Origin of the sequence: Vibrio thalassae (assembly GCF_900089835.1) — a bacterium.
In the GTDB taxonomy this organism is placed as follows: domain Bacteria; phylum Pseudomonadota; class Gammaproteobacteria; order Enterobacterales; family Vibrionaceae; genus Vibrio; species Vibrio thalassae.
This window is the reverse complement of the sequence record NZ_OANU01000011.1, coordinates 57672-114262: the sequence shown is the minus strand read 5'-3', so window position 1 is coordinate 114262 and position 56591 is coordinate 57672. Positions and strand designations below refer to the sequence as shown.

At 44.4% G+C, this 56591-nt stretch carries 53 protein-coding genes, 1 pseudogene and 1 other annotated feature (1 of these 55 only partly in view); of the genes and pseudogenes, 21 read left to right on the top strand and 33 right to left on the bottom strand.

From position 1 onward, the window contains the following. The first annotated feature begins 340 nt into the window (after window positions 1-340). The 3 genes from VTH8203_RS06700 to VTH8203_RS06690 all read left to right on the top strand — a co-directional run bounded on the left by VTH8203_RS06700 (window position 341) and on the right by VTH8203_RS06690 (window position 5963). Complete coding sequence (locus VTH8203_RS06700; RefSeq protein ID WP_096992964.1) at window positions 341-2455, top strand: alpha-galactosidase; 2115 nt, start codon at window positions 341-343, stop codon at window positions 2453-2455. A gap of 280 nt (window positions 2456-2735) precedes the next feature. Next, window positions 2736-4112 carry a melibiose:sodium transporter MelB gene (gene melB, locus VTH8203_RS06695; RefSeq protein ID WP_096992963.1) on the top strand — a complete coding sequence of 459 codons (1377 nt, stop codon included), beginning with the start codon at window positions 2736-2738 and terminating at the stop codon, window positions 4110-4112. A 357-nt stretch (window positions 4113-4469) separates the two neighbouring features. Continuing rightward, window positions 4470-5963 carry an ArnT family glycosyltransferase gene (locus VTH8203_RS06690; protein ID WP_096992962.1) on the top strand — a complete coding sequence of 498 codons (1494 nt, stop codon included), beginning with the start codon at window positions 4470-4472 and terminating at the stop codon, window positions 5961-5963. A 51-nt stretch (window positions 5964-6014) separates the two neighbouring features. Here VTH8203_RS06690 and metR read toward each other — a convergent pair whose 3' ends face one another. Further along, window positions 6015-6926 (bottom strand): HTH-type transcriptional regulator MetR, encoded by a 912-nt coding sequence (metR, locus tag VTH8203_RS06685; RefSeq protein WP_096992961.1) that lies wholly within the window; start codon window positions 6924-6926, stop codon window positions 6015-6017. Window positions 6927-7123: 197 nt separating this feature from the next. Between metR and metE the strand changes: the two genes are divergently transcribed. Then, window positions 7124-9403: a 5-methyltetrahydropteroyltriglutamate--homocysteine S-methyltransferase gene (metE, locus tag VTH8203_RS06680; protein WP_096992960.1), complete on the top strand. Its 2280-nt coding sequence runs from the start codon at window positions 7124-7126 to the stop codon at window positions 9401-9403. Window positions 9404-9458: 55 nt separating this feature from the next. Here the strand turns inward: metE and VTH8203_RS06675 are convergent, their stop codons facing one another. The 13 genes from VTH8203_RS06675 to VTH8203_RS06615 all read right to left on the bottom strand — a co-directional run bounded on the left by VTH8203_RS06675 (window position 9459) and on the right by VTH8203_RS06615 (window position 20554). After that, window positions 9459-9863 (bottom strand): GspS/AspS pilotin family protein, encoded by a 405-nt coding sequence (locus tag VTH8203_RS06675; RefSeq protein WP_096992959.1) that lies wholly within the window; start codon window positions 9861-9863, stop codon window positions 9459-9461. Window positions 9864-9872: 9 nt separating this feature from the next. Further along, window positions 9873-10169 (bottom strand): YciI family protein, encoded by a 297-nt coding sequence (locus tag VTH8203_RS06670; protein ID WP_096992958.1) that lies wholly within the window; start codon window positions 10167-10169, stop codon window positions 9873-9875. Between the two features lie 73 nt (window positions 10170-10242). Next, window positions 10243-10644: an acyl-CoA thioester hydrolase YciA gene (yciA, locus tag VTH8203_RS06665; protein ID WP_096992957.1), complete on the bottom strand. Its 402-nt coding sequence runs from the start codon at window positions 10642-10644 to the stop codon at window positions 10243-10245. 85 nt (window positions 10645-10729) lie between these two features. After that, window positions 10730-11302 (bottom strand): septation protein A, encoded by a 573-nt coding sequence (locus VTH8203_RS06660; RefSeq protein ID WP_096992956.1) that lies wholly within the window; start codon window positions 11300-11302, stop codon window positions 10730-10732. A 206-nt stretch (window positions 11303-11508) separates the two neighbouring features. Continuing rightward, window positions 11509-11847: a hypothetical protein gene (locus tag VTH8203_RS06655; RefSeq protein ID WP_158296066.1), complete on the bottom strand. Its 339-nt coding sequence runs from the start codon at window positions 11845-11847 to the stop codon at window positions 11509-11511. Window positions 11848-11868: 21 nt separating this feature from the next. Further along, on the bottom strand, window positions 11869-12174 hold the full coding sequence (locus VTH8203_RS06650; protein WP_096992954.1) for a hypothetical protein: 306 nt from the start codon (window positions 12172-12174) through the stop codon (window positions 11869-11871). 129 nt (window positions 12175-12303) lie between these two features. Continuing rightward, entirely contained in the window at window positions 12304-13539 is a 1236-nt protein-coding gene (locus VTH8203_RS06645) for a dicarboxylate/amino acid:cation symporter (protein ID WP_096992953.1), read from the bottom strand. 351 nt (window positions 13540-13890) lie between these two features. Further along, complete coding sequence (gene trpA / locus VTH8203_RS06640; protein WP_096992952.1) at window positions 13891-14709, bottom strand: tryptophan synthase subunit alpha; 819 nt, start codon at window positions 14707-14709, stop codon at window positions 13891-13893. After that, entirely contained in the window at window positions 14709-15899 is a 1191-nt protein-coding gene (gene trpB / locus VTH8203_RS06635; RefSeq protein WP_096992951.1) for a tryptophan synthase subunit beta, read from the bottom strand. The genes trpA and trpB overlap by 1 nt, the downstream gene beginning before the upstream one ends. A 46-nt stretch (window positions 15900-15945) precedes the next feature. Beyond that, window positions 15946-17310: a bifunctional indole-3-glycerol-phosphate synthase TrpC/phosphoribosylanthranilate isomerase TrpF gene (trpCF, locus tag VTH8203_RS06630; RefSeq protein ID WP_096992950.1), complete on the bottom strand. Its 1365-nt coding sequence runs from the start codon at window positions 17308-17310 to the stop codon at window positions 15946-15948. Between the two features lie 29 nt (window positions 17311-17339). Next, entirely contained in the window at window positions 17340-18338 is a 999-nt protein-coding gene (gene trpD, locus VTH8203_RS06625; RefSeq protein ID WP_096992949.1) for an anthranilate phosphoribosyltransferase, read from the bottom strand. Between the two features lie 39 nt (window positions 18339-18377). Beyond that, a complete protein-coding gene (locus VTH8203_RS06620; RefSeq protein WP_096992948.1) occupies window positions 18378-18983 on the bottom strand; it encodes an aminodeoxychorismate/anthranilate synthase component II in 606 nt (201 codons plus the stop codon). 5 nt (window positions 18984-18988) lie between these two features. After that, window positions 18989-20554 (bottom strand): anthranilate synthase component 1, encoded by a 1566-nt coding sequence (locus tag VTH8203_RS06615; protein ID WP_096992947.1) that lies wholly within the window; start codon window positions 20552-20554, stop codon window positions 18989-18991. Between the two features lie 126 nt (window positions 20555-20680). Further along, window positions 20681-20783: a sequence feature (Trp leader region), on the bottom strand. 135 nt (window positions 20784-20918) lie between these two features. On the opposite strand from VTH8203_RS06615, the gene rnm reads away from it, so the two are divergent. From rnm to rluB, 3 genes are all read left to right on the top strand, one after another. Beyond that, a complete protein-coding gene (rnm, locus tag VTH8203_RS06610; RefSeq protein WP_096992946.1) occupies window positions 20919-21806 on the top strand; it encodes an RNase RNM in 888 nt (295 codons plus the stop codon). A 78-nt stretch (window positions 21807-21884) separates the two neighbouring features. Further along, window positions 21885-22505, top strand: coding sequence for an L-threonylcarbamoyladenylate synthase (locus tag VTH8203_RS06605; RefSeq protein WP_096992945.1), 621 nt, complete (start codon window positions 21885-21887; stop codon window positions 22503-22505). Window positions 22506-22644: 139 nt separating this feature from the next. Continuing rightward, complete coding sequence (gene rluB / locus VTH8203_RS06600; protein ID WP_096992944.1) at window positions 22645-23577, top strand: 23S rRNA pseudouridine(2605) synthase RluB; 933 nt, start codon at window positions 22645-22647, stop codon at window positions 23575-23577. Between the two features lie 84 nt (window positions 23578-23661). On the opposite strand, the gene VTH8203_RS06595 is transcribed toward rluB, so the two are convergent. The 6 genes from VTH8203_RS06595 to pspF form a co-directional block, all read right to left on the bottom strand. Beyond that, the gene (locus VTH8203_RS06595; RefSeq protein ID WP_096992943.1) at window positions 23662-24447 is read right to left on the bottom strand and encodes a peptide ABC transporter ATP-binding protein; all 786 of its coding nucleotides are present in this window, start codon (window positions 24445-24447) and stop codon (window positions 23662-23664) included. Continuing rightward, a complete protein-coding gene (locus tag VTH8203_RS06590; protein ID WP_063605523.1) occupies window positions 24444-25439 on the bottom strand; it encodes a peptide ABC transporter ATP-binding protein in 996 nt (331 codons plus the stop codon). Before VTH8203_RS06590 ends, VTH8203_RS06595 begins: the two co-directional genes overlap by 4 nt. Further along, window positions 25439-26326: a putrescine export ABC transporter permease SapC gene (gene sapC, locus VTH8203_RS06585; RefSeq protein WP_096992942.1), complete on the bottom strand. Its 888-nt coding sequence runs from the start codon at window positions 26324-26326 to the stop codon at window positions 25439-25441. The genes VTH8203_RS06590 and sapC overlap by 1 nt, the downstream gene beginning before the upstream one ends. Next, a complete protein-coding gene (locus VTH8203_RS06580) occupies window positions 26313-27275 on the bottom strand; it encodes an ABC transporter permease (RefSeq protein ID WP_096992941.1) in 963 nt (320 codons plus the stop codon). The genes sapC and VTH8203_RS06580 overlap by 14 nt, the downstream gene beginning before the upstream one ends. Beyond that, on the bottom strand, window positions 27276-28895 hold the full coding sequence (locus tag VTH8203_RS06575) for an ABC transporter substrate-binding protein (RefSeq protein WP_096992940.1): 1620 nt from the start codon (window positions 28893-28895) through the stop codon (window positions 27276-27278). Window positions 28896-29035: 140 nt separating this feature from the next. After that, on the bottom strand, window positions 29036-30055 hold the full coding sequence (gene pspF, locus VTH8203_RS06570; protein WP_096992939.1) for a phage shock protein operon transcriptional activator: 1020 nt from the start codon (window positions 30053-30055) through the stop codon (window positions 29036-29038). 190 nt (window positions 30056-30245) lie between these two features. Here pspF and pspA point away from each other — a divergent pair, with 190 nt between their 5' ends. From pspA to pspC, 3 genes are read left to right on the top strand one after another with little or no spacing between them, the layout of a single operon-like run. Continuing rightward, on the top strand, window positions 30246-30914 hold the full coding sequence (pspA, locus tag VTH8203_RS06565; RefSeq protein ID WP_096992938.1) for a phage shock protein PspA: 669 nt from the start codon (window positions 30246-30248) through the stop codon (window positions 30912-30914). A gap of 19 nt (window positions 30915-30933) precedes the next feature. Next, on the top strand, window positions 30934-31170 hold the full coding sequence (gene pspB, locus VTH8203_RS06560) for an envelope stress response membrane protein PspB (protein ID WP_063605518.1): 237 nt from the start codon (window positions 30934-30936) through the stop codon (window positions 31168-31170). Further along, window positions 31160-31549 (top strand): envelope stress response membrane protein PspC, encoded by a 390-nt coding sequence (gene pspC / locus VTH8203_RS06555; protein WP_096992937.1) that lies wholly within the window; start codon window positions 31160-31162, stop codon window positions 31547-31549. Before pspB ends, pspC begins: the two co-directional genes overlap by 11 nt. A gap of 82 nt (window positions 31550-31631) precedes the next feature. Here pspC and VTH8203_RS06550 read toward each other — a convergent pair whose 3' ends face one another. Further along, window positions 31632-32528: a LysR substrate-binding domain-containing protein gene (locus tag VTH8203_RS06550; protein WP_096992936.1), complete on the bottom strand. Its 897-nt coding sequence runs from the start codon at window positions 32526-32528 to the stop codon at window positions 31632-31634. 102 nt (window positions 32529-32630) lie between these two features. Here VTH8203_RS06550 and VTH8203_RS06545 point away from each other — a divergent pair, with 102 nt between their 5' ends. The 3 genes from VTH8203_RS06545 to VTH8203_RS06535 all read left to right on the top strand — a co-directional run bounded on the left by VTH8203_RS06545 (window position 32631) and on the right by VTH8203_RS06535 (window position 35511). Further along, window positions 32631-33962, top strand: a complete 1332-nt coding sequence (locus tag VTH8203_RS06545; RefSeq protein WP_096992935.1) for a 6-phospho-beta-glucosidase — start codon at window positions 32631-32633, stop codon at window positions 33960-33962. Window positions 33963-33978: 16 nt separating this feature from the next. Continuing rightward, on the top strand, window positions 33979-34746 hold the full coding sequence (locus tag VTH8203_RS06540) for a carbohydrate deacetylase (RefSeq protein WP_096992934.1): 768 nt from the start codon (window positions 33979-33981) through the stop codon (window positions 34744-34746). 159 nt (window positions 34747-34905) lie between these two features. Continuing rightward, window positions 34906-35511, top strand: a complete 606-nt coding sequence (locus VTH8203_RS06535; protein WP_096992933.1) for a DNA-3-methyladenine glycosylase I — start codon at window positions 34906-34908, stop codon at window positions 35509-35511. 3 nt (window positions 35512-35514) lie between these two features. Here VTH8203_RS06535 and VTH8203_RS06530 read toward each other — a convergent pair whose 3' ends face one another. Further along, window positions 35515-36219, bottom strand: a complete 705-nt coding sequence (locus VTH8203_RS06530; protein ID WP_096992932.1) for a fumarylacetoacetate hydrolase family protein — start codon at window positions 36217-36219, stop codon at window positions 35515-35517. 218 nt (window positions 36220-36437) lie between these two features. Between VTH8203_RS06530 and VTH8203_RS06525 the strand changes: the two genes are divergently transcribed. Then, window positions 36438-37118: a DNA-3-methyladenine glycosylase I gene (locus VTH8203_RS06525; RefSeq protein ID WP_096992931.1), complete on the top strand. Its 681-nt coding sequence runs from the start codon at window positions 36438-36440 to the stop codon at window positions 37116-37118. A 123-nt stretch (window positions 37119-37241) separates the two neighbouring features. Here the strand turns inward: VTH8203_RS06525 and VTH8203_RS06520 are convergent, their stop codons facing one another. Next, window positions 37242-37757: a glycine cleavage system transcriptional repressor gene (locus VTH8203_RS06520; RefSeq protein ID WP_096992930.1), complete on the bottom strand. Its 516-nt coding sequence runs from the start codon at window positions 37755-37757 to the stop codon at window positions 37242-37244. A gap of 475 nt (window positions 37758-38232) precedes the next feature. Between VTH8203_RS06520 and VTH8203_RS06515 the strand changes: the two genes are divergently transcribed. The 4 genes from VTH8203_RS06515 to VTH8203_RS06500 all read left to right on the top strand — a co-directional run bounded on the left by VTH8203_RS06515 (window position 38233) and on the right by VTH8203_RS06500 (window position 41985). Then, window positions 38233-39474: a CinA family nicotinamide mononucleotide deamidase-related protein gene (locus tag VTH8203_RS06515; protein WP_096992929.1), complete on the top strand. Its 1242-nt coding sequence runs from the start codon at window positions 38233-38235 to the stop codon at window positions 39472-39474. A gap of 193 nt (window positions 39475-39667) precedes the next feature. Beyond that, entirely contained in the window at window positions 39668-39907 is a 240-nt protein-coding gene (locus VTH8203_RS06510) for a 30S ribosomal protein S6 modification protein (protein ID WP_096992928.1), read from the top strand. 185 nt (window positions 39908-40092) lie between these two features. Then, window positions 40093-41112, top strand: a complete 1020-nt coding sequence (locus VTH8203_RS06505) for a DUF2804 domain-containing protein (RefSeq protein WP_096992927.1) — start codon at window positions 40093-40095, stop codon at window positions 41110-41112. Between the two features lie 24 nt (window positions 41113-41136). Next, entirely contained in the window at window positions 41137-41985 is an 849-nt protein-coding gene (locus VTH8203_RS06500; protein ID WP_096992926.1) for a sterol desaturase family protein, read from the top strand. A 176-nt stretch (window positions 41986-42161) separates the two neighbouring features. Here the strand turns inward: VTH8203_RS06500 and VTH8203_RS24845 are convergent, their stop codons facing one another. From VTH8203_RS24845 to ubiG, 6 genes are all read right to left on the bottom strand, one after another. Beyond that, on the bottom strand, window positions 42162-42371 hold the full coding sequence (locus tag VTH8203_RS24845; protein ID WP_096992925.1) for a hypothetical protein: 210 nt from the start codon (window positions 42369-42371) through the stop codon (window positions 42162-42164). 281 nt (window positions 42372-42652) lie between these two features. Further along, complete coding sequence (gene cspE / locus VTH8203_RS06490) at window positions 42653-42865, bottom strand: transcription antiterminator/RNA stability regulator CspE (RefSeq protein WP_006073927.1); 213 nt, start codon at window positions 42863-42865, stop codon at window positions 42653-42655. Between the two features lie 332 nt (window positions 42866-43197). Further along, window positions 43198-43473 (bottom strand): class I ribonucleotide reductase maintenance protein YfaE, encoded by a 276-nt coding sequence (yfaE, locus tag VTH8203_RS06485; RefSeq protein WP_096992924.1) that lies wholly within the window; start codon window positions 43471-43473, stop codon window positions 43198-43200. Then, entirely contained in the window at window positions 43473-44606 is a 1134-nt protein-coding gene (gene nrdB / locus VTH8203_RS06480; protein ID WP_096992923.1) for a class Ia ribonucleoside-diphosphate reductase subunit beta, read from the bottom strand. Before nrdB ends, yfaE begins: the two co-directional genes overlap by 1 nt. A gap of 72 nt (window positions 44607-44678) precedes the next feature. Beyond that, window positions 44679-46970 (bottom strand): class 1a ribonucleoside-diphosphate reductase subunit alpha, encoded by a 2292-nt coding sequence (nrdA, locus tag VTH8203_RS06475; RefSeq protein WP_096992922.1) that lies wholly within the window; start codon window positions 46968-46970, stop codon window positions 44679-44681. Between the two features lie 485 nt (window positions 46971-47455). Then, a complete protein-coding gene (ubiG, locus tag VTH8203_RS06470; RefSeq protein WP_096992921.1) occupies window positions 47456-48166 on the bottom strand; it encodes a bifunctional 2-polyprenyl-6-hydroxyphenol methylase/3-demethylubiquinol 3-O-methyltransferase UbiG in 711 nt (236 codons plus the stop codon). 311 nt (window positions 48167-48477) lie between these two features. Between ubiG and gyrA the strand changes: the two genes are divergently transcribed. Next, window positions 48478-51120, top strand: coding sequence for a DNA topoisomerase (ATP-hydrolyzing) subunit A (gyrA, locus tag VTH8203_RS06465; RefSeq protein ID WP_096992920.1), 2643 nt, complete (start codon window positions 48478-48480; stop codon window positions 51118-51120). Between the two features lie 59 nt (window positions 51121-51179). On the opposite strand, the gene VTH8203_RS06460 is transcribed toward gyrA, so the two are convergent. Then, window positions 51180-51794, bottom strand: a complete 615-nt coding sequence (locus tag VTH8203_RS06460) for a DsbA family protein (protein WP_096992919.1) — start codon at window positions 51792-51794, stop codon at window positions 51180-51182. 176 nt (window positions 51795-51970) lie between these two features. Between VTH8203_RS06460 and VTH8203_RS06455 the strand changes: the two are divergent. Next, window positions 51971-52607: pseudogene (locus tag VTH8203_RS06455) on the top strand (SDR family oxidoreductase). 54 nt (window positions 52608-52661) lie between these two features. Here VTH8203_RS06455 and VTH8203_RS06450 read toward each other — a convergent pair. The 3 genes from VTH8203_RS06450 to cls form a co-directional block, all read right to left on the bottom strand. Further along, window positions 52662-52976, bottom strand: a complete 315-nt coding sequence (locus tag VTH8203_RS06450; RefSeq protein ID WP_096992918.1) for a DUF6693 family protein — start codon at window positions 52974-52976, stop codon at window positions 52662-52664. 54 nt (window positions 52977-53030) lie between these two features. Then, window positions 53031-54236: a cystathionine beta-lyase gene (locus VTH8203_RS06445; RefSeq protein WP_096992917.1), complete on the bottom strand. Its 1206-nt coding sequence runs from the start codon at window positions 54234-54236 to the stop codon at window positions 53031-53033. Window positions 54237-54376: 140 nt separating this feature from the next. Then, a complete protein-coding gene (gene cls, locus VTH8203_RS06440) occupies window positions 54377-55831 on the bottom strand; it encodes a cardiolipin synthase (protein WP_096992916.1) in 1455 nt (484 codons plus the stop codon). Between the two features lie 497 nt (window positions 55832-56328). Here cls and VTH8203_RS06435 point away from each other — a divergent pair, with 497 nt between their 5' ends. Further along, window positions 56329-56591, top strand: partial view of a sodium-dependent transporter gene (locus tag VTH8203_RS06435; RefSeq protein ID WP_096992915.1) — the 5' end (the start) only. 1081 nt of this gene lie beyond the right edge of the window; only the first 263 of its 1344 coding nucleotides appear in the window; its start codon is at window positions 56329-56331; its stop codon lies off the right edge, out of view.

Here is a 56591-nt window from a genome sequence, read left to right as displayed (position 1 = left end):
AATCGTCGGTCTCGACGACAGTAAACGTCAACAGTTTGAGTGGATTCATCGACCTTAATCGACTGGATTGCCTGCCCCTGAATATGTAAAAGCTGAGAAAGTAACTGGGTCAAAATAGGATTCATCCATACTGACTAAAAAAGGGTTATTAGTCAGTATGGTAGAAGTCATAAGTATTGCGTTATGACTCAACAAAGCGGAGAAGAGCCTCAATAGGTTAAAAAAAACAACCTGACAATGACGTCTGATTGTAAGCGTTTCCATGATTATGCTGTGCCTCACAGAATTTCTAGTATTTACCGCTATTATGTAAAGCAAATCGTTTCTGAGGTTAGAGTGAATGACAAACAAAACGCTGATTGAGTTAAAGGGCACCAGCACACAGATGCTTCTCGAAGTTGGGGAGTTAGCAGAGATTCTACATTGGGGTAAGAACATCGATGTGTCCCTCCCTCAATCAAGATTGGCGTTACAACGTCCCGTTCCTTATGGGCGTTTGGATGACGACATAGCGATGTCGTTGAGCCCGGAGTTAGCCCGTGGTCTGTTCAGCAGTCCTGCACTGGAAGGGCATCGTAATGGTTTAGATTGGGCACCTGTTTTCACCATCTCGGAGACAATACATTACGACAATCAGTTGACACTCGTGAGCGAGGACGCCTGTGCTGGGTTGACGCTGAAAACAGAACTGCAATTAGATCAACATGATGTGGTCAAGGTGCGCCATACGCTCACCAACAATAAGCCAGGTGCTTATCAAGTAAATCGTTTAGCCAATACATTGATGTTACCTGAGCGGGCTAAAGAGTTGATGACTTTTTTTGGCCGTTGGGTCCATGAGTTCCAAACGGTACGTCAGCCACTGTTGCAGGGAGGTTTCCAGCAAGAAAACCGCCGCGGACGAACCTCTCACGAGCACTATCCTGCCATTGTAGCGGGTACCAGTCATTTTGATGAAATGACGGGTGATGTTTGGGGTTTCCACTTCGCGTGGAGTGGTAACCACAGGCTAAGAGTTGATGTGAAAGCCGATGGACGCCGCTATGCTCAGGCAGAAGTTATCTATCTGCCAGGGGAAGTGGCACTTGAACAAGGCGAGAGCATAACGACTCCGTGGCTATACGCCAGTTATAGCGATAGAGGATTGAATGGCATGAGCCAGCAATTCCACGAACACGTGCGTCACTCTATTCTCCCGTCAGAATTTTCGAGTAAGCCACGCCCAATTCATCTGAATACATGGGAGGGCATCTATTTCGAACACGATCCTGACTACATCATGTCTATGGCGACGCAGGCTGCACAAATGGGCGTGGAGCGTTTTATTATTGATGACGGTTGGTTCAAAGGGCGCGATGGCGATAAAGCGGCGTTAGGTGATTGGCTCTTAGATGAAACCAAATATCCCAATGGTTTAGCACCGGTTGTCGAGCATGTGAATAAGCTTGGGATGGAGTTTGGTTTGTGGTTTGAACCAGAAATGATAAACAAAAACTCCGACCTTTATCGAGCGCATCCTGAATGGTTACTGGCGGTTGACAGTTATCAACAGCCTGCAGGCCGCAATCAATACGTTATTGATCTTCAAAATGAAGATGCTTTTAATTACTTATTTGAGCGTTTGGACTATTTCCTCTCGACTTATAATATTGCTTACATTAAATGGGATATGAACCGTGAAGTGGTTCAACCGGGGCATGAGGGTAGAGCTGCTGGTTACGAGCAGGTCGTTCGTTACTATCAACTCGTGGATAAAGTACGAGCTAAGCACCCTAATGTTGAAATCGAATCATGCGCAGCTGGTGGCGGACGAATCGATTTTGAAGTGTTGAAACGAACGCACCGATTCTGGGCTTCGGATAACAACGATGCGCTCGAAAGACAATCGATACAGCGAGGGATGAGTTATTTCTTCCCTCCAGAAGTCATGGGGAGTCACATTGGCGCTAGCCATTGTCACAGCACTCGTCGCCGCCATGCGATTGAGTTTCGTGGCTTAACGGCGTTGTTCGGTCATATGGGGATTGAGCTTGATCCGGTAAAAGAAAGTGATGTCGAAAAGCAAGGATTTGAAAGATACATTAAGCTGCATAAATCACTACGCTCACTGCTTCATTCAGGCAACTCATGGCGTCTAATGACGGATGATAAAGCCCATCAGATTTCCGCAGTGGTGGCCAAGGATAAATCTCAGGCCGTGATCCAAATTGCACAATTGGCTATGCCGACTAACTCTCTAAGTGGTCATCTGCGCATACCTGGATTGGATCCAAAAGCACGTTATCAGGTTTCAGTACTTGATAAGCCTGCACTGTTTGATGATATCGTCAATTATCAACCTCCTTGGATGGAAGAAGGGTGTGAGTTAACCGGTGAATGGTGTGAAGAAATTGGTTTAACAATGCCTATCTTGGATTCGGAAACCGCTGTATTGGTGCAGTTACAGCGAATATAAGTCCCCGTAAAATTAACAAAGGCTGCATGGTATTCCTATGCAGCCTTTTTTATGCGTTTTCAATGTAATCGTTTCCGGACTTTGGTGACTACCATAAGTTAATAAATACTGGAAATGATCACATTAAAACCACATTTATACGTATTAAATGGGTTTAGATCTCATTTTTTAAAAGAGTAGTGTAAACGTTTCCAGTAGTGGTCATTGATCACAGAAAGGTCATGCTTCTATCAGTAGGATTGCGCTCAGACCAATAAGTTAAAGAAACTAAGTGTAACGTATGTCTGAACAACTGACTCTTAAAACCAAACTGTCTTACGGCCTGGGCGCATTAGGCAAAGACTTTGCTTGTGCACCTATCTATATTTTCCTTATGTTTTACTTTACGGATGTTGCTGGTTTATCCGCAGCGTTTGTCGGGACGATCTTCCTCGTAGCTCGAGTTTTCGACGCAATAACGGATCCGTTGATGGGTGTGATTGTCGATAACACCCGCTCAACAATGGGTAAGTTCCGTCCGTGGATCGTCATTGGTACTATTTTAAATGCTGTCGTTCTGATTGCTTTGTTTAGTACACATATGTTCGAAGGTAAAACCTTGTATGTTTATGCAGCATCCGCTTACATTTTATGGGGTCTGACATACACCATCATGGACATCCCGTATTGGTCGATGATTCCAGCACTTTCTAGCTCAAGGCAAGAACGTGAGAAACTGGTGGTATGGCCACGTTTATTTGCGAGCTTGGCATGGTTTATTATCGGTACTTATGGCCTACATATTGTGGGTACGCTAGGTGAAGGCAATCAAGGTGATGGTTTCTTCAACTTATCGATCTTAATCGCCATTCTGTTTGTATTAAGTGCGTTCTTGGTGGCTCGCAATGTAAAAGAAGACACCCACATTAAAGCGAATGCGGCCGAGAAGTTTAATTTCAAAGACGTTATGGTCATCATCGGACAAAATGATCAACTAAAAGCACTTATCGGTACAGTCTTGTCATTCCAAGTAGCTAACCTTCTTGTCGGTGGTTTCGCTATCTATTACTTCTCCTATGCGTTAGGAAATTCTGAACTATTCCCTATTTATATGATGGTTGCAGGTGCTGCCGAAGTTGCCGGTGTATTTTTGTTTCCTCGTATTGCTGCTAAGTTACCGAGAAAGAACTTGTGGTTTATTGCCTGTGGCTTCCCAATCTTGTCATGTGGTCTACTACTTGCCATGAGTGGTTTGGCTCCGGGTAACGTTGTACTCATCGGTCTTTCTGGCGCCGCTATCAAGTTTGGTATCGGAATCGCCAATGCGCTTCAAACCGTTATGCTTGCTGACGTTGTCGACTATGGTGAGTATAAAACGGGACGTCGCAGTGAAAGTGTCATTTTCTCTGTGCAGACCATGTTAGTGAAGTTTGCAGGTGCTGCAGGTGGGTTTATTGTTGGTGTCGGCTTATCACTAGTAGGTTATGTACCAAACGTGGAACAAACAGCAGAAACTATTTTTGGCATCGAATTTATGATGGTGGGTTTACCAGCGTTGTTGATGGCCATTAGCGGCATCGTATACAAACGTTACTATCACTTACATGAAGGCTTCTCTGAACAGGCGGTAAAACAGAACGGCCAACCAAACTCTCAAGCAATCAATGCACAATATTAAATAACAACCCTAATGAAGCACACGATTTAATGCCCTTGTTGCTATGAGCATTGAATCGTGTGATTCGCATTTCGAACCATCGCAATTTCCCCCTAAATTCTCATTCATAGATAATTTCTCATACAATCAAAGCTGACATTTCGTTACAGCGCTTGACTATTGATTGATATAGACTACCCATCTATTATTATCCGCTATTTATGTAATCAATCAATACCTAAGCTATTTATGTAATCAATCAATAGCTAAGGTATTGACAGAAAACTGACTTGAGAGCATGTCGCGACGCTCTTTAAGTGGGTAGAGTCTATTGCCAAAACCATCTATTTTGACTTTTAAGGGAGTCCTTTTTAGCCAATGCTTTCAACTATTCTTAGTTTCGACCGAAACTCGCTTGCCCCACTCGAAGTACAACGCTCGCACCGTTTTGCTTTTTTATGGTGTTTTTTATACGCATTAGCATGGTCTTTGGTGACGTACCATTTAGACCCAACAGTACCATATGATGCTGTTGAAGCGTTAAATTGGGCCAGTAATGGCGAGTGGGGAAGCCCAAAGAACCCTTGGTTTGTCGGTTTTTTTTCGAAAATTCTACTTTTTTCTAATACCACAGAGTTTGCTTCAGCATTTTGGTATGTCGGTCACTTCTCTGTAATCGCTATTGGAATGCTAGGGTGCTATCACTTAGCGTATAAATTGACCGAATCTCCGGTTTTTGCTTGGATTGGTCTGTTGACTCTTAACTTTTCTGGCGTCATTAATTTTGAGGCTCTTCCTTACAATGACAACTATTTGTTATTTGGTTCTTGGCCTTGGATCTTGTTCTTTTTTGTTAAAGCCGTTTATGACGATTCGAAGTGGTGGGTACCGTTTGGTGTGGTAGCGGGCTGTTCCGCAATGTCAAAATATACGACGTTTGCGCCAGTCGCGATGGTGTTTATTTTGAGTTTAGCTGTCCCAAGCGTTCGTCGTTTTTGGAAAGAGCCGTACTTCTATGCAGGCATTGCCGCATTTTTATTGTTAGTGACGCCTAATTTTGCTTGGATGTTTGCCAACAACTTTTCATCCGTGAAATGGGTAAGTGGTCAAGTGTCAGCTCAGCTAAGCCCGGGAAGTTGGCTGGCGGTGCTGTCTGTATTTTATCCACTTATCCTATTGGCGGCCTTATTAGGCAACAAATCGTTCAAGTTAACGAAGCATGTCCCTGAAAAAGTCTGGTTAACCACTTTTGTTCTTTTTGCTCCGCTTATCCCTATCATGGCGTGGTTTACGTTTCATAAAGGAGATCGGCTTGTTGAGTGGTTGCACCCATTCTTTTTGCCAGCTTCGGTAGTGTTGGTAGGTTTTTTATCAAAAGAGATAATCGGTCAATTGTCGAAAACCCTTAAAGTCTTATCAATTATGGCGCTGGTAATAATTGTTGGTTATTCCTCTGTGCTATTTTTTAATGTTAAGAATGCGGGTCAAAACCTGAGTGGCGTAATTAAACTTGCCGATCAAGCTGAAGAATTTTGGTATCAACACCAAGAACAGCCGTTAGAATTGGTTGGGGGTTCAGACTACTCAGAATGGCTGACCTTCTATATTGCTCCCCACCCGAAAGTAACGAAAAAATGGAGCAGCGAAACATTGCCGAATGTCTACAATCGAAATATTACCAGTGATGCTATTGCGGAACATGGTGTCTTATTGTTAGGACAATTGGGGAAAGGGTGCGAAAGCGGAACATTTAGTCGTTTTACCGAGGAATGGCCACAATTTTATCCAAACTATACGAAAGAAATTGGTTTTAGAAAGTCACCACAAGATGATGAATTACCAGTATGTCTGGGGGTTGTAAGTCCTCAATAATAACAATGCACTTCGAGTGTAAACATAGCCCTCCTTTCTTGAGGGCTATGTTTAAGCAAGCTTGATACCCGTTAAATGCTGCTGACACTGTGTCCGTGCGGTAGCAAAAAACGCTTGTAAGTAGTGCTTGTCCTTTTCACCATTTCTGACCGCAGCAAACAATCTTCGCCAAAGCCCAGGCCCAAGTGGCTTGCTGGTGATTAGCCCTTGGCGCGAAAACTCACTTACCGCCCAGTTAGGCAAAGCCGCAACGCCTAAACCCGCAGATACCATTTGCACCAACATTAAGGTGTTGTCAGCTTGTTTCCATTTCTTTGGTTCTACCCCTGCTGGGGTTAAGAAATGTTTGACCACATCGAGACGCTGCTTTTGGACGGGGTACGTCAATAGAGTCTGATCAGAGAGATCCTTGGGTTCAATGACAGACTTTTCTGCCAAAGAATGAGAAATGGATGTCACCAAACGTATTTCGAAATCAAACAAGGGCTCATAGTGAATCTCAGTACGCGGTTGGATATCGGAGGTAATGACAAGATCCAGTTCCCCAGCGACTAACGCTGGGATGGGCTCAAAGCCAAAGCCCGAGGAAAAATCGAGCTCAACATGAGGCCAGGCGAGTTGGTACTCTTTTAAAGCAGGCATTAACCATTGAAAGCAAGAGTGACAGTCGATCGCCATATGCAAACGGCCATTGATATCTTCTTTTAGGCCAGCTAAATCACCTTCTGCTTGTGCAATGCGCGGCAGAATTTCATTTGCGAGGTTAAGAAGGATTTCTCCTTCAGACGTAAATCGAACTGGGCGAGTCTTACGAATAAACAGCGGTGACCCGATGCGTGCTTCCAAGTCCTTCAGCTGATGAGAGAGGGCGGATTGAGTTAAGTGAAGCGAAGTGGCGGTGGCGGTTAATGAGCCTGTGTCTCTTAGCGATGCCAATGTTTTTAAGTGCTTTAGCTCTATCATGAATATCCCTCATCCTGTTTCCTTAACTATTAACTTAACGTGATTTATCAGATGTGTAAACATCTAGACGTCCAGATTTAATTTCTATCTGTTGTTGAATTAATTTCATATTCAATGTGAACGATTTGAGATTGTTCCTCTTCTTTGGCTGCGAGATAGTTTAGCCATCCAGACTGCTTCAGATATAGGACATCAACATGACAGTAACGCATATTCTTGGCTATCCACGTATCGGTGAAAAACGCGAACTCAAATTTGCTCTAGAAAAATACTGGAAAGGGGAGAGTGACCAAGCTGCTCTCAAGCAAACCGCTAGTGACATCAAACAGAACAACTGGGATCTGCAACGCGATAATGAACTGTCTTTCGTGACAGCGGGCGATTTTGCTTGGTATGACCATGTACTTGGTACCAGTTTACTACTAGGCCATGTGCCAAAACGACATGCGAACGGCTTTCCAGATCTTGATACACTGTTCCGTGTTGGACGAGGTCAGTCACAGGCACACTGTGGTTGCAGTGGTGAAGCTGCGTCGGATATGACGAAATGGTTTAATACTAATTATCACTACATTGTCCCTGAGTTTTCTTCACAAGACAGTTTTCAAGTAAGCTGGACTCAGCTTTTTGATGAGATAAACGACGCGCAGCAAAATAACCGCAGCGTGAAACCTGTGCTGCTAGGTCCGTTGAGTTACCTCTACCTTGGTAAAGAAGTGGAGGAGGGGTTTGATAGGCTTACGCTTTTGCCTCGCTTGTTGACGGCATACCAAGCTATTCTAGCTAAATTAGAAAAGCTAGGAGTAGAGTGGGTACAAATTGAAGAGCCGATACTGGCTCTTGAGCTTCCAAAACCTTGGTTGAATAGCTTCAAGCTGGCTTATCAGGTCATTCGAAGTGACGTGAAAGTGCTACTAACAACGTATTTTGACTCCATTGCTGAATCGTTAGATGTGATTAAGCAACTCAGTGTTGATGGCCTGCACATTGATGTGGCGGCGGCACCTGAGCAGCTAGATGTAGTCGTTGAACAATTGCCAGAAGAGTGGGTGCTATCGGTGGGAACGATCAATGGTAGAAATGTCTGGCGCGCAAATTTACACAGTAAGCTACAACAATTACAGCCCTTAAAACAAAAGCTTGGTGAACGTTTGTGGGTGGCGACCTCTTGCTCTTTACTGCACAGTCCGGTTGATCTCGAACTTGAAACCAAACTTCCAGAAGGGACAAAGAACTGGTTCTCTTTTGCTAAACAGAAGGTCAGTGAAGTACAGTGGTTGGCTAGAGCACTCGACGGCGATGAAAACGCGAAACAGTATTGTGCTCAATACAGTCAACCTATCATAGAGCGCGAACGATCGACATGGGTGAACAAGCCTGAAGTTCAAAAGCGTGTCGCGGCTTTGCTTCAAACTAATGGTGACCGCAGCGCTCCTTATGTTGAGCGTACTCATCATCAGAAAGAAATATTGAAGCTTCCTTTGTTGCCAACGACGACGATAGGTTCGTTCCCGCAAACCGCTGAAGTTCGTCAAACTCGTGCGGCCTATAAACGTAATGATATTGAATTTTCAAGTTATCAAACCGCAATGCATGCGTTTATCAAAGATACGGTAGAGCGCCAAGAAGCCACTGGATTAGATGTTTTGGTACATGGTGAAGCTGAACGTAATGATATGGTGGAGTATTTTGCGGAGAATCTTTCCGGTTTTCAAACGACACAGTTTGGTTGGGTGCAAAGTTACGGGTCTCGATGCGTTAAACCTGCCATTGTGGTTGCTGACATTGAACGCGATAAGCCGATGACAGTCGAGTGGTCAACCTATGCTCAGTCTTTGACATCTAAACCAATGAAAGGAATGTTAACAGGCCCTGTGACCATTTTATGTTGGACATTCCCGCGTGAGGATGTAACGCGAGAAACGATTGCCAATCAACTTGCGTTAGCGCTTCAGGATGAAGTTAGTGATTTGCAAAACGCTGGAATTAATATCATTCAAATTGATGAACCGGCGATTCGCGAAGGCTTACCGTTGAAACAACGTGACCATAAAGCGTATTTGGATTGGGCGGTGAAAGCGTTCAAAGTCTCCGCAGCCAGTGCCAAACCAGAAACGCAAATACACACCCATATGTGTTATAGCGAATTCAATGAAATCATTGATTCTGTGGCCGCGTTGGATGCAGATGTGATTACCATAGAAACATCTCGCTCAAATATGGAATTGTTAAATGCGTTTGAAGAGTTTAACTATCCAAATGAGATAGGACCAGGTGTTTACGATATCCATTCACCAAACATACCGACGGTGGAATGGATTGAACAGTTGATTGAGAAAGCGGCCGAGCGTATTCCAGTTGAGAGACTTTGGGTTAACCCAGACTGCGGTCTAAAAACACGTAATTGGGAAGAAACGGAGGCGTCGCTAAGTAATTTAGTAACCGCAGCACGTAACCTACGCCAAAAGTTCAGTTAATCTGTGGGAAATCAGAAAAGGCTTGCACAGGCAAGCCTTTTGGGACGAGTTCGCGTTAATTCGCTGTTGGGTTATCGCAGTAATCTTTGGTGACTATTTGGTCTACCATAAGTTGACCACGCGAGTTACGAATTTTGATGCGATAGGACAAACCCATTTCCAGATTTGACTTCACTTCGCGGTCTGTGCAGTAAAAGTTCATGCTAGTACGCAATACCGTGTCGAGCGGCTTGGCACCTTTAGCATCGGTATTGTAAATCATCATGATCTCAACTGTACCTTTGTTAGCCGCAGCTTTCATTATAGAAAGTGGGCCCTGCTCTACGGGTAAACCTGATGACAGCACACTTGCGCGGCTTTGAGCGAGCATTTCAATTTGACGCTGTTGGTCAGCATCAGTGCTAGAGCAACCAGCTAAAACGGCCATAGCCGTGATAGTCAACCAAAGAGATTTTTTCATCATTTGCCTTTAGAATACTTTCTTAAACGGTTTGACGATAACGTTAGCATAGACGCCAGCATTAATATACGGATCGTTGTTGGCCCATTGCTGTGCAGCAGTTAACGACTCGAACTCGGCAATAACGGTTGAACCAGTAAATCCAGCTTCTCCTGGATTATCGCTATCGATGGCCGGCATTGGCCCAGCGGTAAGGAGTCTACCTTCATCTTGGAGCTTTTGAAGTCTTTCCAGATGTTGTGGGCGAACGCTGAGGCGCTTTTCTAATGAGTTCTCAACGTCTTGTGAAAAAATAACGTACCACATATTTGTTCCCTTCAAATAGTCATGTCTTCATAAGATGTCATTTTTCCACTGAAAAGTCATCGCTAGAACGGCTTTAATTTGGATTAATTGGACGAGGACGTCCATTTGCATCAATTGCAACATAGTTGAACGTTGCCTCACAGACTTGGTAGCGCTCACCAACACCTTCTAAACTGACAGGTTTAACCCACACGTCTAAATTAATCGTCATGGATGTGTTACCAATTTTGGTGCATTCGCCATAACAGCAAACCACATCGCCAACTTTTACAGGGTGTTTAAAAGTGATGCCTGATACTGAGACTGTTACGATTCGACCGTGAGAGATCTCTTTCGCCAGGATACCACCCGCTAAGTCCAATTGAGACATAATCCAACCACCAAAGATGTCGCCATTCGCGTTGGTATTTTCTGGCATTGCGAGAGTGCGAATAATAAGTTGGCCTTTAGGTGTGTTGGTTGTTGTATTTGTCATTTTTATATTCTTCCTGAAACAAGACAGCGACCCGTAGGTCGCTGTTTTCAATTATTTTCGGAGTATACAAAACTTCCGCATTGAATCAAGATGTATGATCTTGGTTCTCGTTTTTAGCCGGTTTGCCTTCAGCATCTTTTGGAATGTGTTTGTAGATATACACTCCAGTTAGGACAGTAAATAGTAAAGTCGCTGCTAATAAACCGAAAACTTTAAAGTTAACCCATACATCGAGTGGCAGTGAGTAGGCGACGTAAATGTTTAGTCCTGCGCAGAATGAGAAAAAACCGACCCACGCATAATTGACTTTAGCCCAAATTGCGTCTGGTAATGTGATCTCTTTGCCCAGCATACCTTTGATAGCACTTCGTCCCATCGCATGACTGACGGCGAGACCAATGGCAAATACGACATAAACGATGGTGACTTTCCATTTTATGAAGTTATCATCGTGAAGAAAAATCGTCATGCCCCCAAATACCGCGACCATTAAAAAGGTAATGAGCTGCATTTTTTCGACTTTTTTGTATAACAAGTAGGTGACGACGATTTGAATGGCGGTTGCGACGATCAATGCCCCAGTTGCCACATAAATATCTTGCATCTTGTAAAGAATAAAAAAGATAATTAGTGGAATAAAATCAAGTAATTGCTTCATGTTCTTCGTAAACCTATCATGAATGATTCACGACAGTGTAACGAAAACTGACCCAAGACAAAACCGTTAGGTGCTGTGACAGTAGCAAGCTGGGTAACCATAGCGCCATTTCGTGCATCCAATCACTTGGTTTTTGCTAGATAATGAGCTGCTAGCCAAGCGACAAAAATAATAGAAAGACTCGAACAAACGAGTCTTTCGGGCACTTAGTCGGCGATTGGCTTTTTCAGGCCTGAAATAGAAGCATACTGCGGTGGATTGAGCTGCTGAGGTTTTATTTGCACTCTAGCATCACTGGCACGGCATACTCCGTCGGTAAAGTTACCGCCACGGATATACTTATGGATGCCATCAAACCCATTCTTATAGTAAGAATCCAGCTTACCTCTGTAGCCATAGTAACTGCACTTATCATAGCCCCAGCCGTACATATAATCGGCCAGAGCTTGCGCGAAACTGCGTTGACCATTTATCCAAGATGCACTGTTACAGTTGTAACATTTGACTTTTCCAGAGAAAGTCTTTGGTAACCCATTTTCTCTCAATCTATCGACCACAAACCTATGTCAGACCGTTGTCCCCCAGCGTTTCGCCATGTTGATAGATTCGGTCCCCGGGAATCCATGACCTCGAATGTATATTTGGTCGTCATTAGATATGTTCACAAGCTCGTTGACGGTTACGCCTTTCTGGTACCAAACTTGGATTGCGAGCTTGTCTTTAACGGTGGCTAAGTACTGAGTCCATCGATGGTTTTTACGATATTCTGGGTTGGTAGAGAAACTGCCGTCGTCGTGTTCCATATCACCATATTCCATCCAAGCTCTCGCATCAGATGTGGGTGTTGGCATATAAAACATTATTTTCGCCATGGTTATCTCAAGTTCCTTTTGCTGGTCTCCATAGATAACCTAGTAGAAATTACATATTAAAACAGTTTTATATAAAAAGGGTTGTCACCGCAAAGTGACAACCCTCTTAATGTCGTAAGTAAGTATGAGTTACGCTTGTTGTTTTTGTAGTTCCGCTTCTTGAGCTTCTTCTTCAACTAACGCATCAACGATAACCGCACAAGCAGCATCACCGGTGATGTTTAGCGCGGTACGAATCATGTCAAAGATACGGTCTAACGCGAACAATAGTGGCAGACCTTCGATTGGAATACCAGCTGCTAGCAATACAGCTACAACAAGGAATGAAGGACCAGGTACACCAGCTTGGCCTACCGCCCCTAGAGTAGATGTCACGATGATAGCAACATAAGCACCCATTGACAGGTCGATATTAAATAGCTGTGCGAAGAAGATTGCCACTAAACCGTAGTAGATAGCGTTACCTGACATGTTGATCGTCGCACCAAGTGGCAATACGAATGAAGCGGTAGAGTTTCTAACACCCAGATCTTTCTCAACTGTGTCCATAGTGACTGGAAGTGTCGCCATTGACGATGCCGTTGATAGCGCTACTGCTTGAGGCTTTTTCATAGCACTAATGAATTTCTTAGCAGATGTTTTGGTACACAACTGAATCATCACAGGATATACGATGAAACCAAAGATCATAATCGCGGCAACATAAACAACGAACAGCTTGAACACTACCATGAGTGCGCCAAAACCGAACGTACCGACAGCTTCAGCCATCAGACCGAATACACCAATAGGAGCGATGATCATGACTTTGTTGATCATCCAGACCATGACGTCAACGATCGCGTTTACGCCATTTAACAGTGGGTTACGACGAGTTTCTTCTAGTTTAGAAAGGCCAATACCGAAGAACAAACAGAACACTAAGATCTGTAAGATGTTTGCTTCATTTAGAGACTGAAAAACGTTGGTTGGGATCATACCAGTGATGGTCGCCCAGAAAGTAGGTAGGTCACCTTTAGAAGCGTATTCAGCAGAGAACATCCCTTCAATGCCGGCGGTATCGATATTAACACCAGGCTTGAAAACTTCGCCCATAACAAGCGCTAAAACAACAGCCAATGCTGAAGTCAAACCAAAGTAAGCTAACGTGGTGAGGCCAACTTTCCCTGCATTACTACTGTTGCCCAGACCCGCAGCACCTGAAATCAGAGCTACTGCAACCAAAGGAATCACTAACATCTTAATTAGGTTAATAAAGATAGTGCCCAGTGGGGCAAATATAGATGCAGATTCTCCCATCATGGCACCGATTAGGGTACCTAGAATCATTGCAATCACGACTTGGACGCCAATATTGTTTAGCATCAACTTCTCTTTTAACACTTCCTTAACTCCTGTGCTAATAAATTGTAAAATCCTAGCGTAGTCTTCCAGATGAATGGCAAATGTTAGACTAATCTTCGAATCGGTTTTTACACTTTATTAGCACTATTGGCAATAGATAGAAATCAATTAGAGATGATTTATGTCGGAATATTCGAAGGATCGATGTTTTATCAACCGAAAGCAAACGTTTGCTTGGTTTTTGGTTAATCATTCTGTGCGAAGTGAAAGATTTTGAGAATGGCAATTATCAAATTGATGTTAAAAAAAAGTTGCGTCAAATGCGCAACTTTTTTATCAAATATAAGCGAAATGAAATGTCTAAAAAAAGGACTATTTTTGCGTCGCTGATTTCATTTTTTTAACAAATTTAGCGAGGTTAGTTAGCATTTTTTCTGGTTCGGTTAAGTTGGCTTCAATAATCTTGACAACCGCTGAACCTGAAATTGCCCCCGCGGCTCCAGCGGCCAACGCTTCTGCTACTTGTTGTGGTTCAGAGACCCCAAATCCAAGCAATGACGGTGGTGCGTTGTGTTTCATCAGTTTATCCAACTGAGTATTCATGGGCATATTAGCTTTCGTTTCTGTTCCCGTTACCCCTGCGCGAGATAGGAGGTAGGTATAACCGCCTCCTAGTTGAGCAACTTGTTGAATTGTCTCTTCGCTTGCGGTTGGTGGAGCAATGAAAATAGGATGAACGTTATGTTGACGAGCTGCTTCGACAAACTCATGACTTTCATTGGTTGGCACATCGGCAATAAGAACGGAATCTACGCCAACTTGGGCACATTTTTTGTAAAAATTATCGACGCCATCTGAATAGACCAGGTTGGCATACATGAGCAGACCAATCGGAAGATCCGGGTACTTGTCGCGTATTTTCGCTAGTAACTCAAAACAGATGGTCGGTGTTGTTTTTGAGTCCAATGCACGAATGTTAGCGCCTTGAATAGTAGGGCCATCCGCTTGTGGGTCAGAAAAAGGCATGCCAAGCTCGAGTGCATCCGCGCCTGATTCAACTAAGGTTTCGATAATCTTTAAAGATAGCTCCGGATAGGGATCTCCGATAGTCACGAAAGGAACGAAAGCGCCTTGATTCTTCTCGCCTAGGCGTTGAAACATGTCTTGGTAGCGGTCTTGATTCAGGCTCATTACATAACTCCTTTTTCTTTTAAGATATCGTGAACAGTGAATATATCTTTGTCGCCACGACCAGATAGGTTAACCACAAGAAGCTGTTCTTTTTCAGGATTTTCACGTGCCATCTTTAGGGCGTACGCTAAGGCGTGTGAAGACTCAAGAGCAGGAATGATGCCCTCGCCACGCGCGAGTTCTTGGAACGCGTCGAGTGCTTCATCGTCAGTGATGGATTCGTATTCAGCACGACCAATGCTGTTTAGGTAAGCGTGTTGCGGACCTACGGAAGGAAAGTCCAAACCCGCTGAGACAGAGTAGGATTCTTCAACTTGTCCGTGTGGATCTTGCATAAGTGGTGCTTTCATGCCGAAGAAGATACCCGTAGTGCCGTGTTTGAGTGGTGCGCCGTGTTGATCGGTATCAATTCCTAGTCCTGCAGGTTCAACACCGATGAGTCGAACGCTTTCTTCTTCAATGAAGTCTGCAAACATACCGATGGCGTTAGAGCCACCGCCAACGCAAGCGATCACTGCGTCAGGCAGCACACCTTCGCGTGCTAAGATTTGATTCTTGGTCTCTTCACCAATCATACGTTGGAATTCACGTACTATCGTTGGAAATGGGTGAGGACCTGCCGCCGTTCCTAACAAGTAATGAGCGTCTTCGTAGCTTGCTGACCAGTCACGTAGCGCTTCATTACAGGCATCTTTTAGCGTTGCCGAACCTGAGTGAACTGGGATGACCTCTGCGCCCATCAAGCGCATTCGGAACACGTTAGGACTTTGACGTTCTACGTCTTTTGCGCCCATATAAACGCGGCATTTTAACCCAAGTAGGGCACAAGCAAGTGCGGTTGCGACGCCATGTTGACCCGCTCCCGTTTCGGCGATGATTTCATTTTTACCCATACGTTTGGCAAGCAATGCTTGCCCAAGTACTTGGTTAGTTTTGTGCGCACCACCGTGAAGTAAATCTTCGCGTTTTAGATAGAGCTTAGTCTTGGTGCCTTTGGTGAGGTTGCGAGTTAGCGTTAGCGCGGTAGGACGTCCCGCATACTCCTGTAACAGAGACATAAATTCAGAACGAAACTCAGGGTCTTCTTGAGCATCAATAAACGCTTGCTCTAGTTGATCCAGTGCTGGGACAAGGATCTGTGGAACAAATTGTCCACCGTATTCGCCAAAATAGGCATCTAATTTAGACATGGTATATTCCTTAAGTTGAAACTTGCTACTCGTACTAGAGCAAGTTTTAGTAATCTCGTATTAATGCGAAGGCTTGGTTGAGTTTTTCGGCATCTTTCTTACCCGGCGCGGACTCAACGCCCGAATTGAGATCTAAGCCGATGCACCCAAGCTCACTGGCTTGCTTAACGTTCTCTGGAGACAGGCCTCCAGCTAGCATGATGTCAGTTGTGTTGTTCAATAATTGCCAATCAAAGCTTTGTCCAGTGCCTCCCGATTGTTCACCCACTTTGGCATCCAATAAGTGACGATCAACTTTGAGGCTATTCAGGTCTGGAAGCGTGTCAGAGACACCGTGCGCTTTCCATACTTTGATGCCATCGTTGAGAAGTGGTTTGAGCGTATCGACATACCTTTGGTCTTCATTGCCGTGCAACTGTACCGCAGACAGCTTAAGCTGATTAGCTGTCTCGGCGACAAACTCTGGATTGTGGTTTTGGAATACGCCAACAAACTCAAGCGGCGCGCCACTCATAACCATACGAGCTGACTCTAAATCGACGTAGCGCGGAGACTTCTCAACGAAAATTAAACCGCCTTTAACCGCGCCGGCTTGGTAGGCTTTTGCGGCATCGTCGGCTTGAGTGAGACCACATACTTTGTTTTCGCCAAACAGAACTTTACGAACGGCCAGCTCTAGGTTTTCTTCTGCCATGAGTGAACTGCCAATTAGGAAGCCATTGGCAAACGGACAAAGATCTCGAACTTGCTGGTGGTTATAAATACCAGACTCAGAAATGATGATGGTTCCTTCAGGAAGTTTTGGAGCAAGCTCTTTAGTGCGCTCAAGGTTGACCGATAGGTCACGAAGGTTTCGGTTGTTGATGCCGACTACTTTCGCCTTAAGCGCAATGGCTCGCTCCAACTCTTCGTCGTTACTGACTTCAGTGAGAATACCTAGGTTGAGTGACTCTGCTACGGTGGCAAGTTCACGATATTCGTTATCGTTAAGCACTGACAGCATCAAGAGAATGGCGTCAGCATTGTAATGGCGAGCAAGATAGACTTGATAAGTGTCAATCATGAAGTCTTTACAAATTACAGGTTGTCTAACTTGACGACGGACTTGCGGTAGGAAGTCAAAGTTGCCTTGGAAATATTTTTCATCGGTCAACACTGAAATGGCGCTAGCGTGGTTGTTGTACACCGAGGCTATATAGTCCAAGTCAAAGTCGTCACGGATTAACCCTTTAGATGGGGACGCTTTTTTACACTCAAGAATGAAAGCCGCTTTGCCCGTTGCTAGTGCGTCGTAAAAACTGCGATCGGATGGCACTAAGTCTGCCTTAAAGCTATCGAGTGGCTGAGACGCTTTACGAGCCGCCACCCAGATTTTTTTGTCTTCGACGATTTTTGCTAATACCGTTTCCATTTTTCTTTTCCTATGTTGTCGTCGATGGGTTAGCCGCGCTCTGCAAGTTGCTGCACGAGTTTATACGCTTTACCTGAATTCATGGCATCAATCGCTTGCTGCGCATTGGATTTAAGATCATCGTGCCCAAACAGTTTCATCAATAACGCGACGTTAACGGCAACCGCACCGAGTTGCGCGTCGGTACCTTTACCAGTCAGCATATCAGTGATAATTGCACGGTTCTCCTCTGGCTCTCCACCTTTAATTGCTTCAAGAGGGTGGGCGTCTAGGCCAAAATCTTCTGGGGCTAGGGTGTATTCAGTAATTTGTCCATCTTTGATTTCTGCCACGAGCGTTTCGCCGTGAATAGCGACTTCGTCTAGACCGCTACCGTGAACCACCGCTGCGCGTTTCATTCCCATTTGTAACATGGTCTCGGCAATAGGGCGAACTAGCTTTGCGTCATAAACACCCATCAACTCGATATTAGGTCGCGCTGGGTTAATCAAAGGACCCAAGATGTTGAAGATAGTTCGTGTTTTCATGGTTTGACGAACCGGCATAGCATGGCGAACGCCGCCGTGGTACTGGGGAGCAAATAAGAAGGCAACGCCAATATCGTCAACGGCTTTACGGGTGTCATCCGCAGACATGGCTAAGTTAATACCAAACGAGTCGAGTAGGTCTGAAGAGCCAGACTTGCTTGATACGCCACGATTGCCATGCTTTGCTACTTTTAGACCGCAGGCTGCTGCAACAAACGCGGCGGTTGTAGAAATATTAATGGTATTGGCGCCGTCGCCTCCAGTTCCGACAATATCGGCAAAGTCGTAATCAGGGCGTGGGAACGAATTAGCATTGGCGAGCAAGGCTTTGGCTGCCCCTGCGATCTCTTCTGGCGTTTCACCTTTAATTTTTAGAGCGGTTAATGCCGCAGACATCAAAATAGGGTCCAGTTCGCCTTTGATGATGGTATCAAACAACTGCTGGCTCTCTTGTTGAGACAGATCTTGTTGGTCGTAAAGTTTACTAATAATGGTTTCCATAATTACGATTCCTTAAATTTGTTCCAGTTGTTTGCAGGATTAAAGTTGTTTCGTCGCCCATGCAATAGCGTTGCTTAGCAAGGTCGCGCCATACGTCGTCATGATCGACTCAGGATGAAATTGAAAACCACATACGCGGTCTTGCTCATGCGCGACTGACATCACTAAACCATCGACTTGTGCCGTGATATCTAGGTTATCAGGCACCGTCGTTGCGACCAGAGAGTGATAGCGCGCGATAGCCATAGGTGACGGTAGTCCCTGATAAATACTGTGATTGTCGTGAGCCATCATGGACACTTTGCCATGAATGATTTCTCCGGCGCCTGCCACCACACCACCGTAAGCTTCTACAATCGCTTGGTGACCTAGACAAATACCGATCATGGGGACTTTTCCACGCAGTGCTTTGATGAGTTCGGGCATACAGCCCGCATCTGCTGGCGCACCGGGGCCAGGTGAAAGCACAACCACCGGATTGTCCAATTCAAGCACCGCGTTGGCTATGACGTCAGCAGCAATATGATTACGATAGATCGTTACCTTGTGGCCTAAGCTACGAAATTGGTCGACAAGGTTGTAGGTAAATGAGTCAAAGTTGTCGACAAATACAATGTTAGCTTTGCTAGAAAGAGTAGTAGACATGGTGATCACCCCTTGTGTGCCGTTTTAATTGCAGATATAACGGCTTGTGCCTTACCTCGTGTTTCATCTGCCTCGGATTGCGGATCGGAATCAAACACCACACCGGCACCAGCTTGAACTTGAGCGATACCATTTTCGACATAGGCAGAGCGGATGACGATACAGGTATCTAGATCACCGACACCATTCATATAACCAACGGCTCCACCATAACTACCACGCGTTTGTCCTTCAAATTGACGGATAAGTTGCATTGCGCGGATCTTCGGAGCGCCAGTGAGTGTCCCCATATTCATACATGCTTGGTAGCCGTGAAGTGCATCAAGGTCACCTCGAAGTTGACCCACAACACGCGATACTAAATGCATGACGTGACTGTAACGGTCGGTTTGCAGCAAGTCAGCCACATGTCTGCTACCTGGTTCTGAGATACGCGCGACATCGTTACGAGCTAAGTCGACCAACATCATGTGTTCAGCGTTTTCTTTCATGTCGCTACGCAGTTCTAGTTCGATGCGGCTATCAAGGTCTTTGTTTATCGTGCCATCCGCATTCTTCCCGCGACGTCGCGTGCCAGCAATTGGGTAGATCTCAATCTGGTTTGACTCAGAGCCGTATTTGAGAGCGCTTTCTGGTGATGCTCCAAATAGGGTGAATAATTCGTCTTGCATGTAGAACATGTAAGGACTAGGGTTGCTTTGCTTGAGCTCTTTGTATGCAGCGAGAGGAGAAGGGCATGGAAGTGTGAAACGGCGCGATGGAACAACTTGGAAAATGTCGCCACGAACGACGTACTCTTTTAAATCTCTGACTATCTGACAGAAATCCTCATCAGAAATACTCACGGTCTCTTCGATACCTTCGACTTTTTTCGCCTGAGGCACCAGTTGAAGTTCATGGCATTGCTGACTGATTTCTAGAATGCGCCCACGAATACGAGCTAACTCCTTTTCGTCATGATTAAACAAGGTGGTATGCAAGTCACATGATTCTTTTTGGTGGTCAACAACCAGTAAACTTTCGGCGACATAAAAGACGAAGTCTGGGCACTGATTTGATTGAGTAGCACTGCCTAATGGCTCGAAATTTGCCACGATGTCATAAGCGAACAGGCCGCCCATAAACAAGGCATTTTTATCTTGCCCAGTCAGGTCAAAACTGTGTTGCACCAGACGTAGGGCATCAAAAGTGGAGGCTTCACGAAGTCTTGAATCTTCATCTAATGTATCGTCTGGATTGGCAAACTGAATATTCAACTCTTGCTCAGTAAGGGTAAACTCGAGATCACTAGAAATGTTTTGCGCGATAATGTTGAGTAAATTGACGCCATTGGTGGTTAATGCTTCGTAACGGACATGATGTCCCTGACAAACGATTCTGACTGAAGAGTCAACGATGAGCAAACTTTGGAGATCTTGTTTCGAATCAATCTCAGCAGACTCAAGCAATAGGCTATCTGTTTTGTTTTCACACAAGGTATGAAATAGACGAGTGGGGTCTTGGGTATAAGGCACTTGAAGAGAAAGTACCTCTAAACAACCTTGCTTTTTAATGGTGATGGCTTTGTTCACAAAACCTCCTCTATACTTTTTGAATCTGTTTTTGCAACAATCTTGATACATACTCGCATAATTAAAACGTTTGCCCAACGTTGAATAGGTTCAATTTGTTGCTTAATTAATCAGTTAAATCGAAAAACAAAAAAGCCCACTCGTTTGAGTGGGCTTTAATCAAATTAGGTTATGATTATGCACGCAAAAAAGCCCACTCGGATTGTGTCCAAGTGCGCCACCAACCTTGTAGAGAATTAACCATACGGTTTAAAGGTTTTTTGATTGTATGAATATCTAGTAACATACGTGCTTAACTCAAATAATGTATCTGCGTACTAGTTAACTAGTTCGTGGTTCGAAAGTCAACCGAAATTGTGAAAAAATGAAGATAGATTTACATAGCCATACCATAGCCTCAGATGGCCGACTATCGGTTGCCGAACTTTTAGACCGAGCGATTGGTTTTGATGTCAAGGTTCTCGCCATTACGGACCATGATACTTTGGATGCGATTCCTGAAGCTCTTGAGCTTATTGAACAACAATCCTTGCCGATAGAGTTAGTCAATGGCATCGAAATATCAACGGCTTGGCAGAACAAAGACATCCATATTGTTGGCTTAGGTGTGTCGCTTGATTCACCTGAGTTGTTAGCGCTTATTGAAGCACAGCAAGCAAGACGTATCGAGCGTTCAGAATTGATAGCTCACCGATTAGAAAAAGCGACGCGTGAAGGCGTGCTAGACGAAGTGAAGCTGATTGCTGGAGACGCGCCAATCACTCGTGCGCATTTTGCTAAATGGTTAGTGGATAATGGTTATGCTAAAACCATGCAGCAAGTGTTTAAAAAATATATGACGCGTAATAATACCGGTTATGTGCCGCCCAATTGGTGCACGATGAAAGAGGCGGTCGCTGCTATTCATAGTGCAGGAGGCGTGGCAGTCCTTGCTCATCCAGGTCGCTACCAATTGACGGCAAAGTGGCTGAAACGATTGCTCACAGCATTTTGTGAAGCGAAAGGAGACGCTATGGAAGTAGCGCAGCCGCAACAAAGTCTTCAAGAAAGACGCAACCTTGCTGATTATGCGATACAATACAATCTATTAGCTTCACAAGGGTCGGATTTCCATTATCCGTCACCTTGGATGGAGTTAGGTAGGAATTTATGGCTTCCATCTGGCGTCGAACCAGTGTGGGACCAATTATCATTAAAGACGGCAACCTCTATCGACAGCGCTACACTAGATAGTGGGAAAGCTGCACAGTAGTAGTTAAGAGATCGCTCTTGAAGTCGAACAACAAGGAAGGTTGTAACGAGAGCATCTTAAAAGCTTGAAGGAATAACAATGAGTCAATTTTTTTATGTACACCCAGAAAATCCACAAACGCGTTTGATCAATCAGGCCGTGGCGATTGTCCGAAATGGCGGCGTGATGATTTATCCAACGGATTCCGGTTATGCTCTAGGGTGTCAACTTGAGAACAAACAGGCGCTAGAACGTATCTGTCAAATTCGCCGCTTGGACGATAAACATAACTTCACCTTACTATGTCGCGACTTGTCAGAGCTGTCTCTCTACGCTCGAGTCGATAACACGGCGTTTCGTTTACTAAAAAACAATACTCCTGGCCCTTACACCTTTATTTTTAAAGGAACTAAGGAAGTGCCTCGTCGCTTGATGAATCCAAAGCGTAAAACGATTGGTATTCGTGTACCGGATAATCAAATTGCTCTAGATTTGTTGGAAGCGTTAGGTGAACCATTAATGTCAACGTCTCTTATTCTGCCGGGTAATGAGGTGACTGAATCTGATCCAGAAGAGATCCGTGACAAATTAGAACATGCGGTCGACTGCATATTGAACGGTGGTTACTTAGGTGAGCAGCCTACCACGGTTATCGACTTTAGCGATGATGAAGCGAAGGTCCTGAGAACTGGGGCTGGCGACCCAACGCCATTCCAATAATAGGTCAATGTTTTCTTACCAATTAAGGTAAGAAACTTGGTGCGTCTAACAGAATTCTTTGCGATAATGTGCGACCGCGATTTTTAAGGTCGCATTATCTGGTTTCGACGTCTGTGAAGACGACATTATAGGTAGGTAAATGAGCGAAAAATTACAAAAGGTGCTTGCTCGCGCAGGCCATGGTTCACGCCGTGAACTTGAAGCCCTAATTAAATCTGGGCGCGTGAGTGTTAATGGTCAGGTAGCAAGACTAGGTGAACGTCTAGAAGACGAAAGTGCGGTTATCCGTATTGATGGTCATACCGTTTCAGCCAAAGCCCAAGAAGAAGTGGTTTGTCGAGTGTTGGCCTATTATAAGCCAGAAGGTGAGTTATGTACTCGCCACGATCCTGAAGGACGTCGCACGGTATTCGACCGCCTACCTAAGATCCGCGGCTCACGCTGGATCTCTGTTGGTCGCCTTGATGCTAACACATCAGGTCTACTTCTTTTCACAACAGATGGTGAACTAGCAAACCGTCTGATGCACCCAAGCCGTCAAGTTGAACGTGAGTACTTGGTCCGTGTGTTTGGCGAGATCAACGAACAGAAAGTTCGCAACGTGGTAAATGGTGTTGAACTTGAAGACGGTATGGCTCGCTTCGAAGACGTAGTTTACGCTGGTGGCGAAGGTATGAACCATACTTTCTACGTCGTCATCAACGAAGGTCGTAACCGTGAGGTTCGCCGTCTTTGGGAATCTCAAGAAACAACGGTTAGCCGCCTGAAACGTGTTCGATATGGTGACATCTATCTGGACAAGAAACTACCTCGTGGTGGTTGGATGGAATTAACGCTTAAAGAGGTGAACTACCTTCGTGAGCTTGTTGAGCTTCGTCCAGAGAAAGAAACGATGCTTGATCTTAGTCAGAATACCTCTCGTCAGCGTGAACGTTCACGTAGTCAGAAGATTCGTCGTGCAGTGCGCCGTCATGAAGAGCGTGCGAATGCACCGAAAGGTCGCAGTAACCAGCAGCGTCGCAACAAAAAGTCGGCTGGTGAGCAAAGCGCTCGCTCTAAGACTCGACGCTAAGCGTTTCAATTGCTAAAAAGCCAGCTTGAATAGCTGGCTTTTTTTCGTCTGCACATCGAGCGCTATTGCCCCTTAGCAAAGCGCCTATCGATGCATCGGTGTTTTACGAAAATGGCTCTCTACCATACGCTGCGTCACGATATGCTGTGGGTTGGTCATAATATCATTGGTGTTGCCGTATTCCACCACATCACCTTCGTGCATCACCATAACCTTATCAGTGATGTGTTTAATAATACCCAGGTGTTGTGATACGTAGACAAATGCAACCCCCATTTCTTCTTGAAGCTCTAAGAATAGGTTAATGATCTGTGAGCGCATCGCCATATCGAGACCATTTAATGCTTCGTCAGCAACGATAATGGATGGTTGAAGGATCAAAGCACGAGCGAGGCAAACACGCTGCTTCTGACCTGTTGCCAACATCTGCGGATAAAAGTAAGCATGCTCAGGGAGTAAACCAACCCGTACTAAGGTATCTTTTACCCGTCGCATACGCGCCTCTGGCGACATATTCGTATTTCGCTTTAACGGGCCTTCCAAAATACGACCGATCTGAATTCGTGGATTCAAAGAGGTATTCGGATCTTGGAATATCATTCGAATTAGTTTGCAGCGAGTGGAATAATCTTTGTGTTCCAGCAAATCGCCGTTAACACGAATTTCTCCAGCAGTTGGCTCGACGACACCTGCAAGCATGCGTGCCAATGTCGATTTTCCTGAACCATTTTTGCCAATAAAACCAATAGTTTGCCCTGCTTCTAGGTCAAAACTTACCGGCTTAACGGCATGCTGAACTTTCTTTTTGAATAGCTTGGACCGAGTTACAAAGTCCTTTGTTAATCCGGAGACTTCCAACAACGCACTCATGCTTTCTTCTCCGTATTAAGAGGGAAGTGACAACTGTATTTATGATTCTTAACGCGTTTGGCGCTCGGTATTTCCACACATTGCCTTTGCGCATAAGGGCAACGAGGCCCAAGGCGACAGCCAATCGGCAAGTGCTGTAATGGTGGGATAGAGCCTGGTAAAGACTGCAGTTTCTCTTTGTGCGGAATCCAATCGCCAAAATCAGGCATTGCCTTGAGCAGCGCCACTGTATAGGGATGCTTGGGTTTCGCAAGTAGCTTAGCGGTATCCGCTGATTCAACCGATTGACCACAGTACATTACTGTAATTCGAGTCGCCCACTGAGTAATGGTTGTTAAGTCGTGACCAATCAGAATAATGGTGGTGTTATTTAACTGATTCATACGACTCAACAAACGCAAGATTTGTGATTGAGTGATGGGATCCAAGTCGTTGGTTGGTTCATCGGCAATCAGCAATTTTGGCTTGGTGGCAATAGCCATCGCAATCATGATTTTCTGACACTCGCCATCAGTTAGCTCATACGGATAGCTGTTCATGATACGGGTATGGTCTTTAATGCCGACTTTATGAAGTAGGGCGATAGCTTGTTTTTTGCGCCACTTAAATCGTTCCCACCATTTTCCTTCAAAGGAACGAGAAGGGATCGATTCGATCAGCTGTTTACCTACTTCATCAGATGGGTCGAGACACGTTGATGGCTCTTGGAAAATCATTGCCACATCGCGGGCAATCACGCGTCGGCGCTCACGAGGAGTGAGTTGCAGCAGGTCGATGTTACCCAAGCGCATCCTATCGGCAGTGACACGCCAATTGTCCTTACAAACGCCAACAATGGCTTTAGCGACCAGACTTTTTCCCGAACCTGATTCGCCTACCAAACCGCGAATTTCACCTTCATTGATGGTAAAGCTCATGCGATCCACCGCTTTGACGAGACCTTGTGGTGTCTCGATTTCGATGGTTAAGTGTCGAATATCTAAAACTGGCATTATTCGATCCCCGCGTTCAGTGCGCTGCGCACACCTTCACCAACAATATTGACAACAACAACTGTAAACAAAATCGCCAAACCTGGCAGGATAACAGTCCATGGAGCCAGATAGAGTAATTCAGCGGCATCCCCTAACACGGCTCCCCACTCACTACTCGGAGCTTGTGCACCTAAACCTAGGAAGCCAAGAGCAGTAATATCTAAAATGGCGATGGAGAGCGCAAACGTCACTTCGGCGGCAATGACGGTGAGAATATTTGGGAGTATAGAGTTCCAGAGCAGATAGAAGTCGTTTGCGCCATCTAAACGGGCAGCCATAATGTAGTCTTTTTCAACTTCTGTGTGCACCGCAACATAGATGGAGCGAATGAATCTTGGGATCAGGGCAAGACATATCGCAAGGAGAATGTTGAATTCTCCAGGGCCAAGAAAGGCCACAAAAATGATCGCCAATAACAGTGACGGAATTGACATAACCGTATCAAGTAAGTGATTGAGTATACTAGACAGCAAACCGCGCGTCATGCCCGCGAGAATACCAATCAAACACCCGACACTTGTCGCAATCGCTGTAATAATAATGGCCGCTCCAAATGACAGGCGAGAACCATCGATGATTCGCGATAAAATATCGCGCCCCAAGTCATCGGTGCCAAAGAAGAAATCCACCGTGCCTAGCGGATCCCAAGATGGCGGGATCAGTAAGTATGAACTTTGCGCCATCGGGTCGTAAGGCGTAATAAATGGTGATGCTAAGGTAATAATCACAATAAAGATCAAGCACCAAAGACCAAACATCGATAGGCTGTTGGAACGGTAACTGCGCCAAAAACGCTCCAACTGAGTAGGAATGCGCTCCTCTTGGTAAACGTTATCTGACAGCATACCATTCCTTCCTTACTAATGGATTGACCATCGCCCCTAACAAATCCGATAAAATACTGGCTGCCAGAACAATAGAAGCAACAACCAATACGCCTGCCTGAATAGACGCGTAATCTTGATTAGATAGCGCATCTAGAAGCCAACGGCCTATACCAGGCCAGTTAAAAATCGACTCTGTCATAATAGCGAGGGTGATCATACTAGAAAGCTGTACGCCAAGTTTTGGAATAATTGGCGGTATGGCATTGCGCAGCACATGCTCAATAACGATTTCATAATTGGATAGACCTTTAATTCGAGCCGCACGGATATAGTTTTGTCCCATCACCTCGGCTACTGAGGTACGCATCATACGGATGACTTGCATTGTTGGCGACAAGGCCAACACTAAGCATGGCAAAATCATATGCTCAATAACACTTTGTAACGCCTCATTTCGATAAGACGCGTCTGAGAGCAGGGCATCGATTAACGCAAAACCGGTGACATGATCGATTTGGTAAAGTAAATCATAACGACCAGCGACTGGGAACCATTGATAATTCAATGAAAAATACATAATCATCAATAGCGCAATCCAGAATAGCGGTGCGGCGTAACCCACCATCGACGTAAATGAGATGATGTTATCCAGCCATTTTCCTTGTCTCATGCCGGCGATAGTGCCAGCTGGAATACCAACGAATAAAGAGATAATGAAGGCCGCAAAACAAAGTTCTAGTGTCGCAGGCAGAACCGCTGAAAGTTCCTTAGTAATTGGAACCCCAGCTTTGGTCACGCCAAAATCAAGTTGAGACAGCTGCGTGACATAATCAAACCACCCAGGAACAAATGTTTGGGCAGCCCAATAGGATTCAGGGTCAAGTCGAACTAAACTGTAGCCGACAAAGGTTAGGATCAACAGGGTGATAACGAATAGATTAAGTTTGCGGATAGAGTACCAAAACATCTATTTCAACCTCACAACTTGATCAAACGGTTGGGCATTGAAAGGGCTGGTTCTAAACCCTGTCAAACTGTCACTATGTGCTTGGTATTTTTGGCCGTGTGCAATAGGCAACACAGGAACTTCCTCATTCAAAATGTTTTGAGCTTGTCGATACAAATTCAACCGATATCTAGGCTGACTGACTTCAAGAGCCAAATCCAATAAAAAATCAAAGTCGTCGTTACACCACATGGAAAGGTTTAAACCTTCACGTTTGGAAGTACACGATAACAAGGGGCGAAGATAGTTATCAGGATCGCCGGTATTACCTACCCAGCCTGTCAGTAACAAGTCAACCGAATCGATGTTAGACAATTCCTGTCGATCAACTCGATCATCTGTGAGTAGGTTGAGCGTAATGCCGACATCAGCAAGGTTAGCTTGAATTAATTCAGCGGTTTTTCGTGGACTTGGATTGTAGACTCTTGCCTCAAGAGGCACCGCCATGGTTAGCTCGATACCTTTTTCGTATCCAGCTTCCTTTAATAATGCCATGGCGTAATTACGGTCATAGCGAATTTGAGTCGGGTCTTTTTGGTGGGCCCAAGAGCTTGGAGGTAACAGGCTATAGGCTTTTTCGCCAGTTCCGAAGTAGACCGCATCTAAAATGTTGTCGCGATTGATGGCGAGATTAAGCGCTTTACGAACTCGAGGGTCACTCAGCGCTTTATGTTGCGTATTGATAGCAACAAAGGCAACGTTCATTGCCGGCTTAGCTTGAAGAACGATTGATTCTTCATCCAAGATAACAGGGATTTGACTCGAAATAGGTGAATTCAATACATCACACTCGTTTCTCAATAGCTTTGCTAAAGCGCCAGCACCGCGATGTGAAATATCAAACACCACTTGTTCCATGTCTACCTGACCACGCCAATAGTTTTCGTGACGTTTCAAACGAACGAGGTCGGCAACCTGATATTCGTCGAGATAGAATGGTCCCGTACCGACAGGGAGAGTATCTATATCCAACTTATGATCAGAAAAAACCAATTGTTCAGCGTACTCAGCAGAGTAGATTGGGGCATGTGCAGTCGAAATATTAGACAGGAAAGAGTTATCCGGTCTAGATAGCGTAAATCTGACCGTGTGGTCGTCGACCGCTTCGATTTTCTCAACCAGATTAGCGAAGTCTATTCCCGCAAACCATGGGTACACGCTGCCACCAACCTCATGGAATGGGTTGTTTGGGTCAATAATACGTGAAAAGCTAAACACAACGTCATCCGCGTTCATTGGACGAGTCGGCGTAAACCAATCTGTGGTTTGAAATTCAACACCTTCACGCAAGGTAAAAGTATATTCTGTGCCTTCATCGTTCACCGTCCAAGATTTCGCCAAATTTGGTACTGGCTGATGCGTCCCTGGATTCAAAGTGAGTAGCGTATCGAATAACTGTGGCGCAATGGATTCGACAGTGATGCCACCGTCTACTAATTGCGGGTTAAAAGTACTAGGACGACCTTGGTCGCAATAGACGAATCCGTCTTGTCTAATTTTTGAGTGATCGACTTTTTCTTCACAGCCTGTCAATAGGATGAGACCACAAAGTCCAAGTGATAAATTGATTAATGCCTTCATAAACACGCTACATTCAGTTTAGCGAACGTAATATCTGTATTGAGATCAGGGTAATTTACCACTAAATCGCCAGCCAAACCAATAATCACAAGCACTTATCGCGCAAATGGTTAAAAAGTGTGGCGACGGTCTGACCCTGCTTAAACCAGTTTGTATTTTCGCACTAAGCCTCTTAGCTGATCATAGCTCAAGCTTAGCAGCTTAGCAGCACCGCGTTGGTTGTATTGAGCTTGCTTAAGTGCTTCATTAATCAACTTTATATTTTGTTCATCTTGCCATGTTTTAAAATCGAGCGGGAAGGATAATGTACTTTCAGGTGACGTTTGCGAAGATGGAGGTGCTTGTTTTGAAGGTTGGTCACTGTTGTCCGCTCTCATTGACGGCAGTGCGCCAAATTGCCCTTCAAATGGATTGAAGATCAGTGACTCAATGGGGTGTTCACCAGATCCTTGTTGGTATACAGCACGCTCCACCACGTTTTTTAGTTCACGCACATTACCCGGCCACGGGTAGTCGAGCATACTCTGCCAAGCTTGTTCTGTGAATCCAACAAAGAACGGTAGACCCAACTCGCGACACATTTTTATCGCAAAGAACTCGGCCAACAGTGGAATATCTTCTGGACGATGACGCAGAGGCGGCAGGTGAATTACATCAAATGCGAGTCTATCGAGGAGATCAGGGCGAAATTTCCCTTGGTCGGCAAGTTTTGGCAAATCTTCATTCGTAGCACAAACCAGTCGGACGTCAGCTTCCAACGCTTTAGCTCCGCCAACACGTTCGTATTGCCCGTATTCAATCACGCGAAGTAGCTTCTCTTGTACCGATAACGGAGTGGTAGCAAGTTCATCCAAAAATAGGGTGCCGTTTTCTGCTCGCTCAAAACGTCCTTGGTGACGACCTTTTGCGCCGGTAAAGGCACCAGATTCATGCCCAAAGAGTTCAGAGTCGATCAGCCCTTCGCTTAAGGTTGAACAGTTAAGAGAAACCAAAGGCTGATCCCAGCGTTTGGACAGATAGTGTAACCGTTGTGCAATCAACTCTTTACCAGTACCACGTTCACCGATGACTAGTACGGGGCGGTCAATAGGTGCGAGCCGAGAGACTTTATCGAGTACAGCGAGAAAAGTAGGAGATTCGCCAATTAAGTTTTGCGCCATAGTGAGTCCTCGTGGTTGGTAAAAATTACCAATAGTTGGCTAGGCTCATCATAGCATGTAGGTTTAATTTCGCGAGTATAATGTCTAGGTTATTGAATATTAAAAACTTAAATATTTGGCACGGTAATTGGAATAGCTAAAGCAACGATTCAGAGTTCATTGGCGAACTCATCCAATTAGGAGAAGTAGTATGGGTATTTTTTCTCGTTTTGCAGATATTGTAAATTCAAACGTGAGCGCTTTACTTGATAAAGCAGAAGATCCAGAGAAAATGATTCGTCTGATCATTCAAGAAATGGAAGATACACTGGTTGAAGTTCGTACTAACTCAGCGAAAGCGATTGCCGACAAAAAAGAGTTAGCTCGTAAAGTGAAGGCGATTGAAGAGCAAATTATTGAATGGCAGCAAAAAGCGACCCTCGCATTAACCAAACAGCGTGAAGATTTGGCGCGTGCAGCACTGATTGAAAAGCAGAAGCTTGAAAATGTAGTGAAAGGACTGCACGATGAGCAAACGTTGGTGGAAGAAACCATCGATAAGCTCACCAACGAAATTGCCAAATTAGAAGCCAAAATTACCGAGACACGTGCCAAACAGCAGGCACTCATCATTCGTTCGCAAGCGGCAAGTAATCGTCGTGATGTGCAAAAGCACTTGCATACCAGCCGCACGCACGAGGCAATGGCGAAGTTTGAACAATACTCTCGCAAGATTGATGAACTAGAAGCGGAAGCGGATCTGTATTCGAAAACAGGTAACGCGAAATCTTTAGATCAAGAGTTTGCTGAGCTACAAGCACAAGACGAAATTGATAAAGAGCTCGCTAAGCTTAAAGAGCAGATGAATAACGAAAAATAATGCAGATTAGGAGAAAAGTATGTCGTCATTTTTAATTGCGGGTCCATTAATTGTTTTTTTGATTTTTGTTGCACCGCTGTGGCTTTTTCTCCACTACCGCAGCAAGCGTAAATCAGAAAGTGGCTTATCACAGCAAGATTTCCAAAAGCTGCAATCGCTATCTCAACGTGCGGAAAAAATGCAGCTCCGAGTGGATAATCTAGAACGAATTCTGGACGCGGAATCGCCAAACTGGAGACAAACTTATGACTCATAGAGAGCTGTATAAAGATCCGGTCAACGGCAAGCTGACAGGGGTATGTGCAGGTTTAGCCAATTACTTCGGTGTTGAGGTGTGGTTGATACGAATTCTCGTCATTTCGGCAGCGCTGTTAGGGGGGAGCTTTTTAGTATTGTTGGCGTACGTGGCAATGAGCTTGATGCTAGAAAAGCAGCCTGACAACTTTGATGAAGCGATGAAAACCAAGAAAGAGCACTCACTAAAGAGCAAACCTTGGCAACAAGGGCAAAACGCCAAAGACTTGCTGACTACACTAGAGCGCGACTTTGACGCAATGGAGCACAAAGTGAGAAATATGGAAGCGTATGTTACGTCAGAGGCGTACAAAGTGAATCGGGAGTTCAGTAAGCTCTAGTCGCTTATCGAGTAATCAACAAAGGGGTGCACTGGTACCTCTTTTTGCTGTTTATTACAGAGCAAATGAGAAACGGTTATCGCTAGTGCGCGCAGGGGAGTTGTCCTGTTAACCAGTTCGATAGTGCTTGGAATTTTGCTCGCTGTTCCATTCCTTTTGGGCAGACTAAATCATAGCCTTTACCTGATTCCACACTGGCAAACGGAGCCACTAACGTTCCCTGCTCAATTAACGGTGCAATAAACTCTTTTCTTCCAAGAGCGACCCCCAAAGAAAGCTGGGCCGCATCGATGGCAATCCTATTGTCGCTGTAATAGTCACACTTAATCTGACAATTAATGTCGAGCTGCATCTCAGTGAGCCAGTGCTGCCAAGCAATGCTATCGCTGTTATGAATAAAGCGGACGTCTTTCAATCGAGTTCCTTCGAGATGAAGTTGGTATTTTTTTGCGTACTCTGGGCTGCAAACCGGTAGGCGCTGACCAGTAAAAAGTCGTTGACTGAAGTGGTTTGGATAGCGGCCTTCACTGTAGAAAATAGCCGCATCGTATGGTTCGAACTGAAAATCACTTTGATTCTGTTTGGTGTCCAGTTTGATGCTTAGGTTTGGATATTGATGGCGAAAGCTGGGTAGCCGTGGCATTAACCATGACGAGGCGAAATAGGGGGAGGTCGCGATGTAAAGCTCACCCGTTAACTCACCGGTTTGGATATCTGATAACTCGGAAAATATAGACTCAAACGAGGTATTCAAAATACTGAAAATACGCTCTCCTTCTGGAGTAAGTTCGAGTTGCCTCGTTTTCCTAATGAACAAGTTAAAGTTAAGCAGCGTTTCAAGCTTTTTAATACGTTGGCTTACGCCTCCTTGAGTAAGAAATAATTCTTGTGCGGCGTGAGTGAAACTAAGATGTCGAGCCGCCACATTAAACGTATGCAACAGTGATAACAACTGCTGTCGATTATGGTTTAGATTCATGGATTACTCCCGCTAATGCGTTGGTTGGATTTATTGGTTTGTTTAACGTTTTTCTCAATTATAAATTACATCACGTAATCTTAAATCGGAAGGGTAAACGTGATGAAGCAGACTAAAAAGCTAAAAGTAGTGGTAATTGGGGGTGGTTCGAGCTATACGCCAGAGTTGGTAGAAGGATTGTTGGCTCGACACCAAGATCTACCTATATCGGATCTTTGGTTAGTCGATATTGACGAAGGAATGGACAAAGCTAGGGTGATTGCTGATCTGACCAAAAGAATGATCGCCAAAGCCGAGTGCGACATTACCGTGCACCTGACGACAAATCGCCAGCAGGCTTTGGCTGAGGCGGATTTTGTTTGTTCTCAATTTCGAGCAGGGCGTATTGAAGCCCGGTTACGTGATGAGAGAATCGCGCATAAATATCGAGTCATTGGTCAAGAGACCAATGGTCTTGGTGGGTTCTCAAATGCGTGTCGAACCATCCCCATAGCGTTGGAAATTGCGAAGGAGATGGAAGCCCTGTGTCCAAATGCATGGCTGCTCAATTTTACTAATCCTTCAGGTATGGTGACCGAAGCGTTAACTAAATACTCGACAATAAAAACCGTCGGATTATGCAATGTTCCAGTGAATATGGAGCGAGGTGCAGCTGAAATGCTGGGCGTTGATCGTAAAGACATCACGATGCAAATCGCTGGACTGAATCACTTAGTGTGGGCTCGAAAAATTCTTCATGATGGCAAAGATAAATGTGAACAGGTCATCAATAAATTGCTTGCTGGTAACGACCGAATGACACCGAAGAATATCCCTCCGTTTAAATGGGATGAAGGTATCATTAAGAGTTTAGGTATGGTGCCTTGCGCATACCTTCGCTACTACTATCAATCGCGTGACATCCTTGATAAAGAGTATGCTGCTTCAGCGAGTAAGAGTAATCGAGCTGATCTAGTGGCAAAAGTAGAAGCTGAGCTTTTGGAAATCTACAAAGACCCTACGTTAGATACCAAGCCTAAACTGCTTGAAGAGCGAGGCGGGGCTTATTACTCTGAAGCTGCTTGTGAGCTGATGAGCAGCATTCACAACAACAAGCGCTCGATCATGCACGTGAATACTCGTAATAACGGTGCGATTCAAGGTTTGCCTGATGACTGTGCGGTTGAGGTGAGTTCTATTATCACCAGTAGTGAGATTATTCCGTTAAACGTTGCGCCATTTGAAACCGGAACGTTGCGGCTCATTCAACTGATGAAAGAGTTTGAGACATTAACGGTGGAAGCGGCAATGACAGGCGATATAAATCTAGCCAAGCGCGCGCTTATGCTCAACCCTATCGTAGATAGTGGCCAACACATAGACCAAGCTTTAAAGGAAACCGTTCGAGAAAATATAGACTTTATGCCTGCATTTGCGCACTTGTTATCGAAATAAACAAAGGTTGGTAGTGATGAAACTCATTTTAAATGCGGATGATTTTGGGCTGACTGAATCGGTGAATTTAGCAATAGCGGATTGTTTTCATGCTGGGATGGTTAAATCGACGACAGTGATGATGAATCAACCAGCGGTAGAGCATGCGGCAGATTTATATCGACAAGGGTTAATATCAGAGGTAGGGCTGCATTTTACCGTCACCGCAGGGAAACCTATCTCCGACCCAAACCTTATTCCGAGCTTAGTCGATAATGATGGTGAGTTTTTTGATAAAGCGACGCTATTTAACAAACAGAATGTGTCTAGCGTTGAGGTAGGTATTGAACTCAATGCTCAGTATCAAGCCGCATTGAATATGGGTTTTAACATTAACCATATTGATAGTCATCATTTCGGTGGGGTCTATCGAGCGCTCAAGCAGGGGTTTACCCAAGCAGTGAACAAGATAGGGCTGCCAGCACGACGCACAGATAACATTATTCAAGGGCAAGAATTACTGGCGGTCCCTACGCCCGATGTGTTTGATATGGGATTTTACGCCGAGGGCGCAACGATTGAACACTTAAAAGCAATGCTCCTTGCTTACCAAGATCAGAAACCGAGCGGTACCATAGAGCTGATGTGCCATCCTGCTCGACGAGTAACTGAGGAGCTTAAAGCGCTTTCTAGTTATACTGATTCAAGGGTCGAGGAGTGGCGAATTCTTACTAACCTCGAACTGTCACTGTGGCTGCAGGAGCAGGGTATTGAGTGCGTCGGCTTCAACACGTTTCATCGCTAAGTGGACGCAGTAAATTCCCAGAGTTCGAACGTTGGTTATGAGGAAGTTAAGGCGGTTGCTATGAATCCACTAAAGATAGGATATGGTCTAGATATTAATCACTGCCGTGTTTGACGAACATGCTTCGAACGTGGCGCTAATAAAGGAGAGCGCAAACTGATGTGTCAACGCTGCCCATGGCTTGATGAAACCAAACCAGATTATATGGAATACCATGACAAAGAATGGGGTGTCCCCGTTCTTGACGACCAAACTATGTTTGAGTATTTAGTTTTGGAGTCCGCCCAAGCAGGATTGAGTTGGTATACCATCTTAAAACGTCGCGAGGGGTATCGAAACGCATTTGCTCACTTTGATGTAGAGAAGGTTGCGCGTTTTAGCGAAGAAGATGAACGTCGTCTTCGAGAGGACAGTAGGATTATTCGCAATAAGTTAAAAATAAGCGCTACGATCACTAATGCTCAGCATTTCATCGAAATACAAAAAGAATTTGGTAGTTTTTGTCACTATATTTGGTCGTTTGTCGACAACAAGGTGTTAGTAACCAGCCCTGAGACATTAGAGGACTATCCTGCCACGTCTGAAGTCTCAGACCAGTTAAGTAAAGATCTCAAGAAGCGTGGTTTTAAGTTTGTTGGGTCAACGATCATCTACGCCTACCTTCAGGCAGCAGGGCTAATTAATGATCACAGCGTTTCTTGTTATCGTCGTCAAGAAGTCATCGATAGCTACCAACAGCTTGGCCTCGAATATCAGTTAGTTTAGTGTTCACTCGATGGTGTTGGACACTTCGCCAATACCTTCAATTGAAACACTGACGCTATCACCTGACTTTAGTGCCTTTGTTCGGCCTGGCGTACCGGCAAAAATCATATCACCCGGGCGTAGTGTGAGGTATTTGCTGATGTAGCTGACAATCATTGGAACATTATGAATCATATTTGCTAGGGTTTCTTGCTGCATGACTTCGCCATTCAGGCGCGTGATAATTTCTTGATTGTTTATCTTCACATCGGTGGTAATAAAGTTGGACACCGGACCAAACCCTGTTGCGCCTTTAGCGCGCCACCACTGAAGATCTTGGCCTTGCCAAGTGCGCTCGGTCAAATCGTTACCGGCTAAATACCCAAACACACAATCTAGAGCAGTTTGCTTATTGGTGTCGCGACAGGTTCTGCCAATTACAATGACCAGCTCTCCCTCAAAGTGAACATTATTGGCCTCATCAGGAAATGATAACGAGCCACTTAGCCTAATGGCGTCGATGGACTTGAAGAATATTTCTGGTTTTGCTGCGCCAGAATTGCCTGCATGACTGCGAAAGTTGAGGCCAACAGCATAAACGCTACCGTGAGTAATAGGGGCTAGCAACGTTGCTTCACTGGCTGCGATCACTTTCAAGGTAGCAGAACTGTCGAATGGTCTTGACGACAAAAGTTCATAATGGTGTGGTGTTTTTTGTGAGACCCGCATCCAATACTGTTTGTCTTGATACTCAACGAGTCCATATTGTGCCGCTATTGATTGAAAGGTTATAAAAACCAGTCACAGTAAAAGTCTCATTATTACCATCCTTGGGTAGAATCCTGAATACATCTATGAAAGTGTGTTTAACAGAGTATAGTGATGAGTTATTCGTTACGTGAACCTCGACGTCTGGTTCAATAGAACTTAGTAGGTAATGGAAAGATATGGAAAAATTTGATTCGATTTATGCCAGAGCAGCAGAGAGAAAAGGTGGTAGAAAGGAGCTTGAGTCGATAGTTGCTAAACCTCTTGGTCGAGATGAAGTAGCGGCTATTCCTGAAGATCGTTGGTTGTCGGCGTTTTCAATGAAAGTGTTCCAAAGTGGCATATCGTGGAAAGTAGTGCGAAATAAATGGCCAAACTTCGAGGAACATTTCTTCCAATTCAGAATCGACCCGTTACTGATGCTGTCTGAAGAGCAGTGGGAGAAAAAAGCCCAAGACCCAAAAATCATTCGTCATATGACCAAAGTTATGTCGATCCCAGCTAACGCGGCGATGATCCAAGCCGCGCGCTACGAACACGAATCTTTTGCTCAGATGGTTGCTGACTGGCCGAAAGAGACCATTGTAGAACTTTGGGCATATATCAAAAAACACGGAGCAAGACTGGGTGGAAATACAGGGCCTTATGCGTTACGACAGTTAGGTGTCGATACTTTTATCTTATCGAATGACGTAGAAGGCTATTTGCGTAATACTAACATCATTGACTCGGGAAGAGGGACAAAACGTGCGATGAATGCCGCAAACAAAGCCTTTATGGAATGGCACCAAGAGTCGGGTAGGTCGCTTTCGGAAATTAGCCAAATTATCGCTTATGGCTTCGGTGACAATTGCGTTTAATCAGGCAAATAGAGCTGTTTTTTTCTGGATTGCTAGGAAGGGCAATTCTATTGGTTTGACACATAAGTAAGCCCCTGCTTACGCAGGGGGAAACGATTTAAGGATAAGGCATCAGAACAGCACTTATGACTCCAGAATCACTCGAGTATCTTCGCTCAACGACTCCAATTCACTTGCGACATCTTTAATTTGCATCTCAGCAGGTATTTTTAGTGCCATTGTTGCCGTAAACAGGCTTGAACCAATACCGCCGCCGCCTGCGATAAACACACGATGGCAATCCATATCAAGAATACGAATATCTTGCCCATCTAAGAATTGAGTAATTTCGTTAACGATACCGGCTCGATCATTAGCATCTAATCGTAGCTGGAACACCTTTTCTTGATCATGGCGATGTTCGGCTGTGTCCGTAATTTGAACCAATAACCCTTGCTGCTCACTGAAGGCACGTTTGACGGCTTGGGCATTTTCTGTAGGAAGCTCGACTTTAATTACGGCAGCTACATGATCTTCGACAAAATTCACTTTACTTACTAGCCATTTACCCCCGTTTTCGTGGGTAACTGATGCAAGGTTTTTAATGGTGGTTGGGCTAGCTTGGCCAACAAAGTTGACAATGAAAGTACTACTGCTCATACGATTCCCTCCACAGGTATAAAACCAACAACTATCTGAATAGCTAAATCCAGTTTAGATCCAAAACGGCTCGACCGCATGATGAACGTCAAGTATTCACTCTAAAAAATGAAACAAGTTTAGTGAATTGCAATTAGGCGCACAAATTTCCTTGTTTTCATAGAATCAACAAAGAGTTAGTGGAAAATTTACGACCGAGAAATATACAAATTGCAGTTTTCTGACACTGACTGTCAAGAGAGACCAGTTTGTTTTGTTTGTTGTGTGTTAACTTTCTTAGGAGGGCTGACATTCCAAATGCGACTTACGATGATTTGAAACTCATTGACATGCGGCTAACCAAACACGATCAAAGCCAAAAAGACCGCGAGGTCTAGACACCATTATTAGATTAAGCAAATGATTTGCCACCAAATTGCTATTGCTATTTCAATAACTCATGTCATCCTTATGGAAAAACCTACAAGGAGAGATCATGCCTAAAATTGCAATGTTGAGTACTGGTGAAGAGGTATTGTATGGCGATATTGTTGATACCAATGCTGCTTGGCTCAGCCGCGTATTTTATGAGCATGGATTTTCCATGTCCAAGCGTTCTACGGTAGGTGATCAGCGAACAGCATTATTGCAAGAAATGGTCATGTTAAGTTTGAATCTTGATGTGGTAATCGTTAATGGGGGATTGGGTCCTACATCAGACGATCTTACCGCCGAGGTGGCCGCAGAAGCCGCAGATCTGCCTTTGGTTTTAAACCAAGCTTGGTTGCAAACACTTGAAACTTTCTACGCGCAACGTGGTAAACCCATGCCCGACAGCAACATCAAACAAGCCATGTTACCTGAAGGGGCGACAGTGGTCGACAACCCGATTGGCACTGCATGCGGCTTCAAAATGATGATAAATGATTGCTTGTTTTACTTCACCCCTGGTGTGCCAAGTGAATTTAAGAAAATGACGCTTGAGCAAATTCTGCCTGATTTAAGGCACGAATACCCCAATCAGCAAGGTAGAGTCTGTCGACGTTTATATACTTTTGGCCTGTCTGAATCTGGTATTGCAGATACGCTTTCAAGTATTAATCTACCACCGGAGTACGAGTTGGGTTATCGCTCTTATCTTCCATTTATTGAAGTCAAGCTATTTGGTCCATCTGACGATTTGGAGCTGGGCTCAAGAGTTCTCGCTATGGTTGAGAAGCTTTTGCATACCAATGTTGTTAGTGTCGATCAACCGATGTTGGATCGAATTGGTCATTTAGTCGAAACCCACCAACCTACGATTTCGATTTCGGAACATGCCACTAAGGGCTATTTAGCCTCTTGGCTTCAGGATAATGAGCAGATTGAGCCCTATTGCGGTGCGACGTGGGTTCTAGGCTACAAAACGGCATCGCCCCTAGATAGAAATAGTGAAAGGTTAGGCGCTACTTTAGCATTAGCTGGTGCCACGAAAAGTAATTGCAGTTCGGATATCGCATTGTCCACTGGTAAGCTTGAAGACGGCGAGTTTTCTGTAGCGCTTTCCACCCCCAAAGGGGAGTGGGGCCAGACGCTAAAATTACAACGAAGCTATAATGCGCAGAGTATAAAAACAGTCATTAGCACGGTAGCCGGGGATATGCTCAGACGTTACTTAGACAATAAACCGATGTTTCCTGATTATGGGTTTTTAACACGAACCAATGAGATATTTGTACCAACGGATCAGTTAACGTGATCGAGTTAGTGTAAATATTAAACCCCAATGCCTATATTCTATTTGATTATGTCTATATAAAAATTAGATCTAGGTCACAATAAGCTGATCTCTAACGGGAATTTCAAATTCTCGCTTTTAAGAGTGGTCCTTTCTTTATATTTGATTAAAATCGATATTCACCCTGAGAATAGTGGGGGTAGGAGGGGTAAATATGATCCAGCAATCAAGAATAAGAGTATTTTACCAAATCGCAAATGAGCAGATCGTGCTTGGCGAAGCACTTAGCAAAAAATGCGGTGATATAGCAGCTATGTGGTTGAAGGCTCCTATGGAAGAGATCCTGTCTGATGACGGTTTTAGAATCTCACTCTACGATGACGGTGGACGTCGCATTGCAGATAAACATGTTTCTATGGGTACCGCAGACTCTATATTGTCGACCGTCGAATAATGTCCAATTCAAGTTACTTTAGGCTGATCATTTTGATCAGCTTTTTTTTGCGTCAATTTCTGTGAATCTGTGATCCGTTTTGTGCTTTTGCTCTAATATGTCCACAGTTGCTGATTCTTGTCTCATACTTTTCAAATTAATAAAAACAAGACCTACTCAGGGTTATGAGAAGAGAACGTATTGAAATGAACTCGTCTTCTGTTCAACAAATTAAATCGCTTATAGGCTTAGATGGTAAGCCAAACTACGGCCACCTCATCTCTGTCCCAGAGGCGTTAGATATTGCTAATTTTCGCTACTTTTCCACTATGGACAAGGAATGCAGTTCACTCGCTAAGTATTTTCATTATAAGCAGTTTCAGTTTGTTAGTATCTTTACTCCTCAATACGTTTTAGGAATAGCAATTGCCGATATTCGCTATCTTGGAACCAGTTTTTGCTACCTCTATGATATTAATAGCAACCAACTCATCGAAGAGAGTTGGTTGCGCCCACTTGGCCTAGGGTATTCACTGACCGCATCGCCTTGGAAAGGCAAAGCGCAGTTTAATAAAGGCCAGGTTCGCTTTGATATTAAAGATGGGCAGTGGCGAGTACGAGCCAAGTGTAAAACGTTTGAATTGGATGTTTTACTGGATAGTACAGACGCAGAGAGTCCCCCGTTAATGGTTTCATCACCGACCGGTTACAGCGGATGGACTTATACGCAAAAACATAATGCGTTGAAAGTAAGGGGAGAGTTTTTAGTAGGTGGTGAAGCGCAGCTGATGGAGAACTGTCTGGGTGGGTATGACTTTTCAGCAGGATTTATGAGGCGTGAAACTAGTTGGCGTTGGGCAAGCATTAGTGGGGAATCTCAAGGGGTGACTATTGGCCTTAATCTCGCGGCCGGAGTTAACGAGACTGGCGTGACAGAAAATGTGCTTTGGATTGGGGGCAAGCGCTGCCTATTAGCGGGTGTGATGTTTGATTTTGACAGGCAAACGCCGGACTCAAGCTGGCGTATTTATGACGATCAAGGCCGGGTGGATCTGACCTTTCAGCCGATAAATGCTCGTACGGAGAAACTCAACCTCTGGGTACTTAAGAGTAACTTCCGTCAGTTCATCGGCTATTTTTCTGGTGTTGTAAAGGATGAAGACGGTCATGAGTATGCGCTTCAACAAGTCATGGGGTTAACTGAAGATCACTTTGCAAAGTGGTAAATACGAACTAAGAATTAAGAGAATATGATGGATAAACTCGTTCAAAATCCAGAGTGGTTGTTAATCGTCTTAGCCCCTTTGTTTGTCATTATGATGGTGCTCGAATACTGGCTTGGACAACGAAGAAACCGGCTACCAAATTCAGCTCAATATACCCTAAAGGAGTTGGCTTGTAATTTCTCGTTGGCTGGACTGCATCAAGCTACAGACCTTATCACTGGTCTGTTTATCACGAAATTATACCTGTTGCTGTTTGGCTGGAAACTGTTTGATATCCAGATGTCGCTAGGTATGTTTTTGGTACTCATGATCTTACAAGATTTCTTCTACTATTGGTTTCATCGTGCAAGTCATCGAATTCGTTGGATGTGGGCCGCACATGTTGTTCATCACAGCTCGGAGAATATGAACTTCAGCACTGCATTTAGGCAGAGTTTAATGTACCCACTAGCGGGAATGTGGCTATTTTGGATACCTCTGGTCATTATAGGTTTTGATCCTAAATGGGTGGTGTTTGTCGTCCTATTGAATTTGGGTCTGCAATTCTTTGTGCATACGCAGTGGATACGTAGCTTAGGTCCACTAGAGTGGATCCTTAACACACCATCACATCATCGAGTTCATCACGGCGTTAATGCGCAATACATCGACAAAAACTACGCAGGGATTCTGATTATTTGGGATCGAATGTTTGGAACGTTTGAGCCTGAAGTTGAGGAAGTGCGTTATGGGATCAGTAAGCCAGTGAATAGCTTTAGCCCTATTACGATGACGTTTGCAGAGTGGAAAGACATGTTCCGTGACCTGTCTCGTGATGATCTCACCTTAATGGCAAAAATCAAAATGATCTTCTCACCTCCATCAGACACGTAATCAATCTGTGGGTGGTGCGGATACGATGTTGATCAGCATTGCTCGAGTTATCAAGGTCACTAAACGGTCTTATCATCAAGGTGCTGAAGGCGGTAAGCACTCTGATGAAGAGTTATTGTGAGGGACAATGATTATTAGCCCTAAAAATGAACGAGATAGCGCTTTAACTTTTGGCCTTAAGCTTGTAGCGAGAACTTTCCTATTAGTTCGTCTTGAACGTTTGTGATAGTGCCGGTGTGTGTGGACTCACAGTAAGTGAAAGCCAAATTAAGGTCTTTGGGCTTGGCTCTGGTAAGAAAGTGCCTGAGTAGAATATCACTGTTTAATTGGTGAGGCTCAGAGACCCAAGTTAAATTATCTTTGATTGATTTAAACGTTACTTTCATATTTCTCCTATTTTACTTTTTGTGTATTTTTGGTGGATTCTCGGTTTTGGTAAAACCAAAAACGTTTTCTGCCGATAGATCGAGACATAATTTACCTATATATAATGATGTTAATTGTAAATGTAATATCATCAAAGATTGATGAGTAATGAGAGTGTGGTTTAATAAAGAAAGGTATAGCGAGAATGTTGAGAGGAGAGGTAATTGCTAGTTTTTTCTAAAATACATAGTGAAAAGATAAGATGAAAGCGGTGAATGAGGCCGCTTTCATCGAGAAAATCTTATAGTGCTACAACGTTTGCAGCTTGAAGACCTTTTTGGCCTTGCTCTACTTCAAAAGACACTTTTTGGCCTTCTGCTAGAGTTTTGAACCCTTCAGAAGCGATAGCACGGAAGTGAACGAATACGTCAGCCCCGCCGTTTTCTTGAGCTAGGAAACCGAAACCTTTCTCTTCGTTAAACCATTTTACTGTGCCGTTTACTTTGTTAGACATGCTGTGTCCCTTATATAAATTAAAAATTGCCGCGAAGTTGCGATGCGCTGATGAGTTGGAATTATTTAATGTATCGATGAAGCTTAGGGAAACACTGAGGATGACAACAATAACGAAGAGATTCTGAGAGTTTTACTTTTACAACTGGATATTTCATTTAATAACTCTGAACAACAGAGCGGCGCCAGTATGGGGCTTATAAAACACCTTGTAAAGGGTTATTTTTACTCGTGTACGATTTTTAATGACAATAACACAGTTATTCGTAGTGTAAGCTCAGGGCTAGAGCAATAAAAAACGGCTCTTAAGAGCCGTTTTTGAAGACGTTGAAGCTACGCTCGCTTCTTGACTTGATGTGCAATATTGCCGAGCTCAATATCAGTTTTTGCTCGACAAATGCAAGGTAGAATTTCATTACCTTGTGTGTATGCCATTGCAAACCCTATATATTCCACTTCTCCCGAAACTAATGTGCAGCGACAGGCGCCGCAGTGCCCATCTCGACAGTTGTATTCAGGTTCTAACCCCGCTTGCTCCATCGTTTCTAAGACGGTATTTGAGGGGTTAGACTCAATAGTGGTGATAGCGTTTATCTTAATGGTTGGCATTAAAGTTCGAAGCCCTCGAAGTCGTCTGCACTTACTTCATTGTCGATTTGACCAACAAGATAAGAACTGATCTCAGCTTCTTGTGGTGCAACCTGAACGTTATCTGATGATAACCAAGCGTTAATCCAAGGAATTGGGTTAGATGTCGCTTCCGGATACGCAGCGTCTAAACCCACCGCCTGCATACGTACGTTAGAGATATACTCAACGTATTGGCATAGAATGTCTTTGTTCAAGCCAATCATAGAACCATCTTTGAATAGGTATTCTGCCCATTCTTTTTCTTGCTCAGCCGCTTCTTTGAAGAGTTCGAAACAGTCTTGCTTACACTCTTCTGCAATTTGCATGAATGAGAAGTCGTCTTGACCGTTACGAAGTAAATTGATCATGTGCTGTGTGCCTGTTAGATGCAACGCTTCATCACGCGCAATGAGCTTGATGATTTTTGCATTGCCTTCCATCAGTTCACGTTCTGCAAAAGCGAATGAACAAGCGAAGCTGACATAGAAACGAATCGCTTCTAGTGCGTTAACTGACATTAGACATAGGTATAGCTTTTTCTTAAGGTCATAAAGGCTAACCTTAACCTCTTCGCCGTTTAGGGTGTGTGTACCTTCACCATAACGGTGATAGTCGTTTGTCGCTTGAATCAGGTCATCGTAGTAGTGTGCAATGTCTTTTGCTCGCTTGAGAATGTGCTCATTTTCCACGATGTCATCGAATACTAAACTAGGGTCATTCACAATATTACGAATGATATGAGTGTACGAACGAGAGTGAATTGTTTCTGAGAAAGACCAAGTCTCAATCCATGTTTCTAGCTCTGGCAAAGAAACCAGTGGAAGCAGCGCTACGTTAGGACTGCGGCCTTGGATAGAATCAAGGAGAGTTTGATATTTCAGGTTACTGATAAAAATGTGCTTTTCATGCTCTGGTAGCTTGTTGTAGTCAATGCGGTCACTGGATACATCAACTTCTTCTGGACGCCAGAAGAAAGAAAGTTGCTTTTCGATCAGTTTTTCAAAAATCTCAAATTTTTGTTGGTCATAACGCGCCACGTTCACCGGTTGACCTAGGAACATTGGTTCTTTTAATGCGTTATTCTTTGTTTGGGTAAAAGTACTGTAAGCCATTGTGCTGCAATCCTTTTTTAGCCCTTCCCTAAGGGAAGGGCGAGAAAATCTTAACTTGTTTACTGCGAGATATTAAATCTTGCAGCCACCGCCTGCGCAATCGTCATCTTGCTCAACTACTACTGCAGATTTGTCGCTTTGGTCGTCTTTCGCACCGTCGCGAGTGTTATGGTAGTAAAGAGTCTTCACACCATACTTATACGCAGTTAATAGATCTTGCAGCAATTTCTTCATTGGCACTTTGCCGCTTTCATAAAGGCTTGGGTCATAGTTCGTATTTGCTGAGATCGCTTGGTCTACGAATTTCTGCATGATACCGACTAGGTGTAAGTAACCGTCGTTGTTGCCGATGTTCCACAGCAGTTCGTAGTTCTCTTTTAGATTAGCGAAATCTGGAACAACCTGCTTCAGAATGCCGTCTTTCGATGCTTTCACCGAAACGTAACCACGAGGTGGCTCGATACCGTTGGTCGCATTAGAAATCTGAGAAGAGGTCTCAGATGGCATTAGCGCTGTCAGAGTTGAGTTACGTAGACCAAACTCCATGATTTCAGCACGTAGGGCATCCCAATCATAGTGCAGTGGTTCGTCACACACTAGGTCGACATCATTTTTGTAAGTGTCGATCGGAAGCAGACCTTTCGCGTAGTTTGTTTCATGGAACGATGGGCAACAGCCTTGCTCTTTTGCCAGTTCCACAGACGCTTTTAGTAGGTGGTACTGAATCGCTTCGAATGTGCGGTGAGTCAGGTTGTTTGCAGAACCGTCAGAGTACTTAACGCCGTTTTTCGCTAGGTAGTAGGCATAGTTAATCACACCAACACCAAGTGTACGACGATTCATCGTAGATTTGTAAGCGGCTGGCAATGGGTAATCTTGATAGTCAAGTAGCGCGTCAAGAGCACGAACCACAAGATCCGACAAATCTTTGAGATCATCGAGTTCGTTGATAGCACCCAAGTTAAATGCCGAAAGTGTACATAGAGCGATTTCACCAGAGTCGTCTTCTACGTTTGACAATGGCTTAGTTGGCAACGCGATTTCTAAACACAGGTTAGACTGGCGAACCGGTGCTACTTTCGAATCGAATGGGCTGTGCGTATTACAGTGGTCTACGTTTTGGATGTAGATACGACCAGTAGAGGCACGCTCTTGCATCAGTAGAGAGAATAACTCTAACGCTTTTACCGTCTGTTTCTTGATTGATGGGTCGTTTTCGTATTTAACGTATAGACGCTCGAACTCATCTTGGTCTTCAAAGAACGCGTCGTATAGACCCGGAACATCTGAAGGCGAGAACAGAGTAATGTTGCCGCCTTTCACTAGACGAGCGTACATGAGTTTGTTTAGCTGAACACCGTAGTCCATGTGACGTACGCGGTTTTCTTCTACACCACGGTTGTTTTTAAGAACAAGAAGTGATCGCACTTCTCCATGCCACATTGGATAGAACACAGTAGCTGCGCCGCCACGAACACCGCCTTGTGAGCAGCATTTTACAGCTGTTTGGAAGTATTTGTAGAATGGAATACAGCCCGTGTGGAATGCTTCGCCACCACGGATTTCGGAACCGAGTGCGCGAATACGACCAGCATTGATACCGATACCAGCACGTTGTGAAACGTAACGAACAATAGAGCTTGCTGTGGCGTTAATCGAATCTAGACTATCGCCGCATTCAATTAGTACGCACGAGCTAAATTGGCGCGTAGGGGTGCGCACACCAGACATAATTGGTGTCGGCAGAGAGATCTTGAATGTCGATGTCGCATCATAAAAGCGCTTGATATAGTCAAGGCGAGTCTCTTTTGGATACTTAGCGAACAGACACGCTGCTACAAGGATGTAGAGAAACTGTGCACTCTCGTAAATTTCGCCAGAAACACGGTTTTGAACGAAGTACTTACCTTCTAGCTGCTTAACGGCTGCATAAGAGAAGTCGTGATCTCGAGTGTGGTCGATATAATTATCTAGCTCATTCAGTTCAGACTTGCTGTAATCTTCTAACAAGTGCCCGTCATATTTGCCCATTTCGACCAATTTAGAGACGTGATCAACCAGCGCTGGTGGCTCATATTGACCATAAGCTTTTTTACGCAAGTGGAAGATCGCTAAGCGCGCCGCCAAATATTGATAATCTGGCGCATCTTCTGAAATCAAATCTGCTGCAGACTTGATGATAGTTTCGTGGATATCAGACGTCGTAATACCATCATAAAACTGGATGTGAGCCTTGAGTTCTACCTGAGATACAGAAACGTTGTTTAGCCCTTCTGCAGCCCACGCGATAACGCGATGGATTTTTTCAAGATCGATACTTTCTTTGCGGCCATTACGCTTAGTAACGGTAAGTTGTTGGTTCATTCTGAGGTGTTCCCTAACAAAACAATATGAAGCTTCACTTTTATGAGATTTTGTTGAGTCTTAGCGATAGCTTCGTGATCAATGTCACCCTATACGTTTTGGCTTCCAACACAAGATATAGGGGTCATCTTAACTTCGAGTTACAAGATAGTGCTATAACGTAAGATTTTCAAGTTTCAGCAATTGAATGTCTTGTGGATAACTAGGGGAAAGAATTTTTTCTGTTAGTAGACACTTACCACTGAAGATAGGTGTCACTTAGTTGCAAAATATATGCATTAATAGATTGGTTTTGTTTTAAACAATGAAGAAAAAAAATACCTTGATCTTTGGCGATTTTTAATTGTTATTCAGTAGGTCAATAATTCTACTATTTAAGCGCGTATTCTCGTCAAAGATGTGTCGGTTTTGTGAATAAGCTAAAGTGCGTTCTAGAGGATTTGCGCCGATGACAACCAGTCATAGGCGCGCATATTTTAGAGGCGTTAAAGAGACTTCTCGGTATAGACGATATAATTGACGTCAACGCGGTTACCGAGTTTGTATGTGTCGGTCAGTGGATTATAGAGCAAGCCCGTGATGCCTCTTTCTATCAGCTCGGTTTTATCGATCATACGAATCAGTTCGGATGGTTTTATGAACTTATCATGACTATGGGTGCCATCAGGGACAATTTTTAACAGTTTTTCTGCACCAACAATCGCAAATAGGTAAGATTGCAAATTACGGTTTAGTGTAGAGAAAAAGACTTGACCGCCAGGTTTGACCAACTTTGCACATGAAGCAATAACAGACGCCGGGTCTGGGACATGTTCAAGCATTTCCATACAGGTTACGACGTCGTATCGCTCTGGGTTTTCTGCTGCGTGTTGCTCGACAGTGCTTTGCACGTAAGTAAGCTGAGTACCGGTTTCTAGAGCATGCAACCTGGCGACTTCGAGAGGTTCTTTACCCATATCTAGCCCAGTGACGTTAGCACCTTGTTGGGCCATACTCTCTGCAAGGATGCCACCGCCGCAACCGACATCAAGTACGGTTTTACCAAATAAACCATTGGCTTTTTCTAAAACGTAATCGAGTCTTAGAGGGTTGATTTGGTGTAGTGGCTTGAATTCACCTTCAAGATCCCACCAACGACTCGCCATCTCTTCAAATTTCTTAATTTCGTTTAGGTCGACGTTCTGTTGCTTATCCATATTTGCCAAGATTTTGTTCCAAGGTTGCTACGCAGTATACCGCAAATTGTGGTTGGAAATATCTTCTACCCCCAAGAAACTTAAGAATTCTTCGGGCAACGGTCGATTTATCTTTAGAGTTGACGGTTTTTTCGACGATTTTCAGAGTCATAGATTCGAAATGTGCAAATTGTGGACGTTTGAATCGCAACCAAGGTCACAACATGATAAAAGCGAAGGGAAAGTGATGCCGAACACGGTATTAATGTGTTATATTTTGTCACCTTATACGTATCGAGTATACGATCAAAATATAGAGGGATATTGGCTCTATGAGCGATCTAGCTAAAGAGATCACGCCCGTAAACATTGAAGATGAGCTGAGAGGCTCTTATCTCGACTACGCGATGTCAGTCATCGTGGGTCGTGCTCTTCCTGATGTGCGTGATGGTCTAAAACCTGTTCACCGCCGCGTTTTGTTCGCGATGAATGTTCTAGGTAATGATTGGAATAAACCATATAAAAAGTCTGCCCGTGTGGTTGGCGATGTAATCGGTAAATATCACCCACACGGTGATAGTGCGGTATACGACACTATCGTTCGTATGGCACAGCCTTTCTCACTTCGCTACATGTTGGTCGATGGTCAAGGTAACTTCGGCTCAATTGACGGCGATTCTGCGGCGGCAATGCGTTATACCGAAGTCCGCATGGCGAAAATCGCTCATGAGTTGCTAGCGGATCTAGACAAAGAGACGGTTGATTACGTTCCTAACTACGATGGAACAGAGCAGATTCCAGCCGTATTACCGACAAAGATTCCAAACCTTTTGGTTAATGGTTCTTCAGGTATCGCAGTAGGTATGGCGACAAACATCCCACCACATAACTTAAACGAAGTTATCGACGGTTGTTTGGCGTACATCAAGAACGAAGACATTACTATTGATGAGCTCATGGATTATATCCCGGGCCCAGACTTCCCAACAGCGGCACTGATCAGTGGTCGTAAAGGCATTATTGATGCTTATAAAACGGGTCGCGGCAAAGTCTACATGCGTTCTAAAGCTGAGATTGAAGAAGACAAGAATGGCAAAGAGACCATTATTGTCACTGAAATCCCTTATCAAGTTAACAAAGCACGCTTGATCGAAAAGATCGCAGAGCTGGTGAAAGATAAGAAAGTAGAAGGCATCAGTGCATTGCGTGACGAGTCTGACAAAGATGGTATGCGCATTGTTATCGAATGTAAGCGTGACGCTGTAGGTGAAGTGGTTCTGAATAACCTATATTCACAAACTCAGCTACAAACTACATTCGGTATTAACATGGTGGCTCTGAACAACGGTCAGCCACAGCTGTTCAACCTTAAGGACATGCTGAAGTGCTTCGTTGATCACCGCCGTGAAGTCGTCACTCGTCGTACTATTTTCGAACTTCGCAAAGCGAGAGACCGTGCTCATATTCTTGAAGCACTTTCATTAGCACTAGCGAATATCGATGAAGTTATCGAGCTTATTAAGAATGCACCAACACCAGCAGAAGCGAAAGAAGGTCTAGTATCTCGCGGTTGGGAGTTGGGCAGCGTAGCTTCTATGCTAGAGCGCGCGGGTACTGACGCGGCGCGTCCAGATTGGCTAGAAGACCAATATGGTATCCGTGATGGTCTGTACTATCTAACTGAACAACAAGCTCAAGCGATTCTTGAACTTCGCCTACACCGTTTAACCGGTCTAGAGCATGAGAAAATTCTAGATGAGTACAAAGCACTTCTAGAAGAGATTGCAGAGTTAATGCACATCCTTGCAAGTACAGAGCGCTTGATGGAAGTGATCACCGAAGAGCTTGAACTGGTTCAAGCAACATACGGTGATGAGCGTCGTAGTGAAATTACAGCGGCGGTTCATGACATTGATATGGAAGAGCTAATCGCTCGTGAAGACGTTGTGGTTACTCTGTCTCACGAAGGTTATGTTAAGTATCAAATCCTAAGCGACTATGAAGCACAGCGTCGTGGTGGTAAAGGTAAGAGTGCCACTAAGATGAAAGATGAGGATTACATCGAGCGTCTGCTTGTTGCGAATACTCACGATAATATCTTGTGCTTCTCTACACGCGGTAAGACCTACCGTCTGAAAGTATATCAATTGCCACTAGCAAGTCGTACCGCCCGCGGTAAGCCAATCATAAACATTCTTCCATTAGAAGAAGGTGAGCGTATAACAGCGATTCTACCTGTCAGTGAATTCAGCTCAGAGAAATTCATCTTTATGGCAACCGGCGACGGTACTGTTAAGAAGACATCTCTTGACCAATTCTCTAACGTTCGTGCTAACGGTCTGATTGCTGTGAACCTACGTGATGATGACTCATTGATCGGTGTTGATATCACAGACGGTCAAAGCGACATCATGCTGTTCTCGAAGCAGGGTAAAGTGGTTCGATTCAGTGAAGACAAAGTGCGTGCCATGGGTCGTACAGCGGCAGGTGTCCGTGGTATGAAACTGGCTGACGAAGACCAAGTGGTGTCGTTGATTGTTCCTTCTAATGAAGGTGACATCCTAACCGTGACACAAAATGGTTACGGTAAGCGTACGGAACTTGAAGAGTACCCAACGAAAGGTCGTGCAACACAAGGTGTTGTATCAATCAAAGTTTCTGAACGAAACGGCCCAGTCGTTGGTGCAATCCAAGTTGAAGAAGGCGACGAAATGATGATGATCACCGATGCAGGTACGCTAGTTCGTACTCGTGTTGCGGAGGTGAGTCAAGTTGGTCGTAATACTCAAGGCGTTACGCTTATCCGTACAGCTTCTGATGAATCCGTTGTAGGTTTACAGCGCATTGATGAAGTGGAAGAGCTAGAGCGACCAGAAGGCGAGGAAGCGGAAGCAAATGCAGAAGCTCAAACGTCAGAATCTGGAAATTTAGCGGCTGACGACTCAGCGGCTGACGACTCTGATACTGAAGAGTAATCATTGTTTGTAGTAAAAACCTGTCTCAATGAGGCAGGTTTTTTTTAGCTATCGAAAATTTAGAGCTGTTGTCTGATCAAATCAATGGTTGCATTAGGGTTCTTATAATCGATAGGGACTTCAATTATGGTGCTATCGTAAGATAAAAATAAAGACGGAAAACTATTCCCACCAATGCTGCGAGCAAAATGGATCTCTTTAGCAAGCAGTTGTTTGATTTCGTCTGAAAAGAAATCCTTTCTAAACGAGTCAGTATCTAGTTCAATCTGCTCCGCTACCTCTAGCAACACCTCAGGTTCACTGGGGTTTTTCGCATCAAGATAATACGCCTGCTGTATAGCATGGTACATTTCTCTCTCGGATCGCTGTTTGCGGGCCGCAAGCACAGCACGACATGCGGGGTAGGTAGAGCGTTTAGGGATATTTAACGACCAAAAGTCATGATTAAACGATGTGCCTAAGTCGCTTTCTATTTTATGCCAGTAGGACGCAATCTGAGTTTGCATATCCTCGGGCATCGGAACATCTGAGTCAGGAGCCAGACCACCGAGCACGTACTGTATATCTAGATAGGGTGTTAACTCGGCTTCAATCCTTTTCCATGCGGGAGCGTAGCCCCAACACCAAGAGCACATAGGGTCATAAACATAATATAATTTTGTCAACTTACTCATATCACTGTCCTTGTCTCTGCCTACTGAGTGTCATCATTCACCCTATCATTCACCCTATCATTCTCCCTATCATGGAAAAAAGAGTCTGATAATCCATGCTTGTTTGATTTGGTACCTAGACAGAATTATGTGTTAGTGTAAATTGTTCTCATTATCAAGCGTGAGAGTGGTTTTAAATGAAGAGTATCACTATTTTCGGAGTAAGCAGCGGTGTTGGTTTAGCGGCGGTTCGTTATTTTTCATCTCAAGGGCTTGAGGTTATTGGGGTGGCGAGAAACCACTAACAAAGTGGAGGAACTCAAAACCTTATGTTGCCAATTGATATCCTGTGATGCAACGCAGCAACTAGACGTCGAAAGGGCGGTAGCACAACTCCCTCAAGATACGGTGGTGCTTTCTACCATGGGTAGCTTCAGGGCAGAGGTTCCGGTTGATTACATTGGACATCGCTATTTAACGAATGCTTTAGAGAGCAAGGGAATTCGACGTTTTTTACTCGTCACGTCCTTAAGGTGCGGAGATTCTTGGGTGTTTCTTTCAGAACGAGCGAAAGCGGGATTCGGTGCCGCTGTTAGGGAAAAAACCTTAGCAGAAGCTTGGTTAGCAAGCAGTCAGCTGGATTACACCATCCTAAGGCCTGGTGGTTTGAAAGATGGAGCGATAACTCACTCTGGTGAGTTATCGCAAGGGATTGAAGTTCACGGTGCCATTACTCGCAGTGAAGTTGCTCGTTTGGCGCAGCAAATATTGTTATCGGCAGACCCTATTGGACAGATCTATCAATGTATTGATCCAACCGTAAGTTATTATTAATCATCAGAAAGGCTCATCAGGGACATTGATGAGCCTTGTCATTATGTGTCAGGACTAGTTAATGCGGGTATTATTGAGGGCATAATTCCATACTCGATAGAAGTAGAATATGTAACCTATTCCCAAAGTCAGTATCGAAATAATAAACCAAAGCAATACGTGTCCAAGGTCACTGAATAAGTCGATATCGCAATCCATTTTTCGTTCCTGCCCAGCTTCATCAATGACATATGTACGATTGATGATGAACTTAGAGAATGAATAGGGGAAGAAAAATAGCGCAATGCCCAACGTAATTACGCTAAGAATTAACCAAATCAGTAAGTGACCCACAATGTCAAAAATGGCGACATCTGCTCGCAATCTCATAAAACTACCTGAATTAAAATAAACAATGACTTTCGCGCGAAAGGCATTTACCAATTATTGAGTGAGAGCGTGTTCTTGTATCACGGAATTATAACGCTCGAAGCCTAATCTGAGATCATCAATGAGATCATCAACACTTTCTAGACCGATGTGAAGTCGAATTAATGTGCCATCAAAGTAAGGATTGGCGACCGTTCGTAATGCGTTAAAACTGCTCGGTTCATTTGCCAAGACTAAACTTTCAAACCCGCCCCAAGAATAGCCCATACTAAAGTGCTGCATACCATCCAAAAACGCCGTCGTTGCTTTTGGATTGGTTGTCTTAAGGACAAAGCTAAACAGTCCATTTCCGCCAGTAAAATCACGGTGGAAAAATTCGCTACCAGGGCATGTGTCTAGCGTTGGGTGACGAACATGATCGACTTCAGCTCGAGTGGCTAACCACTTGGCGACTTCAAGGCTATTTTGCGCATGTTGACGCAGCCTTACATCCAGTGTCCGAATTCCACGAAGTCCTAAGTATGCATCATCGGGAGAGACACATTGTCCCATAAGATAACTCTGTTCACGTAGCTGATCCCAGTACTTTTCATGTGTGACCGCCGTACCTAGCATCACATCGGAGTGACCCACGATATATTTGGTCGCAGCCTGGATAGAGATATCCACTCCGTGTTCAAATGGTGAGAAGTTCACACCGGCTCCCCAAGTGTTATCGAGCATCACAATGATGTCCGTTTCGTGGGCAATATCAGCCATTAGAGGGACGTCTTGGACTTCCATTGTGATAGAGCCCGGGGATTCCAGAAACAGGATTTTAGTGTTTGGCTGAATGAGTTTACGGATACCTTCGCCAATCATTGGGTCGTAGTATGTGGTCTTTACGCCCATTTTTTTCATAATTGAATCACAAAAATCACGTGTAGGCTCGTAGCAGGTGTCAACCATTAGAATATGATCGCCAGTCTCTACAAACGACAGAATGGCGTTAGAGATAGCCGCGGTGCCACATGGATAGAGAGCACAGCCTACGCCACCTTCAATTTCCGTCATCGCGTCCTGGAACGCAAAGTGGGTATGAGTGCCACGTCGCCCATAAAACAGCGTTTTGTTTGCCCGGTTAATGGTGGCATGCTTTTTCTCTGCCACGCTATTAAAAACGACGGTGGAGGCTCGCTGGACGGGTGGATTAACGACACCGTTGGTCCATTTCTTATCACGGCCAGCGGTAATGAATTTGGTGGTCTTGCTCTCTGACATTTAGATTCCCTGTCTGCGTCTTGAACTTTCTTGTAGAAAGGCGATGTTTAAAGAGGATAAATGCAATAAAACACGAAGGCCAAAGAGTTTCAAGTCTTTGGCCTTCACGACGCCAGTAAGAGAGAGTCTCTAAGCTATGGTCAGAGCAGTGGATTGAAGAGGTAAAATAGCCTTTCAAAGAATCGATGGTAAATACTTCTTTGTTTCCAAACGCTGTAGTCTACCTGTTCCGAGCGCTGGACATAGCTAGACTGTAATGTATGCATTTCTTTGGTAAAGGCAGGATCTTCCACCGCTAATGTGACTTCGAAGTTTAACCACAAGCTGCGCATATCCATATTAACCGTACCGACCAGACAAAATAGTTCATCGATAACGACGGACTTGGTATGCAGTAAACCGCCGTCAAACTCGTAGATTTTGACTCCTGAGGATAGTAAGTCGGTATAGAACGCTCTCGACGCCCACTTCACCATGATGGAATCGTTGTTCTTAGGAATGATCAGTTCAACTTTGATGCCTCGCTGGGCCGTCGTTTTGATCGTTTCGAGCAAATCAGCACTTGGTACAAAATAAGGGGTGGTAATTCTCACAGATTCTTCTGCTTGATGCATAGCTAACGTGAGTACCTGACTAATTAAATGGTCAGGCATACCAGGTCCCGACGGTACCACCTGTACTGGTTTAGAGTCGATAGGGATCTCAATGCTACATTCAGGTTGTGCAGGTAACTGGCGGTCGCCAGTTTCCACTTCCCAGTCCCAGCAATGGATAGCAGAAAGCACATTTACGGTAGGCCCTTCAATGCGGATCATAATGTCAATCCATTGACCTACTCCCGAATCTTGCTTGAAGTAGGCAGGGTCTACCATATTCATTGAACCGGTATATGCAACATCATCATCAATAACAATGATTTTGCGATGCTGGCGCAAGTCTAAGCGACGTAGAAAGATACGCCATGGTGATACTTTTAGACCTTCCACTAGCTCAATGCCTGCGTCTCGCATCATTTTCGCCCAGTGACTTTTGAAAAATGTGTGACTCCCAGCAGAATCTAGAAGTACTTTGACATCGACACCGCGTTTTGCTGCTTGAATTAGGGCTGATGCAACAGAGTCAGCTAATCCACCTGGGTGCCAGATATAGAACACCATACGAATGCTTTGTTTGGCTTGTTCAATATCATTGATGACTGAAAGCAAGATCTCTTGAGGAGTTGTTTGTAATTGAAGTTGATTGCCGCATAGGGCAGGGATACCCATTCTGTTGTTACACAGATGGTCTATCTTAGAAATGTGCGTACCCAGACCATCGGTAATGTGTGCATTACAATCATTGAGTTGATAGAACCAATCGCCAAACGGGTGGAACATTTCTCTGGCACGGTCTGCACGTTTTCTACCTAGGTTCAGCTCACCAAACAAGAAATAGCACAGTACGCCTACGACGGGGATGATGTAAATCACCATTAACCATGCAAGAGAAACGCTGACAGCGCGACGTTTGAGCACGACGCGTAGAGTGACACCCGCGACAAGAACCCAATAAAGTCCAATGCCAGCCAGTGTAAGAAAGTGGTATACCTTGTCCATTTTGCCTCGTTAGAAAGACGCTTTCGCAAATAATAAGCTCAGAATCAAGTATTTGAAATAGTTAGTTGCCTGTCAAATACAACCTGTTACACAAGCCATGAAAATGAATGAAAACCGTCATTTCTACGCAATTCGGTAGGGTTTTGATGACGATGTTATTAATATTAATGCAAAGGGGATGTGCAGAAGACTGTCGTGAGCGACAGAGTTTTTTGGTTTACAGGTGGTGGCAAAAGGGGCAAACCATCGACAAAAGGAATGAAAAATAATCATTTGGAGGTTTGGCGCTTCCAGTTTTAAATATAAGCTGTTTTACTTGCTACATCGCCGCTTTAGATAAATTTTACGTGCGCTGTAAATTATATCTTACACCTTTGGGCGCGAACGACTGAGAGCACAGGGAGAGACTGCCTCATAGGCAGTTTTTTTGTGCGGAGAAATCATTTCATGGACAGCCACAAATTCGTCTACTGATTAGACACACATGGTACAAACTGATGGCAAGTTCCGATAGAGGCCAATTTTCTTCTCGTTTTGGCTTTATAATGGCTGCTGCTGGCTCAGCAGTGGGTTTAGGTAACGTTTGGGGATTCCCAACTCAAACCGCGAGTAACGGCGGCGCCGCATTCCTTCTTATCTATCTTTTGATGATGGCTCTGCTTGCTTTTCCAATGCTCGTTGCTGAGCTCACTATAGGCCGATATGGGCAATCTAACCCAATTGGCTCACTACGAAAAATCTGGACCAATAACCGCTTGTT

Excerpts from the sequence above, each read along its gene's own strand:
- nrdB (WP_096992923.1), bottom strand. The coding sequence starts at position 44,606 with ATGGCTTACAGTACTTTTACCCAAACAAAGAATAACGCATTAAAAGAA.
- yfaE (WP_096992924.1), bottom strand. The coding sequence starts at position 43,473 with ATGCCAACCATTAAGATAAACGCTATCACCACTATTGAGTCTAACCCC.
- VTH8203_RS06670 (WP_096992958.1), bottom strand. The coding sequence starts at position 10,169 with ATGTGGTACGTTATTTTTTCACAAGACGTTGAGAACTCATTAGAAAAG.
- trpCF (WP_096992950.1), bottom strand. The coding sequence starts at position 17,310 with ATGGAAACGGTATTAGCAAAAATCGTCGAAGACAAAAAAATCTGGGTG.
- VTH8203_RS06540 (WP_096992934.1), top strand. The coding sequence starts at position 33,979 with ATGAAACTCATTTTAAATGCGGATGATTTTGGGCTGACTGAATCGGTG.
- VTH8203_RS06650 (WP_096992954.1), bottom strand. The coding sequence starts at position 12,174 with ATGGCGAAAATAATGTTTTATATGCCAACACCCACATCTGATGCGAGA.
- VTH8203_RS06700 (WP_096992964.1), top strand. The coding sequence starts at position 341 with ATGACAAACAAAACGCTGATTGAGTTAAAGGGCACCAGCACACAGATG.
- VTH8203_RS06620 (WP_096992948.1), bottom strand. The coding sequence starts at position 18,983 with ATGTCTACTACTCTTTCTAGCAAAGCTAACATTGTATTTGTCGACAAC.
- pspF (WP_096992939.1), bottom strand. The coding sequence starts at position 30,055 with ATGGCGCAAAACTTAATTGGCGAATCTCCTACTTTTCTCGCTGTACTC.
- VTH8203_RS06450 (WP_096992918.1), bottom strand. The coding sequence starts at position 52,976 with ATGAGATTGCGAGCAGATGTCGCCATTTTTGACATTGTGGGTCACTTA.
- VTH8203_RS06535 (WP_096992933.1), top strand. The coding sequence starts at position 34,906 with ATGTGTCAACGCTGCCCATGGCTTGATGAAACCAAACCAGATTATATG.
- VTH8203_RS06510 (WP_096992928.1), top strand. The coding sequence starts at position 39,668 with ATGATCCAGCAATCAAGAATAAGAGTATTTTACCAAATCGCAAATGAG.
- VTH8203_RS06530 (WP_096992932.1), bottom strand. The coding sequence starts at position 36,219 with ATGCGGGTCTCACAAAAAACACCACACCATTATGAACTTTTGTCGTCA.
- yciA (WP_096992957.1), bottom strand. The coding sequence starts at position 10,644 with ATGACAAATACAACAACCAACACACCTAAAGGCCAACTTATTATTCGC.
- trpA (WP_096992952.1), bottom strand. The coding sequence starts at position 14,709 with ATGAGCCTGAATCAAGACCGCTACCAAGACATGTTTCAACGCCTAGGC.
- VTH8203_RS06575 (WP_096992940.1), bottom strand. The coding sequence starts at position 28,895 with ATGAAGGCATTAATCAATTTATCACTTGGACTTTGTGGTCTCATCCTA.
- rluB (WP_096992944.1), top strand. The coding sequence starts at position 22,645 with ATGAGCGAAAAATTACAAAAGGTGCTTGCTCGCGCAGGCCATGGTTCA.
- VTH8203_RS06660 (WP_096992956.1), bottom strand. The coding sequence starts at position 11,302 with ATGAAGCAATTACTTGATTTTATTCCACTAATTATCTTTTTTATTCTT.
- VTH8203_RS06505 (WP_096992927.1), top strand. The coding sequence starts at position 40,093 with ATGAACTCGTCTTCTGTTCAACAAATTAAATCGCTTATAGGCTTAGAT.
- nrdA (WP_096992922.1), bottom strand. The coding sequence starts at position 46,970 with ATGAACCAACAACTTACCGTTACTAAGCGTAATGGCCGCAAAGAAAGT.
- metE (WP_096992960.1), top strand. The coding sequence starts at position 7,124 with ATGACAGTAACGCATATTCTTGGCTATCCACGTATCGGTGAAAAACGC.
- pspB (WP_063605518.1), top strand. The coding sequence starts at position 30,934 with ATGTCGTCATTTTTAATTGCGGGTCCATTAATTGTTTTTTTGATTTTT.
- VTH8203_RS06550 (WP_096992936.1), bottom strand. The coding sequence starts at position 32,528 with ATGAATCTAAACCATAATCGACAGCAGTTGTTATCACTGTTGCATACG.
- cls (WP_096992916.1), bottom strand. The coding sequence starts at position 55,831 with ATGGACAAGGTATACCACTTTCTTACACTGGCTGGCATTGGACTTTAT.
- pspA (WP_096992938.1), top strand. The coding sequence starts at position 30,246 with ATGGGTATTTTTTCTCGTTTTGCAGATATTGTAAATTCAAACGTGAGC.
- VTH8203_RS24845 (WP_096992925.1), bottom strand. The coding sequence starts at position 42,371 with ATGAAAGTAACGTTTAAATCAATCAAAGATAATTTAACTTGGGTCTCT.
- metR (WP_096992961.1), bottom strand. The coding sequence starts at position 6,926 with ATGATAGAGCTAAAGCACTTAAAAACATTGGCATCGCTAAGAGACACA.
- sapC (WP_096992942.1), bottom strand. The coding sequence starts at position 26,326 with ATGCTGTCAGATAACGTTTACCAAGAGGAGCGCATTCCTACTCAGTTG.
- VTH8203_RS06520 (WP_096992930.1), bottom strand. The coding sequence starts at position 37,757 with ATGAGCAGTAGTACTTTCATTGTCAACTTTGTTGGCCAAGCTAGCCCA.
- VTH8203_RS06595 (WP_096992943.1), bottom strand. The coding sequence starts at position 24,447 with ATGAGTGCGTTGTTGGAAGTCTCCGGATTAACAAAGGACTTTGTAACT.
- pspC (WP_096992937.1), top strand. The coding sequence starts at position 31,160 with ATGACTCATAGAGAGCTGTATAAAGATCCGGTCAACGGCAAGCTGACA.
- cspE (WP_006073927.1), bottom strand. The coding sequence starts at position 42,865 with ATGTCTAACAAAGTAAACGGCACAGTAAAATGGTTTAACGAAGAGAAA.
- VTH8203_RS06675 (WP_096992959.1), bottom strand. The coding sequence starts at position 9,863 with ATGAAAAAATCTCTTTGGTTGACTATCACGGCTATGGCCGTTTTAGCT.
- rnm (WP_096992946.1), top strand. The coding sequence starts at position 20,919 with ATGAAGATAGATTTACATAGCCATACCATAGCCTCAGATGGCCGACTA.
- trpD (WP_096992949.1), bottom strand. The coding sequence starts at position 18,338 with ATGGAAACCATTATTAGTAAACTTTACGACCAACAAGATCTGTCTCAA.
- gyrA (WP_096992920.1), top strand. The coding sequence starts at position 48,478 with ATGAGCGATCTAGCTAAAGAGATCACGCCCGTAAACATTGAAGATGAG.
- VTH8203_RS06500 (WP_096992926.1), top strand. The coding sequence starts at position 41,137 with ATGATGGATAAACTCGTTCAAAATCCAGAGTGGTTGTTAATCGTCTTA.
- trpB (WP_096992951.1), bottom strand. The coding sequence starts at position 15,899 with ATGTCTAAATTAGATGCCTATTTTGGCGAATACGGTGGACAATTTGTT.
- VTH8203_RS06460 (WP_096992919.1), bottom strand. The coding sequence starts at position 51,794 with ATGAGTAAGTTGACAAAATTATATTATGTTTATGACCCTATGTGCTCT.
- ubiG (WP_096992921.1), bottom strand. The coding sequence starts at position 48,166 with ATGGATAAGCAACAGAACGTCGACCTAAACGAAATTAAGAAATTTGAA.
- VTH8203_RS06545 (WP_096992935.1), top strand. The coding sequence starts at position 32,631 with ATGAAGCAGACTAAAAAGCTAAAAGTAGTGGTAATTGGGGGTGGTTCG.
- VTH8203_RS06590 (WP_063605523.1), bottom strand. The coding sequence starts at position 25,439 with ATGCCAGTTTTAGATATTCGACACTTAACCATCGAAATCGAGACACCA.
- VTH8203_RS06580 (WP_096992941.1), bottom strand. The coding sequence starts at position 27,275 with ATGTTTTGGTACTCTATCCGCAAACTTAATCTATTCGTTATCACCCTG.
- VTH8203_RS06445 (WP_096992917.1), bottom strand. The coding sequence starts at position 54,236 with ATGTCAGAGAGCAAGACCACCAAATTCATTACCGCTGGCCGTGATAAG.
- VTH8203_RS06605 (WP_096992945.1), top strand. The coding sequence starts at position 21,885 with ATGAGTCAATTTTTTTATGTACACCCAGAAAATCCACAAACGCGTTTG.
- melB (WP_096992963.1), top strand. The coding sequence starts at position 2,736 with ATGTCTGAACAACTGACTCTTAAAACCAAACTGTCTTACGGCCTGGGC.
- VTH8203_RS06525 (WP_096992931.1), top strand. The coding sequence starts at position 36,438 with ATGGAAAAATTTGATTCGATTTATGCCAGAGCAGCAGAGAGAAAAGGT.
- VTH8203_RS06645 (WP_096992953.1), bottom strand. The coding sequence starts at position 13,539 with ATGCTAAACAATATTGGCGTCCAAGTCGTGATTGCAATGATTCTAGGT.
- VTH8203_RS06690 (WP_096992962.1), top strand. The coding sequence starts at position 4,470 with ATGCTTTCAACTATTCTTAGTTTCGACCGAAACTCGCTTGCCCCACTC.
- VTH8203_RS06515 (WP_096992929.1), top strand. The coding sequence starts at position 38,233 with ATGCCTAAAATTGCAATGTTGAGTACTGGTGAAGAGGTATTGTATGGC.